This window comes from Vibrio sp. 2-Bac 85, from assembly GCF_037546705.1.
In the GTDB taxonomy this organism is placed as follows: Bacteria; Pseudomonadota; Gammaproteobacteria; order Enterobacterales; family Psychromonadaceae; genus Psychromonas.
In genome coordinates this window covers 634385-690100 of sequence record NZ_JALAAB010000001.1, presented here as the reverse complement: position 1 = coordinate 690100, position 55716 = coordinate 634385, and the positions used below count along the sequence as shown (strand labels likewise).

Sequence of the window (55716 nt, the reverse complement as noted above, 5' to 3'; positions counted from 1 at the left end):
CTGTTAAGAGAGGGCACAAATGCAGGGTTCTGTAATTGATTTTCTAAAACCAAGATTAGTTGATATCGAACAAATTTCAACAACTAGAGCAAAAGTGGTTCTTGAGCCGCTTGAACGTGGTTTTGGCCACACTTTAGGTAATGCGCTTCGTCGTATTTTGTTATCGTCTATGCCTGGCACAGCGGTAACAGAAGTCGAGATTGATGGTGTACAACATGAGTACAGCACCAAAGAAGGCGTACAAGAAGATATCCTAGAGATCCTTCTTAACCTTAAAGGTCTAGCTGTTAAACTTGAAGGTAAAAATGAAGTTTTAGTTAGTTTAACTAAATCTGGCGCTGGTCCTGTTACTGCAGGCGACATCATTCATGATGGTGATGTAGAGATAGTCAACCCAGAACATGTGATCTGTAATTTAACGGGCAATGCTGAAATCAGCATGCGTATTAAAATTGAATCAGGTCGCGGTTATGTTCCAGCTTCATCACGTATTCATAGCGAAGAAGATGAGCGTCCAATTGGTCGTCTATTAGTAGATGCGACTTTCAGTCCTGTTGAGCGTATTGCTTACAGTGTTGAATCAGCTCGTGTTGAACAACGTACCGATCTAGACAAACTTGTTATCGATATGGAAACTGATGGTACTTTAGAGCCTGAAGAAGCAATTCGTCGTGCAGCTACAATTTTAGCTGAGCAATTAGACGCATTTGTTGATTTACGCACTACTTACGAAGTACCAGTAGTTGATGCAAAACCTGAGTTTGATCCAATTCTTTTACGCCCAGTAGATGATTTAGAACTAACTGTTCGTTCTGCTAATTGTTTGAAAGCAGAGTCGATTCACTATATCGGTGATCTAGTACAACGTACTGAAGTTGAGCTACTTAAAACACCTAACTTAGGTAAGAAGTCTCTAACTGAAATCAAAGATGTACTTGCTTCACGTGGACTGTCACTAGGTATGCGCCTAGAAAACTGGCCACCAGCAAGTTTAATTGAAGATTAGTCTAAAACCGATTTACGAATAATAAGGATTAGGTTATGCGCCATCGTCAAAGTGGACGTCAACTTAACCGAAACAGCAGCCACCGTCAGGCTATGTTTCGTAATATGGCAATTTCTATTGCTACGCACGAAGTTATTAAAACTACCGTGCCTAAAGCAAAAGAATTGCGTCGTGTAATTGAGCCATTAATTACACTAGCTAAAACGGATAGTGTTGCTAACCGTCGTCTAGCTTTTGCTCGTCTTCGTGATGATGCAGTAGTGGCAAAATTATTTAATGAACTAGGTCCTCGCTACGCGACTCGTCCTGGTGGATACACTAGTATCATTAAATGTGGTTTCCGTACTGGCGATAAAGCTCCAATGGCTTACATCCAGTTTGTAGACCGTCCAGTTGTAGCGGACGAAGAAGCGTAAGTTTCTTTATAGTTGCATGAAAAAAGCCGAACGCAAGTTCGGCTTTTTTGTATCTTAATTTTAGCTAAATCCATCACTGATAATGCTAAGAGCCGACCTAGTTGAGGTTAATTCTCACTAACCCCATCTGTTCTTATAATCTCATAAAATTTAATGCAGATTGCTGCTAACATCTACTTTTAACATAATCAAAGGCTATTAATACTCATCTAACTTAGTTTGTACCGCTTTGTTAATTAATACCGCTAACTGATCAAAACATGTCTGACGTGCACTATTTTTACGACTTAACAGCGTAATGGTTCGTGTTGGTATTGGCGCTTCAAAAGGAATATATTTTACACCTGATTGGTAACGGTTTAACGGTATGGCTAATTGCGGCAACAGAGTTAAGCCATTTTCAGCGCTGATCATATGGCGTAGTGTTTCTAAGCTGGTTGCTTTAAAGCTATTATCTTCAATAGCGCCCGCTGCAAAGCAGAACCCCATTGCTTGATCTCTCAAACAGTGTCCATCAGCAAGCATTAATACATGCTCTCCACTTAACTCTTGTAAATTGATTAAACGATTATTTGACCAAGCATGCTTATCTGATAATGCCAATTCCAGTGGTTCATCATATAAATTTAATTGATTGAAATGCTCCATACCTGGTAACAATGCCAGCATTAAGCAATCTAGTTCACCTTCTTCTAGTTGTTTGAGTAGAACTTCCGTTTGATTCTCATGTAAATACAACTCTAAGTCAGGAAAAGTCTCTTTCATAACAGGGACGATCAGCGGTAATAAATACGGGGCCACAGTTGGAATAAGTCCAATATGTAATGTGCCACGCATTGGTTCATTGTGGCTTTTTGCTATTTCTTTCAGTGATTTAGCTTCTAATAGTATGGTTTTTGCTTTTGCGACAATGTCGTTGCCTGCAGGAGTAAAAATAACCTTACGTGAAGATCGTTCCATTAGCTGCACATTCAATTCTTCTTCTAACTTCTTTATTTGACCACTCAGCGTTGGCTGGCTAACAAAACATTTATCAGCTGCTTTACGAAAATGTTTTAATTCCTCTAAAGCAATTAAGTACTCAAGATCTCTAAAATTCATTATATAGCCTATAGGGTTTTGTTATTGTCTGGTGAGTAATATCAATAATGGTGTCACTCCCTAACAGATTCAACTGTTATTATGTCAGATCTACATTGAGATTATCATTCCCTATACTCGTTTTCATTTAGATAAAAAATTATAAGTCTTGTAGGGAAACGATTGTGATACATAAAGGTGTCTCTTCAAGGGATATTGTTAGAATCTAATTTCCTGTTAAATATAATACTGGCATAGTTCCTGCTTTTATAGCTTCGTACGACAAATTATTGGCAGGAGCTAACCATGAAAAGATTATTTCAACGTTTGACAGAACAGCAAGGTATTACCACGACTATGATGTGGATGTGTTTTAGTTGTGCCGTATTACTGGTTATGCCTAGTTCTTTATTTTCTCTGAATAATTCAGATCTTTTACCCAATACTTATGCCCCATATTTATGGATACTGGCATTGTTAACAGGTTCTTATTTATTGACGCGTGTGCTGACGTCTTCATTCAGTCGTTTAACTGAATATTATGAAAGCCAGCATTTGTTAGCACGACGTAATAAGATGATCCGCCAATTAGACTTTGAAGAGAAAGCATTATTGCGTGAATTTATTATTCAACGTAAAACTGTGTTGGCATTACCACTGACTGAGCCGGCTGTAAGTAATTTATTGGCCTCTGGTGTGCTTGCTCCTGCATTTGAAACTCAAGAAATCAAAGGCAGTAGCCGAATTATTAAGCTTTCCATTGCAATTGACGCACGAGAACAGCTGACCCATAAAGTGATTGGATTACCTACCGGAAAATTAACGGAAGCAGAAGCTGAAGTATTAAAAGCTGCACGCCCACAATATGCCCGTAATAATTATATCTCTTTATAATTTTTCTTATTGATCCTTGTGTCAGAAAACAGTCTGGTTTTTTGACACACCTTTAGCCTCCGTTAATAATTCTGTATAATATCTCTTTTGTCATGTCCCTGTGTGAGAGCTTATGACCCCCGAACGTTTTACCCGAATAACGACCATGTTAAACCGTCGCCAGCCTGATTTAACCGTTTTTATGGAGCAGGTTCATATGCAACATAACTTAGCAGCTATAGTGCGTACAGCTGATGCGATGGGGATTAATAATGTGCATGCAACTTGGGACATTGATAGTACTCGAATTTCCCGTAACGTTGCTTCAGGAAGCCAAAAGTGGGTTAATGTTCATTCGCACGAAACAACACAGGATGCGATTGCTGTGATGCGTGAGCAGGGGATGCAAATTATTGCTACTAACTTATCTGCTACCGCGATAGATTTTCGTGAAGTTGACTATACCAAACCAACTGCCATTATAATGGGGCAGGAAAAGTATGGTATTAGTGAAGAAGCTTTAGCCTTAGCGGATCAAGATGTGATTATTCCAATGGTTGGTATGTGTCAGTCTTTGAATGTATCAGTGGCTTCTGCATTAATCATGTATGAAGCACAACGACAAAGAGAAATAGCGGGTTTATATGAACAAACCTGTCGTTTACCTAAGGAAGAACAACATCGCATCTTATTTGAAGGTGGTCATCCTATTTACCGACAGTTATGCCGCGAGAAAAGTCTGCCTTATCCACCACTTGATGAGCAAGGACAGATTGACGCATCAGAAGATTGGTGGAATGCTATCCGTGGTCGTAAATAATTAAAGGGAGTACTTAATGGACTTATACCAAAACCGTTTGTTAACGGAGGGCATTCGTATCATTGAAAAACCATCTCCATCTAATCGTTTTAATGCAGATTATAGTACTTTAAACCTTACTGATGCTTTATCTAAGCGTACCCAACTTGCAGATTTACGCTACCAAGTTAGTCCCGTATTGCTACATCTACAACAACTACTTAAGTTTTCTATTGGTCTAATCTGTGTGATTTTTTTGATCGTAGGTGCAAGTAGTGTTTCGCAGTTTTTAGTCAATGAGTCGGGTACTCAAATTAACTTTTTTTGGGCTATTGTGCTGTTTATCGCGCCGAATATTTTGTCTTTAATTATTTGGAGTATTGTGTATTTTAAGCGCCATGTATTGAGTCTGCCGTGGTTAGCAAATTTGCTGTTATCGATGCTGACTTTGGTGGATAAATTACAGCATAAAGTGACAACTAAACACATCCATTATATCGACCTATTCCAATACTATTTTGAACATAGGTTTGGTGCTTACATGGGGAGAGTGCAGTTATCAATGATTAGCCATTTATGGTGGAGCTGTTATTTACTTGGTGCAACCTTGTCATTATTTTTAGTGTTAGCAACGCATCAAGTAGACTTTATTTGGCAAACGACTATTTTAAGTGAAGATACTTTCTTAAAGCTAACCCAATGGTTAACTTACCTACCTAACCTTTTAGCCATTAATGTGCCTACGCCTAGTGATGTGAGCCATGCTAGTATTGGTATTGTTAACCCTTTACAAGTAGCACAAGAAATTCGTATTAGCTGGTCTAACCTATTAATATTTAGTCTAATAGTTTACGCTTTGTTGCCTAGAATCATTTTAATGCTAGTGTTTTATCAAGGCATTAAACAGAAGAAAAAGAACTTTCAATTAGATCTTTCAGATGCCTACTACATCCAATTAAAAAATATTTTGCATCCCATTGGAAAAGCCAGTTTTATTAGCGATGCCGACCAGCACAAAGCCAATCCTAATAACCACCAAGGCAAGGAAACTAGTCAATATAATCAATCATTAGTGATGCCAGAAAACGCTTATCCGATTGCTATTGAGCTTAACCAACGCATTCTTCAACAAGCCGATAAACATGTTTTAAAACATTACTCAGTCGACTTAATTAATGTATTAGATAATGCAAGCCAACAAGCGGCACTTTCTGCGTTAAAATCATCGGCAGCTGAGCATGTTATTTTGTATGTAGATGTTAATCGTGTGCCAGATCGGGGTTGGTTGAGCTTTGCTAAAAAATGTCAGTACAAAAGCAATGTGCAGTTGTATTTACTTTTATTCGGCGAGCAATCTGCTAACAAAGCAAAAATAGCCAGTCGCTTAGAGGATTGGGTTGAGATCGCTGCTAAAGTCAATATCTCCTCGCAATACATCAGGTACTTGAATCAAAGCGTCACTCCTAACAACACACATCAGGAGGTGAAAAATGGATAAAGATCTATTGTCCGTAGCCGTTGTTGGTCATGCCAATACAGGAAAAACCTCCTTAATTCGTACTCTACTACGAGATGCTAGTTTTGGTGAAATTGCCGATAAAGCAGGTACTACTCGTCATGTTGAAGGGGCTGAAATTCGCGTTGATGATAACCATAATTTAGTTATTTACGATACCCCCGGTTTAGAAGACTCTATTAATCTATTAAGTGTCATTGATGAGCAATCGATTTCAGAGCACGATGATGGTATTGATCGGCTGTTATCTTTTATTAAAAATGAAAATAATTATCCTGAATTAAGCCAAGAATTGAAGGTCCTTAAAGCGTTATTAAGCAATGATATTATCTTCTATGTTATTGATATCAGGGAGCCTATTTTAGGTAAGTATCGAGATGAATTAAAAATTCTTAGTTATGCAGCTAAACCCATTATTCCAGTGCTTAATTTTATTGAAGCTGGTAGTGATAATATGCGTAATTGGCAAACGCAACTAGCGCGTTTGAATCTGCATGCTCATGTTAGCTTTGATAGCGTAGTGTTTAGGTTTTCAGATGAACTGAAAATTTATCAGAAGATGCAAACGCTTTTAGCACATAGAGAGCAGCAACTTGAAGCATTGATTGAGCAAAGAAAAGTACAATGGCAACAGCGTGAAAAAGCCGCGCAACAATTAATTGCTACATTATTGGTTGAAGCTGCAGCATGTCGTTTTAGAGCTGATAACAATGAACAAAGTATCGCTAAAACCAGTAATCAACTGCAGGCGTCAATCCGTGATTTAGAAACAAGTACTTTAAATCAATTGCTCGCGTTATATCAATTCAAGCAACAGGATATCGACCAATATGACTTACCTATTCAACAAGGCCAATGGGAGTTAGATCTTTTTTCCACTGATAACTTACAAGAGTTTGGTATCAAGGCAACCAGTAACTTTGTAAAAGGGGCTGGTATTGGGGTTGCTGTTGACTTAGTTGCAGCAGGGCTAACTTTAGGTGCCGCTGCGGTTGCCGGCGGAGTGATGGGAGTATTATGGGGGGTTAAGCAGCGTTATTATGATGAAATACATGCCAAGGTCAAAGGGCATCGTTATCTGTGTGCTGATGATTTGACGTTGCATATTTTATGGGCTCGTCAATTGAGCTTACTTATTGCCTTGCAGCAACGCGGGCATGCCAGTGTGACTAAACTGTCTCTGGCACAGATAAACTCAGAAAAAACAGCGTTGCCTAAAGCATGGAACCAATGGCTTAAGAATGCTCGACAACATCCACAATGGTTAGCCTCCAATAATAGTGAGCAGCCACCATTAAAAGCTAAAAAACAACTATTAATAAAGAAAATTTCTGAGAGCCTAGCTGCTATTAGTAACAGTAACAGTAATACCAATAAAAATTAAGGTTAAAGAAAGTCAGAAATAGAAATGCCTAGGCCTATTGTATTAGTGTATTCGTTATACTCGACAAGGCTGTTGCCATACCCAGAAAAAACTTGTACATAGCCTTTTATTTTACCGTATATAGGGAAACTCCAAGAGGCTGTCACTGATCCTTTACTGAAACCACTTTCAATATTATTACGACTGGTTAATGAATAAACATGCTCATTGTATTTATAAGCGGTAATAATTTGCCCATGCCCATAAAAGTCTAATAAATCAGGGTTATCATCGTCGCTATCTTCAAACCGGTACCAAGGATTAATGGAGACAACTAAGTTTCCTTTATCAAAGAGTAAGCTACCATCGAGACGATTCCAACTACGAGAGGTAGGCTCTGTGCGGCCATTAGACTGGTGTGTAAATCCAAATTGTGCCGCTTTAAAGCGCCAACCCAAACCTAATTCTTGATCCGTCTCCCACAATATAAAAGCTTCTGGCTCATAATTTGTTTCACGAAATGGTGATGAGTACTCTGTGTTGTAGGCTTGCCAATAAGAAAGCTGCGTATAAGCAACATAACCAGAGATAGGCAAGTTACCGATTTTTTGAAATAGTGGTACTTTAAGGCTAATTTGAAATTTTATTTCAGTACGTTGTGAGCTACTTTTTCCATCGCTGCCTTGATAGATTGCATAGTCTGCAATTTTTTCATTAAAATAAATCGGCATTATATAGTTTGGTTTATGCGGTATAATTGAAAAATTAAATTTTTCGCTTTTAGCTTCATCCTTGATACGTTCATCGATAGCGCTGGTTTCCGAAAAAACCATCGAACTAAAAAAAACCAATACCAAATAGATGTAACGCATAACAATTAACCTTAACAATATAATATTAAGCGCTAGTTTACGCATAAACTACTTTGGGTATAGCAATATGTATGAATTTTTGGAAGCTTGTACATAAAACATAACATCAATCAGTGGCTGGGATAAAAAATGAATTTAAACAAAATACCCCTATCTGCGTTAAAGGGCGTGGGAGCGAAAGTTGCTGAGAGGTTAAGCAAATTAGGCTTAAATTCAGTTGAAGATATGCTTTTCCATTTACCATTGCACTATCAAGATCGCACCCGAATCTACCCCATTAAAGAGATCAAAGATGGTATGCAGGTAAGTGTGCAAGGTGAGGTCGTTAGCTGCCAAGTGCAATTCGGTAAACGACGTATCTTAAAGTGTAAAATTAGCGATGGTGATGGGGTTGCTACATTAAACTTTTTTCACTTCAATGCTGCACAAAAAAATAGTTTTAGAGAAGGCCAGTGGATTAAGTGTTTTGGAGAGTTTAAACGCGGTTTTCAAGGTTTAGAGGTGACTCATCCTGATTATTCTTTAGTTGCTGAAAACCAATCAATATTAGTAGAAGAGGCGTTAACACCTATTTATCCGACAACGGAAGGTTTGAAACAAAATAGCTTACGTCAATTAACTGATCAAGCCTTACAACACCTGCAACAAAATCAAGTACAAGAATTAATTCCCACAGCATTATTATCGCATCCTATTAGCTTATTTGATGCATTGATGACAGTTCATCGACCTCCGCCAACGGCCAGCATTGAACAGTTAGAAAATCGTACTCACCCAGCCCAACAGAGATTAATTATAGAAGAGTTGTTAGCACAACAAATCAGTATGTTAGTGTTGCGTGAACAGTCGCAGAAACACCTGTCTCTAGAGCTTAAAGGTAATGGTGAGCTGAGTAAAAAATTATTAAATAATCTACCTTTTTCCCCTACTGGTGCACAGCAAAGAGTTAACCATGAAATACAACAGGATTTAATTCAAAATCTGCCAATGATGCGTTTAGTGCAAGGGGACGTAGGTTCAGGTAAAACATTAGTCGCCGCATTAGCAGCATTGACAGCGATTGAAGCTGGGTATCAAGTTGCACTAATGGCGCCTACTGAACTACTCGCTGAACAACATTTATTAAATTTTAAGGGGTGGTTTGAACCTCTCGGTATTCGAGTTGGTATGTTGTCCGGAAAAATGAAAGTGAAGGAAAAGCGAGACCAGACGGAAAATATTACCTTAGGATTATCTAAAATGGTGGTAGGGACACATGCGCTATTTTCTGAAAATGTTGTTTTTCATAACTTAGCACTAGTGATTGTTGATGAGCAACATCGTTTTGGCGTACATCAACGTTTATCATTACGAGAAAAAGGCGTGAATAATGGTTTAGTACCGCATCAACTGACGATGACTGCAACGCCGATCCCGCGGACGCTTGCGATGACGGCTTATGCAGATTTAAGTGTTTCAGTTATTGATGAGTTACCACCGGGAAGAACTGCGATTAAAACGGTAGCATTAGCGGATTCTCGCCGTGATCAAGTTATTCAACGTGTTTACCAAGCTTGTAAAACGGAGGGGCGTCAAGCCTATTGGGTCTGTACATTAATTGAAGAGTCAGAAGTTTTAGAGTGTCAGGCCGCTGAAGATACGGCTAATGATTTACAGTTAGCATTAACTGATTTACGTATTGGCTTGGTGCACGGGCGAATGAAAGCGCTTGAAAAACAATATGTGATGGATGCTTTTAAAGCCGGAGAGTTAGATCTACTCGTTGCAACGACTGTGATTGAAGTGGGCGTTGATGTGCCTAATGCTAGCTTAATGATTATCGAAAATCCTGAGCGTTTAGGATTAGCACAGCTGCACCAGTTACGTGGTCGTGTTGGCCGTGGCGAAGTCGCAAGCCACTGTGTTTTATTGTATAAATATCCTTTATCAAAAACTGCTTTAAAACGTTTAAATGTACTGCGAGAAAGTAATGATGGATTTTATATTGCAGAGCAAGATTTGGCTATTCGGGGACCAGGCGAGGTGTTAGGCACAAAACAAACTGGGATCGCCGATATGAAAATTGCTGATTTATTAAGGGATCAAGGGCTTATACCACAGGTCCAGCAATTGGCTTTATTATTAATACGCTCCCATCCAGAATATATTAGGCCATTAATTGAACGTTGGTTAGGTGATAGAGCGGATTATGCACAAGTTTAAAGTGGCATAGCTAAATAGTTCACCAACCTATTGCACTATATTGGTGCAATAGGTTGGTGAGATCACAAATTTGTTAATTTTTAACACTGTGGTAATCATTTGACCTTGGTTATGTCGTTAATCTGCTAAATTTAACTCTTTTAATTTACGCGTTAAGGTATTACGCCCCCATCCGAGTAGTTTAGCTGCCTCATGTTTTTTACCCTGCGTATGCTTTAGTGCACTTTGTAGCATTATCTTTTCAAATTCAGGTAATAATTGCCCTAATATATTGGTTTCGCCATTCCTTAATTGTGTATCTGCCCATTTTTTCAGGCTTTCTTGCCATATCACCGGCTCACCATCTTGATCAGGAATATCTTGATTGCCTAATTCAGGAGGCAAATCACTAATATGGACCTCTTGTCCACTAGCCATTACCGTTAACCAGCGACAAATATTCTCTAATTGACGGACATTGCCGGGCCAAGGTAGTTCACTTAGGTAAGTCAGTGTAGCCTTAGTAAGCTGCTTACTTTCAACAGTCAACTCATTAGCTATATTATGTAGAAAATGATTTGCAAGTAATGGAATATCTTCGCGACGCTCCCTTAGTGCGGGAAGTTGCAAGCGTATTACATTCAAACGGTGAAATAAATCTTCTCGGAAATCTCCGCTTTGCACTTTTTTCTCTAAATTTTGATGCGTAGCTGCAATAATTCGAACATCTACCTTGATTGCTTGGTGGCCACCGACACGATAGAACTGACCATCAGCGAGTACACGTAGCAAACGAGTTTGAACATCTAAAGGCATATCGCCAATTTCATCTAAGAAGAGGGTCCCGCCATCGGCCTGTTCAAATCGCCCTTGGCGATTAGCTGCTGCACCTGTAAAAGCGCCTTTTTCATGGCCAAATAACTCTGCTTCAATCAACTCTTTAGGGATAGCCGCCATATTGAGCGCAATAAATGTCTCGTTTTTACGTGGGCTATGCTTATGTAGGGCTTGAGCTACTAATTCTTTACCTGTGCCCGATTGACCATTGATTAATACACTCATGCTGGAGCGAGATAAACGCCCTATAACACGGAAAACCTCTTGCATAGCAGGTGCTTCACCAATAATTTCAGGAGTCGAAATAGGTTGAGTATTAGGCTTTTTCTGTTGTTTTAACTCTTTACTGTGGTTGATTGCGCGTTTAATTAATGCGGTTGCTTCATGGATATCAAAGGGTTTAGGTAGGTATTCAAAGGCACCACTTTGGTAAGCATTTACTGCGCTATCTAAATCTGAATGTGCAGTCATAATAATGATCGGAATTAATGGGTAGCGTTGATGAATCTTTTGCATCAGCTCTAATCCATCAATCCCTGGCATACGCACGTCAGAAATAATTATTTCAGGTTGCTCAATGAGCAGTTGTTGCCATAGGCACTCAGCGTCAGGAAAACTCGCATGTTCGATGTTTTCAGCTTTTAATGTGCGTTCTAATACCCAGCGAATGGCATGGTCATCATCTACAATCCAAGCGGCCATTTTAGTTCCTTATTTTTATTTTTATACATAGATGGAAGTTAAATTGGTAAATAAACAGAAAACTCTGTTTTACCCTTGCAACTACTAAATTCAATACGTCCATGATGTTGTTTGATCAATTCCTGTGCGATAGATAAACCTAGACCTGTGCCATCTTTGCGGCCCGTCACCATCGGATAAAATAATGTGCTCTTGAGGTGTTCAGGTATGCCTGGACCGGTATCAATAATTTTTATTTCAGTAGCTAAACGCTGCGGTAAACCATTAATCGTAATTTGATTCGCTGCACGGGTGCGCACTGTAATACGGTGTTCTTCGGGCTGATTTTGTAAGGCTTGTACGGCATTTTGAATGATATTTAAAAAGGCTTGTTGTAATTGGTCCGGTTGCATCTCAAAATCGGGAATACTGGGATCATAATCAATGTGAATAGTGATATTTTTAGGTAAATCTAAACACACCAACTTTCTAACTGTTTCTAAAACAGAGTGAATATTATGGATACCCTTTGTGCCTAATTTTTGTGGGCCTAATAAACGGTTTACTAGGGCGCTTAAGCGATCAGCTTGTTCAATAATTATTTGGGTAAACTCTTTTAATTCTGGATCTGGTAATTCAGCTTCCAACAGTTGTGCCGCACCGCGTAAACCGCCTAAAGGGTTTTTTATCTCGTGGGCTAAACCTCTGACTAATTCCTGTGCTGCTTTTTGTTGGTGCTCTTGATAATGCACCTGACTGATGCGTTTTTGCTGCTCAATACAACGCATCTCCAAAATAATATAACAATCTGATTTAACGCTCACGTAACTAGCACTTAAATCAATTAATAAAGAGTGCCCATCAATGAATAAGGTGACTTCATTTTCAGTAAAAGAAGCTTGTTCATGTAATAGGTTGGCAATAGAAACTGGGCTAAAATGGAACTGTTCAGCCAGTGAATACAGGCTTTGTGCGTATAAGCGTTGTTTGCTTTGCGACAATAATTGCTCACTCGCAGGGTTAGCGTAAATCAATTTTAATGAAGCATCTAATCCTACAAACGCGGTTTTAGCTTCTTCAAGAAAGGTAAAAATAAGTTTGTTACTGGGTTCATTCTGCATATTTTTAAGTTCTATTTAAGTGCTGCACGTTTTAAGTGAATAGTCACAATTTGCGTTTTAGCTAAGGTTTTACCTGTTTCATCCAACAAATGAACTTGTACTTGATGCGTACCACGGTCCACATTAAATGCTCGCATCGTTGGCGACAATTGAGGCGTGCCTAAGGGCTCTGCATCTAAAAATAACTGTAAACGTTGGGAGCTTTCTTTTTCAGGTGTTGTTTTAACGTGAATATCTAATGCGCCATCGTTACTGCGTATCGCCATATCATCTTGAGGTGAAATAATTTCTGCTTGATAGTTTATTGCTTTTTTCCTATCTAGACTTAAGTCATCAACTTCCGATAATTTTTTTATTGTTGGTTGGTTAGTATTAACCGGCATTAAATTTTTATTTTCGACAATAATCTGTTCTGTGCCCGGCTCGGCAGTGTCTGAGAAATGACTTTTTCCATGTTTATCAACCCAATGATAAATGGTTGTTTCTGCCTGTAATGATGATACTGACATGACAAACAACGGGATCAACAAAAGCATGGGAACTTTAATCATCAAAAACCTCATATCGTGGACAACTTATTTGTTGCTTATATAAAGGATATAGACAAAAAAACCCGCGCAAAGACGGGTTTTCTGATTTAAAGCATGAACTGAATCATGCTTTATAAAAGCTCTCTTATACGCTGTAGTATAATTCAAACTCTTTTGGATGCGTAGCGCGAGAAACGGCTTCACATTGAGCTGTTTTCAAACCAATGTATGCATCAATTGCTTCATTTGAGAATACGCCACCTTCAACAAGGAAGTCACGGTCAGCATCTAGTGCAGCAAGTGCTTCTTCAAAAGATACTGCAACCTGTGGGATTGCATCAGCTTCTTCTTTAGGTAGGTCGTATAGATCTTTATCTAGAGAATCACCAGGGTGTATCTTATTTTTAATACCGTCAAGGCCAGCCATTAACATTGCAGAGAAACCTAAGTAAGGATTCATTGTTGGATCTGGGAAACGTACTTCGATACGCGCTGCACGTGCAGTCGGTACAATTGGAATACGAATAGACGCAGAACGGTTACCTGCAGAGTATGCAAGCATTACTGGCGCTTCAAAGTGTGGCACTAAGCGTTTGTAAGAGTTAGTTGATGCATTAGTGAATGCATTAAGTGCTTTAGCATGCTTGATAATACCGCCGATGTAATAAAGCGCCATTTCAGAAAGGCCGCCGTATTGATCACCAGAGAACAAGTTAACACCATCTTTACCTAAAGATTGGTGACAGTGATTACCAGAACCGTTATCGCCAATAATTGGTTTAGGCATAAATGTAGCTGTTTGGCCGTATGCGTGAGCAACGTTATGTACAACGTACTTGTAAATTTGGATTTCATCTGCTTTTTCAACCATTGTGTTGAAACGACATGCGATTTCGTTTTGACCCGCTGTTGCTACTTCATGGTGATGAGCTTCAACAACTAAACCCATTTCTTCCATGATTAAACACATAGCAGAACGGATGTTTTGAGATGAATCAACTGGTGCTACTGGGAAGTAACCACCTTTAACACCTGGACGGTGACCGGTGTTGCCTTCTTCATATGAAGTACCTGAGTTCCAAGCCGCTTCTTTAGCATCAATCGAGAAAAAAGCACCTTGCATTGTATTACCGTATTTAACGTCGTCAAATAGGAAGAATTCTGGTTCTGGACCAAATAAAACAGTATCAGCAATACCTGTTGAACGCATGTAAGCTTCAGCACGCTTAGCAACAGAACGTGGGTCACGGTCGTAACCTAACATTGTTTTTGGCTCTAGTACGTCACAACGTAAGTTTAATGTTGCATCGTCAGTAAATGGGTCAAGTACAGCCGTTGAAGGTACAGGCATTAATACCATGTCTGAATCTTGAATCCCTTTCCAGCCAGCGATTGAAGAACCATCGAACATTTTACCTTCTTCGAAAAAGTCTTCGTTTACTTGGTGATGCGGAATAGAGACGTGTTGCTCTTTACCATGTGTATCAGTAAAGCGTAAATCAACGAATTTTACGTCTTGCTCTTTAATAAGAGCTAGAACGTCTTGAATTGTTTGTGCAGACATGTTGTAGAACCTCATTTGACATCGAAATGTTTAAAAAACAAATCGTTATTCATAAATGTATGAAAAGCCATAAATGTATGAAAATCGATTTATCGTAATTCTGAACTAGTATTTATACTTCTAAACTTATGCTGATACAAGTAGCTAAAACTATGCCAACTTGGCAAAGCCCATTATACCTCGCTTTTTCTTCTGCTACAGCCCATACAATGTGATCTTGTGCACCAATGTAGTGCTGCGTAGCTCTTTTTTGGTGCGTTTTGTGTTTCAGTGCTCAGTTGCTTGCATTTTTTAAACTTTTCAGCATTTAAGCTAACTGTGACCGACTTAAAACTTTCTATTTTTGAAATTATGTTTACAATGTGCGCACATTTGGCTATCTCACTTTAAGTGTTTTCATAGCCTAAATTTTTTCATACCAATTAAATAAAAGTGGATAATCTATTTTTATTTAATTGGTATTTTTATAGTAGTTATTTTTGAGGCACATCATGTCGTTAGATAAATTAAGAAATATAGCCATCATTGCTCACGTTGACCATGGTAAAACAACATTGGTTGATAAACTGTTAGAGCAATCTGGTACTTTGGATTCACGTGGTGATAATGAAGAACGTGTAATGGATTCTAACGATCTTGAAAAAGAACGTGGTATTACCATTCTTGCAAAAAATACAGCGATTGTATGGAACGATTACCATATCAATATCGTAGATACTCCTGGGCATGCCGATTTCGGTGGTGAAGTAGAACGTATTCTATCTATGGTAGACAGTGTTTGTTTGATCGTTGATGCGGTTGATGGTCCTATGCCACAAACTCGCTTCGTAACACAAAAAGCATTTGCTCATGGTTTAAAACCAATTGTTGTTATTAACAAAATCGATAAGCCTGGTGCACGTCCTGAATGGGTAATGGATCAAGTATTTGATTTGTTTGATAACCTAGGTGCTACTGATGAGCAATTAGACTTCCAAGTGGTTTATGCTTCTGCATTAAACGGTTGGGCAAGTACTGATATGGACACTAAAAAAGATAACATGGAAGATTTATTCCAAACTATCGTTGATACTGTTGCTCCACCAGATGCGGATCGCGATGGTGACTTCCAAATGCAAATATCTCAACTTGATTACAACTCTTACGTAGGTGTTATCGGTGTTGGTCGTATTACACGTGGTCACGTTAAAGTAAACCAAGCGGTAACTATCATTGGTGCTGACGGCAAAGAACGTAAAGGCAAAGTAGGTCAAGTATTAGGTTACCTAGGTCTAGAACGTCATGATATTGAATATGGTGAAGCTGGCGACATTATTGCAATCAGTGGTCTAGGCGAGCTTAAAATCTCTGACACTATCTGTGCACAAAATAATGTTGAAGCGATGACGCCATTAACTGTTGATGAACCAACGGTAACAATGACTTTCCAAGTAAACAACTCTCCATTCTGTGGTAAAGAAGGTAAATTCGTTACATCACGTAACATCCTTGACCGTTTGAATAAAGAGCTTGTACATAACGTTGCGTTAAAAGTAGAAGAAACTGCCGATCCTGATAAATTCAAAGTATCTGGTCGTGGTGAGCTACATTTAGGTATCTTAATTGAAAACATGCGTCGTGAAGGTTTTGAGCTAGCAGTATCTCGTCCAGAAGTTATTGAAAAAATGATCGATGGTCAGTTACATGAGCCAATGGAAACATTGACAGTTGACTGTGAAGAGCAACATCAAGGTTCAATCATGGAACAATTAGGTATCCGTAAAGCGGAACTAACTAATATGATCCCTGATGGTAAAGGCCGTGTACGTTTAGACTTTATGATCCCAAGTCGTGGTTTAATCGGTTTCCAAACTGAATTCATGACAATTACATCTGGTTCTGGTCTTTTATACCATAGCTTCGACCATTACGGTCCGCACAAAGGCGGTACAATTGGTCAACGCCAAAATGGTGTAATGGTTTGTAATCAAACTGGTAAAGCGGTTACTTACTCATTATTCTTCTTACAAGATCGTGGTCGTTTATTCCTAGGTCACGCTACTGAAGTTTATGAAGGTCAAATCATCGGTATTCATAACCGTTCAAATGATTTAACAGTTAACTGTATTCGTGGTAAACAGCTTACTAACGTTCGTTCTTCAGGTACTGATGAAGCACAAACACTTTCACCTGCAATCATCTTGACACTTGAGCAAGCGCTTGAGTTTATCGATGTTGATGAGTTAGTAGAAGTAACGCCATTAAGCATTCGTATCCGTAAGAAATTACTGGGTGAGAATGAGCGTAAACGTGCTGCACGTCCAACTAAAGGTTAATTCGTTTACTTAAACGACTAAAAAACCTAATATTAAGGTCTTACTATCGTAAGGCCTTTTTTTTGTTTACAATTTGTAGTTAAGCGATATCGACTCTTTAATATTAAATAACCTCAATTCTGGTTAATGAAAGAAAAATAAAATTTAAAATCATAAGCTTATATTTTTGGCTGTCCAGAACTGAGGTTAAATACATTATGCAGTCCATAGAATCTAAAGCTGTTTTTCCCATTGCTTAAAACTCATCTAGGAAAACTATGTTGCCATTACAAAAGCAAGTATTAGTACAGAAAGTCAAATTGGTTTACAGCTACAGTATTTTTTTATGGAAGCGCAGCCAAGAAGATAATATTAAAGTCCCTGCCGGCCATCTTGCTTACGTTACTCTTTTATCTATTGTGCCTTTTCTGGCGGTTATATTTTATATGCTGTCGGCCTTCCCGATGTTTTCGGAGTTGAATAAAATTATTGAAGATCTTATCTATAATAATTTTGTGCCAACAGCAGGTAATGCAGTCAAAGAGCATATGACCGGATTTATTGAAAATACTAAAAAAATGAGCATGATGGGGATCGCGTCATTAATTGTGATTGCCTTGTTATTGATCTCAACGATAGATCAAACTATCAATCGTATTTGGCGTTGTACTAACAAACGATCAGTAGTGCAGGCCTTTACTATTTATTGGACTATTTTAAGTTTAGGTCCAATTATTATTGGTGGCAGCATTGCCCTCAGTTCTTACCTCTTTTCTATTGTTCAAACCGGTGGTTTTTTATCGCTTGGACAACAAATTTTAAGCATTATCCCTTTTGTTTTTTCTTGGTTAGCATTTGCCGGTGTATATACATTAGTGCCGCATCAACGTGTCAGCTTTCGTTATGCACTAACGGGTGGCCTGATCGCTGCCTTATTATTTAATTTTGCAACGGATCTATTTACTTTATACATCACTAATTTTCCTTCACAGCAAATTATTTATGGTGCATTAGCGGTTATCCCGATCATGTTTGTTTGGATCTATTTTAGTTGGTTGATTGTATTGATTGGTGCAGAAGTGACCTCTACCCTAGAAGAATTTTTATCTGTATCTGAAAAAGAGATGCAAGAAACAGACAAAACATTAGCGGAGAATGAACAATGATTGCAATGATTCAACGTGTTACTAACGCGTCGGTGACCGTTGAAGGACAAACGGTAGGTGCAATTAAAAGCGGTTTATTAGTACTTTTAGGAGTAGAAAAGGGTGACACCGATAAACAATGTCTGCGCTTAGCTCAAAAGGTTTTAGCGTATCGTATTTTTGCTGATGCTAATGGAAAAATGAATCTTAACGTGCAACAAGCGAAGGGGGATTTATTAGTTATTTCACAGTTTACGTTAGCGGCAGAAACAAAAAAAGGTAATCGACCTGGATTCACCAACGGTGCAGAACCTGAAGAAGCGGATCGTTTATATCAGCTGTTTAGTCAACAATGCACCGAATTGGGCTGCCATGTTGAAAATGGTATTTTTGCCGCTGATATGCAAGTGACCTCCACTAATGATGGTCCCACCACGTTTTGGCTACAAATTTAGTCGATATTTAAACATAATTTAGGCATGACTTTTGTGCTGGAGTAATGGTGCGAATGGTATCTACTTGAAACTATATACACTCTGTTATGTCTATAGGGTTCCAGCTAGAGTTGTCGCTATAAAGAGAGTTGTTAATGATAAGCAAAATATTTATCCGATTTATATCTTTATTGATCTGTACTTTTTTAACTTCCTTACAAGCGCAAGCCGCTGAGAATAATATGAATTCATTTGAGGTGCTCGAACAGTCCATTACTAAAAGTCCCAATGATACGCGCCAATATCAAGTGATTCGTCTGGCCAATCAATTACAAGTATTACTGATTTCTGATCCTGATTTGGAAAACAGTGCTGCATCTTTATCAGTGCCAATTGGCAGTATGCATAACCCAGAGAATCAGCTTGGTTTAGCACATTATTTAGAGCATATGCTGTTCCTCGGCTCTGAAAAATATCCGGTGATTAATGAGTACAGCAAGTTTATGAGCCAAAATGGAGGCTATACCAACGCTTATACCGCACAGGATGCAACTGTGTATGGTTTTGAGGTTAATGATAGTGCATTGCCAGAGGCATTAGACAGGCTAGGTGATGTTATGCGTGCTCCACTGCTTGATGAAAAATATGCTGAAAAAGAGCGTCATACGGTTAATGCAGAGCATAAAACCTATTTTGATAACGACATGAGAAAGTTGTATGCGTTACAGCGTTATTCATTAAACCCTGAACATCCCATGGCGCGTTTTAGTACTGGTGATTTGAGTACCCTTAGCGATAAACCAGGTAGTAATTTACAACAAGAACTAGAGCTGTTTTTTAAGCAAAATTATTCTGCTAATACTATGAAAGTGGCAATGACTAGCCCGCGTTCATTAGCTAATATGCAGAAAATTGCGGTTAAATATTTAACTCAAATTCCTAATAACAATGTAACTAAACCTGTACTGATCACGCCTTTATTAACAGATAAGCAATTAGCGTTAGAAGTGCAAATGAAACCAACTGCGGATCTGAAATTGTTACAAGTTAACTTTTTAGTACCGAGTGTGAAAGATGAATATATGTATCAACCTGGTGGTTACATTAGCCGATTATTGGGTTCTGATCATAAGGGTGGTTTATCGGACTATTTAAAAAATATTGGTTTAGTAGAGTCGGTGAGTGCAGGTTTCTATGCTGGCCATAGTGAGCAGTATTCTCAATTTACTATGAGCTTTAAACTTACGGAAAAAGGTCTTCAGGATCAAGATATTGTGCTGGCGAGTTTATTTGCTTATATCAACCTGATCAAAGAACAGGGGATCAATGAATTACAATATTCAGAGCAGAAAAAGAGCCTAGATAATTACTTTAAATTTTTACCAAAAAGGGCTGGTTTTAACTATGTAATGTCTTTATCTGCCAATATGCAGCACTATCCATTGCATGATTTACTTTCTTATTCGTTTCGTTTAGATGGATTCAATCCAAAATTCATTAAGCAATTAGTAGATTACTTAACGCCAGAAAATAGTCGTATTTTTGTTATGTCACCGAATGCAATTGTTAACAAACCGATCCCTTTCTACCAAGGTCAGTATGCACAGGCGAAGATAAAAAAATCGCGTTTGCAGCAATGGTTAACCTTAGCGAAAAAAATACAATCAAAAATGATATTACCAATTAGCAATGATTGGTTACCTGAAAATTTAAGTTTAGTTAACGAACAAAGTAATAATCAAGCGATAGCACTAGTGAAGGAGTCGGGTTTATCGGTGTGGTTTAAGCAAAGCCAATTAAAAGAGCCAAAAGGCATTTTAAACCTACAACTCAATAACAACCTGAATGATCAAAGTCCTCAAGCCAGAGTACAAATGAGTTTATTGTTAAATATTTTGCAGAAACAGCTCTCTGAATTGAGTTTTGTTACGCAAGAAGCTGGCTTAAGCTTTTCTATTAGTAGTAATGAAGGTTTATTGATTACTACCAGTGGTTATAGCGACAAACAAATTAAATTATTACTGATGTTATTAGATCATATTAAAGAGATGTCAGTTGATCAGCAATCTTTGCGTCTTGCAAAACAAGAGCTGATACGTCGTTTCAATAATAAATCTAAAACAAAGGCAATGGACTTGGGCTTAGATGGATTTAGAAAAATTATTCGTCAACCATCTTGGTCTGACCAGACTCTATTATCTCAAATCGATACAGTAACCAGCGAGCAACTAGTTACTTTAGCTAAACAAATGTTTTCTCAATCTAGTGTGCGCTTATTAGCCCTAGGTAATTTTTCAACATTAGATGTATTGCAATTGACAGCAAAATTGAAGCTGAAAATAAAAATTCAGCCAAATGCTTTTTATCAAATCAAACGTGTTAATGCAGATCCTGAAAAAGGAGCATTAAACTTTATACGAAATTCTGCATTAGAGGATGATGCCTTGGTTAGTGTGTATTTATCAAAAAACCAAGATCCTACTTCATTAGCAAAAGCAGAGTTATTGAATAAACTACTTAAACCTGCTTTTTATGACCAAATTCGAACTCAAGAGCAGTTGACGTACTCACCCTTTACTGCCAGTTTTGAAGTGAATGATAGTGTTGCTTTTGGGTTGTTCACACAAAGTCCAGCTATTGGAAGTGCCGCTTTATATGAACGTTTTAAGGCCTTTTTAGAAAGCTTTAAAACAACGTTAGCTGCAACGGACGAAAGTGACTTTGAGGACATTAAAAAAGCGCATATAGCTAACTACTTAGCTAAACCAAGTAATTTAAGTGGAGAGTTTTCTTATCTTATTAATGAATGGATGAGCAATAAAGAAGCTATTGATACAAAACGCTTACATGTTGCTATGTTGGAGTCAGTGACATTACAACAAGTACAACAATATTATGCTGATTTATTCTTTGATGGGGCACAAACACAACAAGTTGTGGTACAGATAAAAGGTAAAAAATTCAGTCAAGATAAAGCTTTAGACTTAACACCGCAAGTACTGATCACTAATGTAGATCAACTCCCTAAGCAATAAAAATTCATAAAAAGCATCGATCGTTAGTTATTGATGCTTTTTATTTTTTTACAGATCTTCTTCCCCACATACAACGTATTTGATACGGGCTCTGTTGCCTTTAATTCTCTGCTAAACCTATTCACATGTTGGATTTATAAATAGTGCAGATCAATTGTTAAAGTCCGCCTCTCAATATGACTTAACCTCGACTAGCGATAATTAAAGTTATTTATATCAACAAGTTGAACTTGATACTTTACAGTGCGAATTGATATTGTGATACCGAGTCGAGAGTAATTAAATTAAACGAAAAATAAATAAATGACAAAGAAGGATAGAAAAATGAAAAAATTGCTACTTACTGCAGCCATCACTATAACGATACCATTTGCCGCACAAGCTCGAAGTGAGTTTGTTGAAGGTGATGCAACGCTTGCTGGGGAAGCTGAATTAGGTGCAACTTTGACTACGGGTAATACGGATACTGCTTCGTTTAAAGGTCGTCTAGCGTTGAAGCAAGAATTAGGAAACTGGGAAAATGATTATCTATTTGAAGGGTTATACAAAGAAGACGAAGACGAAGTAACGGCAAAACGTTATTTATTGGGTGCGCAAGGTGGTTATCAACTTGATGACGTGAGTTATTTATTTGCTAGTAGCAATTATGAAGTTGACCCTTTTACTGGCTATGATTTTACTTCAACTACTGCAGTTGGTTACGGATATCGCTTTATTGATAACAATACCATGACTTTGAAAGCAGAATTAGGTCCTGGTTATATTTACCAAAAACTTGATCGCGAGTCAGCATTGGAGGAAGGGCATGATAGTGAAGCAAATGCTGTTGCACATGGTGTAGTTGATTTTCAAATGAAAATTAGTAATTCTTCTAAATTCCAACAAAAATTTGTTGCTGACTGGGGAAGTAAAATAAAAGGGCGTTCAGATACTTCATTAACCGCTAATATTATTGGTGCATTAGCAATGAAGTTTGCCATTATTGTTCGTTATAACAGCAAACCGTTGGATGATAAAAAGAGTACTGATACTGAAACGAATATGACATTATTGTACGCATTCTAACAGCCACATCACCATTTTAATGAATTTTAATTGAGAGGTTAGCATTGCTAGCTTTCTCTTTTTATAGGCTTTTTTTCTGCAATTATTAGCACCTCTATTATTATTTTTCCTTTTATTTTTCTTATAGCTGACGTTTTTTCCTTGTTATAGAACGGGTATACTCTACGTTCATTTCATCCATAAGGTTTTTATCTATGCGCCCAAGTAATCGAGCTCCCGAGCAACATCGTGACATCAAAATTACGCGTCACTATACCAATTATGCGGAAGGCTCAGTGCTAATTGAAGTCGGTAATACTAAGGTGTTATGTAATGCGACTGTTTCAAGTTCTGTACCGCGCTTTTTAAAAGGTAAAGGTAAGGGCTGGGTGACCGCTGAATACGCTATGTTACCACGTGCGACACATAACCGTAATAATCGTGAAGCTGCGCAGGGAAAGCAAGCTGGTCGTACATTAGAGATACAACGTTTAATTGCACGTTCTCTACGAGCAGCAGTAAACTTAAAAGCTTTGGGTGAAAACATGATCACCGTTGATTGTGATGTTATTCAGGCCGATGGTGGAACTCGTACCGCTTCAATTACAGGGGCTTGTATTGCTTTAGCTGACGCACTTAATTGGATGGTTGCTCAAGGTAAGCTGAAAAAAAGCCCGTTAAAACAGATGATAGCAGCAATCTCTGTTGGTATTTATAAGGGTTTACCCGTATGTGATTTAGATTATGCGGAAGATACTAATGCAGAAACTGATATGAATGTTGTGATGACAGAAACCGGTGGCATGATAGAAATTCAAGGTACTGCTGAAGATGGCGCATTTAGTCATGAACAGTTATTAGCTATGTTAAGCTTAGCTAAAGGCGGTATTGAACAATTAGTGATGGAACAAAAACAAGCATTAAACATGGAGTAGAAAATGAAAGATTATCAAAAAGAATTTATTGAATTTGCAATTGAGAAACAAGTACTAAAATTTGGTGAATTTACCCTAAAATCTGGGCGTATTAGTCCGTATTTCTTTAATGCAGGTTTATTCAATACAGGCCGAGATCTTGCGCGTTTAGGGCGTTTTTATGCCGCTGCATTACAAGACTCTGGCATTGCTTATGATCTATTATTTGGACCTGCTTACAAAGGGATCCCAATCGCGACAACAACGGCGGTTGCCTTATCTAATGATTATGATTTAGATATTCCTTATTGTTTTAATCGTAAAGAAGCAAAAACACATGGAGAAGGCGGTAGTTTAGTTGGTTCTGAGTTATCCGGTAAGATTATGTTGGTGGATGATGTGATCACTGCCGGGACTGCTATTCGCGAGTCAATGGACATTATTAATGCCAATCACGCGCAACTAGCAGGGGTGTTAATTGCATTGGATCGCCAAGAAAAAGGCAAAGCTGAGTTATCAGCAATTCAAGAGGTTGAGCGTGATTATGATGCAAAAGTGATTTCAATTGTACAACTTGCGGATGTGGTGAACTACCTTGAAACCTTGCCTGAAATGCAACAACACTTACAATCTGTACAAGCTTACCGTGTTAAATATGGTATTTAATTCTTAGCTTAGTTATTAGCTTAGTTATTGATTCATATCTAGAAAAAGTACTAAAAATAAAGGCAAGGTAATCAATTACCCTGCCTTTATTTTTGTTTAGCCCCTTTTCTATCTTATCTGTCGTAAATGTTAAATATTAAATATTAAATGCTAAATCTTAAATTGGTTCACTATTTTCTCAAGCTCAGTGGCTAATGAGTCGACCATCTCACTGCATTTATCAATGTTGCCATAGCTTAATTGCATTTCAGTATAACCATCTTGTATATGTAACATATTGCGGTTTATCTCTTCTGTAACACTACTTTGTTCCTCAGCTGCAGTTGCTATTTGCTCATTCATTTGGCTAATTTCTTGAATGCTATGAGTGATCAGTAAGATATCCTGTCCTGCTTGCTTAGCATCATCAACACTTTTATTGACCATGTCGATACCGTTACTCATTGCCTTTTGTGCATCCTTAGAGCTTGATTGCAGCTCAGTGATCATCATCTCTATCTCATTGGTGGATTCTTTTGTTTGTAAGGCCAAACTACGTACTTCATCGGCAACCACAGAGAAGCCTCTTCCATAATCACCTGCTCGTGCAGCTTCAATTGCAGCGTTGAGAGCTAATAGGTTTGTTTTCTCTGAAACCTCATTAATTACACTTAAGAATTTTCCAATGTTGATAACAGAGCCATTTAACTTGTCGATCACCGCTGATGCATTACGTAACTCGATGGATAAGTTACTGATATTTTCAATCGTTTCTTCAACTTCATGATTACCATGTTGGCTCTGTGTATTGGCTTTTTCTGTTTCAGTTGAAGCATGTATTGCATTACGCGCAATATCATTAACGGTACTGTTCATTTCAGTGGTGGCAGTAACAACTTGTGTTACTTGCTCGGTACCACTATTTATTTTTCCTTCAATAATATGATTGTTTTTAATGTTTTCAGCTAAATTATTCTTGAGTGCATTAGAGGTATGTTGAATCTTATTGACCAGCCCTTGCAGATGTTCAACCAACTTGTTGATTGTTGAGCTGATATCTCCTAATTCATCTTTACTATTAACGTCGATACGCAGGGTGAGGTCATTATCTGTTGTAATACTGATTAGTTTACTAGTGATTTCATGGATGCCTTTATGTAATTGGTTAGCAATATAAAAAGACAATAACAGTATCAGTGCAAATGAAATTAAAATAATGATCGTAAGTGAAATTAAGTAAGTTTCTTTCTCTGATATAAGTTGTTGATTATTTTCACGTAAATTATCAAGTAGTGCTACTTCGACAGCTTTTAATAAGTTTATTTTTTGAGTGATCGTATCAAACCAAACCTTTGGGTCAGTCTTAAAGGTACCTTTATCAAGGTTATCTAGTGCAAGGTTTTCATAGTCTTTTACATTGTTTAAAGCTTGCTCTGTGAGATTTTTTTGGTAAATAGCGAACTGTTCTTTTGTTGCATGTGCTTTGAATTTATCGAGATAAACTGCCTGCTCAGCTAATAAACTAATAAATTTTTGTAATAATGCAGGGGTAAAGCGATCGATAGAGAAAACGTTACTGAGTACTGCCCGTTCGATACCCGCACGTTCTTTATGTTGTAAAAAACTACCAACCGTAACCGCTGATATAGCCAGTTTCGAACTTTGATTTTCATTGGCTGTGTTATTGATAATGGATAGCAGTAGCGCATTCAGGTTTGAATAGAAAGCGACTTCATCGCTAACGCTGATAGATAAGTTATCAACCTGTTGGCGTAAACTAGGTAGTTTATCTAATTGTTGGTTCACTTTGGTAAAGAGAGTCGTTAATTGTGGTGTAAGTGATGCTGAAGTTATAAAAGCTTGTAAGTCTTTATTTTTTTGATCCGTGGTTTGACGATGCTGTTCGATTGCTTTTTGAAATTTTTCACCTTTTGAAGATAGGTAACCAGCCGAGGCACCACGTTCTTTTTGTAGTTCATGAACCAAGAGCGAGCTTACTGCTGCAGAATTTGTAAGTATTAACATTTTCTCTAGCATTACTTTTTCTTGGTAGGCTTGTATATAGTTACTACCTGCAAAGCTGATAAAGCCCATTAGGGGTAATAATGTGAGGGCTAAAAGCTTACCGCGAATTGAAATATTATTGATAAAAGTGAGCATGTTTTATCCTAGCTTAAAAAGTATGTAGTAACAGTAGGGTAAAAAGTAAATTTTTCCACATATCAGTCAAAAAATATAACAATATAATAACAATATAACAACAAGAAAGAGGTAGGTGGGGTTTGCTAACTAATAGTAATAATTTCATAAAATAGTTGATTGATGTTGTTAGTTAAAATACATCACTTATGTGTATGAAACGTGTAAGGAACTTTATAAAACGAACAACCATTTGACTCAATAATTGCCTTAAACTCAATTCTTTTTCTACTAATTCAAGTTATGCACTTATGATCTGAATCCAAGTAATAAAAAACGCCACTGAGAAAAAATTATCAGTGGCGTTGAAGAATAAATAAACGTAATCGTTTGATTTATTAATTAGTGATTAAGCTTTGGTCGCATTTACCTTTAATGCTTTTTCTTCGTCAAATTCAGGAACCTTTTCATGTTCGCTGGCAATGAAGGAATAAATTACCGGTAAAATAAACAGCGTAAATAAGGTACCGATCGATAAACCGGCCACAATTACAACACCAATACCGAAGCGGCTAACTGCACCTGCACCGGTTGCAAATAAAAGTGGAACCAATCCAGCTACCATTGCGGCGGTGGTCATTAAAATAGGACGTAAACGAACAGCCGCGGCCGTTTTTACAGCCTCTATCTTATTTAAACCATGGTGTAATTGCTCTTCTTTTGCGACTTCAGCAATTAAAATACCATGTTTAGTTATCAAGCCAACTAAGGTTATCAAACCTACCTGAGTATAGATGTTCATTGTAGCGGCGCCCCAAGCAAGCACAACAAGCGCACCACTAATTGCTAACGGAACCGTCATTAGAATCACTAATGGGTCTCGAATACTTTCAAATTGACTTGCAAGTACTAAGAAAATGATGAATAAAGCAAGTAAGAAAGTGACATATAAAGCGCCGCCTTCAGTTACAAACTGACGTGCTTCACCGAGGTAATCGTGGCGATAACCCTGCGGCAGTTTAGTGGTCGATAACTCTTCAAAGAAGTCTATCGCTTCACCCATAGTGCTACCAGGGGCTAATACAGCACCGATTGTTGCACTATTAAGTTGATTAAAGTGCGGTAAAGAACGCGGTTCTGCCGTGATATCAATACTAATCAACTCACTTAACGGTACCATGTCATTATTTTGTGCTCGAACAAAAAAGTCACCTAGTTTATCTGGTGATAAACGATATTTACGCTCAACTTGTGCAATCACTTCATAGCTTCGTCCATCTAAATCGATACGATTTAAATAACCATCACTTAATAAGGTGCCCAATGTGATACCAATATCCTGCATCGTAATCCCGTAGGCTCCAGCTTTATCACGGTCCATACTAATATTCATCGTCGCTGAGTCAAAGGCAAGGTCGAGCTCTGAGTAAACAAAAGTAGAGTTAGCTTGTGTTGCTGCTAATACATCGCTGGCAATACTCACTAAACTTTGGAATGGATTAGACGTTGTTATTACAAATTGTACTGGTAAACCACCTGATGAACCTGGTAATTCAGGCATTTGAAACGCCGTTGTCGCCATTGATGGAATAGCGTTGAATGCAGGTGTCATGGTCGCTGAAAGTTGTTTTGGATCCTTGTCGCGTTGACTCCATGTTTTCATGATAGCGATACCAAATGCTTGGTTAGCATTAGGAATACCAGACATGGCTAAGCTACTCTCTACCTCTGGTTGATCTGAAATTATATCAGTGACTAAACGCATACTATTTTCAATAAAGTCTAAATTCGCATTCGCGGGTGCTTTAGACATCATCATCAATGCACCTTTATCTTCAGTTGGTGCTAGTTCAGAAGGAATATATTTAAATAGCATTGGTAGCGAAGCAAAAACCAGTAATGCAAAAATAATTACAGCAGGGCGACGCAACATCAGGATGTTTAATGCGCGGCTATATTTATTAGTTAACCCCGTTAATACAGAATCAACAGTACGCTCAAAACGATTTGGCTGATGATTAATTTTCAACATTTTACTACACATCATGGGTGATAATGTGAGTGCCACGATGCCCGAAACAAATACAGCGCCAGCCAAAGTCAAAGCAAATTCAGTAAATAACGAACCTGTTATCCCACCCATTAAAGCGATAGGTGCATATACTGCGGCTAATGTAATAGTCATAGAAATAACCGGAACCGCAATTTCACGCGTACCAATAATTGCTGCACGGAAAGGTTCTTCACCTGCTTTGATATGACGGTCAATATTTTCTACTACCACAATCGCATCGTCGACCACCAAACCAATGGCTAATACCATAGCTAATAGCGTCATGAGATTGATGGTAAAGCCAAATATTTGCATTACAACAGCAACACCAATTAGCGATAGCGGAATGGTAATGATTGGAATGATAACGGCACGCCAAGAACCTAAGAATAAGATCATTACGATCAATACAATTAAGCCTGCTTCAGCGATAGTTTTTATTACTTCATTAATTGATTCTTCGATGGCAATAGTAGAGTCATATAAAACTTTCATTTTAATTGAGCTTGGGTTGCTGGCATCTAAAGCCGGTAACATGAGCCTTACATCTGCTGTGATATCAAGTGGATTTGCTGTGGGTGCAGCGTCAATCGCAACGACTACCGCATCATCGCCATTGGCCATTGCACGGTAAGTATCGTGACTTTTTTCAAGTGATACGCGCGCTATATCTTGTAAATGAATGGTTTTTCCATTTTCACGTGTTGCAATGATTAGGTTTTCTAGCTCGGCTGCGTTTTTAACTTGAGTTTCAGAGCTACCGTTAAATAGAGTGAAATAACCCATCGCCTGACCAGAGGCCGACTGAATATTATTAGCCTGTAAGATAGTCACAACATCAGCGGTGCTTAACCCAAAACCAGCCATGCGTTCAGGATCTAACCAAATTCGTAAAGCAAATTTAGTACCGCCATATAAATTAACCTTAGCAACACCATTAATACTAAATAATTGCGGCTTAACAACGCGTTCTAGGTAATCGGTGATTTGACTAGAGTTTAAATGGTCGCTTGAGAAAGCAATGTAGATAACGGAAGTCGTAGAGCCAGTACTGACATCAATAGTCGGATCTTCAGCTTCACTAGGTAGTTGTGAACTTACACTGTTTACCTTTGCTAGAATATCCGCCACAGCGCCACTAGGTTCAGTATTAAGTTTCATATTCACTGTAATAGTGGAACTACCCATAAAACTTTGTGAGCTGATAAAATCGATATTATCGGCCTGTGCAATAGCTTGTTCAATAGGTTGGGTAATAAAGCCCTGTATTAAGTCTGCATTTGCGCCATAGTAGCTGGTGGTTACTTTAACCACAGTATTGGTCATATTTGGGTATTCGCGTACCTGCATTTTAGTCAGTGCTTGAATACCTAATAACACAAGAAGCAAACTCAGCGAGATGGCTAAAACGGGACGCTTTATAAAAATATCTGTAAATTTCATGCCATCACCTACAATGCTGGAAGAACAGAGGGAGTATTAAGGGCTTGTGATTCAACGATTTTAACTCGTGAGCCATTACTTAAACGAACTTGACCGCTAGTTGCAATCACATCGTTTTCTTCTAAACCCGTTAAAACATGTACTTTGTCTTCTTTACTTTTACCTAGTGTCACGATTTGTTGTTTCGCTTGTAAGAACGTTTTTCCATCGTCTGTTGTCTGTTCTGTTATGACATAAACGGTTTCACCGTAAAGTGTGTAATTAATGGCAGTTGAAGGGATGATTATTTGCTTTTCAACGGTGGGTAAAATGATATTCGCTTTAGCAAACATACCCGAACGCAGTATTTGTTCATCATTTGGAATTGATGCTTGTATTTGAATGACACCACTTTGATAGTTTACGGCAGGTTCAATAGCAGAAATCACACCGGTAAAAGAAGTATCAGGACGTGCATCAACAAATACATTCATTGCTTGACCAATATGCACTTTATTGAGGTCATTTTGAGCAATAGTAAAACGCATTTGCATGCGACTAATATTTTCTAAACGCACAATATCTGTACCACTCGCAAGATATTGGCCTAAAAATACATTACGTAACCCTGCAATGCCGGAAAAAGGTGCTCGAACGGTACGAAGGCTGATAGTTGCTTGATAACTTTCTATTTCACCCTGTAAAGCAAGGAATTCAGCTTCAGCGTCATCCACTTGGCCCTGTGAAACAGAACCTCTTGTTGATAATGATTTCATTCGTTTGTAGTTACGTTCAACTGCGGGCATACGACCTTTTGCAGCTTTTAAGTTAGCTTGTTCTACTTCGCTATTTAGGTAGATGATAGGATCATCTTTTTGTAGGTTTTGACCTGATGTGAAGCTAATTTTAGTCACTTTACCGGCCACTTCATTGGCAACCGTTACACCTTGAATAGGCTCAATAAATCCAATTGCACGTAAATGAGGAGTCCAATCTTCCAATTTAACCGTTGTGGATGTGACTGGAAACTCAGGAATAGGGCGAGAGGCAAGAAACTCTTTAATTTTTTGTGCCTTAAACATGTTAAAGCCGATAACACTGCCAAATACGAGTATTGCCAAGATGATTGCCGAAGCTATCCATTTTTTCATTGAGTTAGTCCTGTTGATTAAAATTTGGGTTTTGAATGATTGCCCATGAAGCATCTCGTACTTGATCTAATTGTTTTTGATCAGGTATGAGCCGCCCTTGAATTACTTGTTTTGCTAAAGAAATTGAGGAGTCTAGACTCGCTGCCATTAATGCAAACAGTTGCCAGTCTAAGAATTTTTTTGTATCAATACCATGTTGGTAAAAATCAGTAATTGGTTTGAAAATATCATACTCAAATGCTGTTATTTCAGCTTGAGCCATATTAGGTACAAAATGCAGCATTTCGATTAAAGTAAGACGTCTTGGATTTGCTAGTACACAGTCAAAAGCATTTTGCCAAATGAGATCATATTTTTGTTTATCAGTTAAGCTATCTTTCCAGCCCAATAACACATTATTAGCTGACTCTTCTCGAATGAACTTTTGTAGTTCGTTCATTAACGCTTCTTTACTAGCAAAGTAGCGATAGATAGTCCCCGCTGCAACGCCCGCAGTATTCGCTAAATTTTGCATTGAAAATGCATAAAATCCTCGCTGCGCTAAGACTGTTTCAGCAGCGACTAAAATTTGAGTTCGCTTATCCATGAGTTCACTTTAAAATGAATGAACGTTCATTATCGTTTAATGATAGTGGATTGCAATCTTAAACTGTAAATAATTTAAAATATTATTGTGAGTTATAAGAGAGACTTTTTTTATATCTCTTATATCGTGAATAATCCTGTTTGAAAAGAAAAGACAAACCTTGAGCATAAATGGATTTATTTTAATCTTCTTTTCCTTTGTGTCTTCGTGGTTAATTGCCTTTGACCTTATAATCTAACAATCTGAAATAAAAGTATGGTTACATTAACTTCTAAAGTGTTGAATTAATGCTCTGCTACTTTGTTGCACTAGCTTTCAGTTAAAAGATAAGTAGAATCAAACTGTTTTTTTATTTTTTAGGACATTTCATGAAATTAAATCCTGGACAAGATGCCGCAGTGAAAATGATCTCGGGACCTTGCTTGGTACTCGCCGGTGCAGGTAGTGGTAAAACCCGTGTTATAACCAATAAAATAGCTTATTTAGTACAGCACTGTGATTACCATGCAAAAAATATTGTGGCTGTTACTTTCACTAATAAAGCGGCTCGAGAAATGAAAGAGCGCGTTAGTCAAACCTTAGGACGAAAAGAGTCGCGTGGATTGATGGTGTCTACTTTCCATTCATTGGGCCTAGAAATTATTAAACGTGAAGTGAAAACACTGGGTATGAAAGCCGGTTTCACCTTGTTTGATGATCAAGATACGTTAGCTTTATTAAAAGAACTGACTGAAAAACAACTCAAAGAAGATACTGACCTTTTAAAAGCGTTGGTGACACAAATCTCAAATTGGAAGAATGCATTAATATTGCCACCCCAAGCGATTAAACAAGCAAAAGGTGAGCGTGATGTTATTTTTGCCCATTGCTACGATTTATATCAACGTCAGCTAAAAGCTTACAATGCCTTAGACTTTGATGATCTTATTGTTTTACCTACTTTATTGTTGAAACATAAAGAAGAGGTGCGCTTACGTTGGCAGAAAAAAATTCGCTATTTATTAGTGGATGAATACCAAGATACAAATACTAGCCAGTATGAATTAATTAAATCCTTGGTGGGTGAGCGTGCTCGCTTCACCGTGGTAGGGGATGATGATCAATCCATCTATTCTTGGCGTGGTGCTCGACCAGAAAACTTGGTATTGCTGCAACGAGATTTTCCACAGTTAAAAGTGATTAAACTAGAACAAAACTATCGCTCTAGCCAACGGGTGTTAAAAGCGGCTAATGTATTAATTGCTAATAATCCGCATGAATTTGATAAACGCTTATTTAGCGAATTAGCCTACGGAGAGTCAATCAAAGTTTTATTTGCTAAAAATGAACAACATGAGGCTGAACGTGTGGTGATGGAACTGTCGGGCCATAAATTTATGAACGGCGCTAACTTTAAAGACTATGCCGTATTGTACCGTGGTAATCACCAAAGTCGTTTATTAGAAAAAGTGATGATGGAAAACCGTATTCCTTACAAAATAAGCGGTGGTACCTCCTTTTTTGCGCGCAGTGAAGTGAAAGACATCATGGCGTATTTAAAGCTGCTAGTTAATCATGATGATGAAAATGCCTTTATTCGTGTGGTCAATAAACCACCCAGAGGCATTGGTGCTGTGAGTCGTGAAAAGTTAGGTAATTATGCTAATTTACGTCATATCAGTATGTTTGCTGCCAGCTTCGAAATTGGTTTAGAGCAAACCTTAAATGGCAAGGGGCTTCAGTCTGTACAAGCTTTTACAAGATGGTTAGTTGAATTAAATCATCGCTTGAAGACAGAGGATGATATTGATGTCGTTCGCGACTTAATTCGAGATATAGGTTACGAAGACTGGTTGTACGAAAGTAGCCCAAGCCCGAAGGCTGCTGAAATGCAAATGAAAAACGTATCGACATTATTCAAATGGGTCACTGAAATGCTCAAGGGTGATGATCTTGATGAAGAGATGACATTAGAGCAAGTGGTTGCACGTCTCACTCTACGTGATATGTTATCTCGTAATGAAAGTGAAGAAGAATTAGATCAAGTGCAGTTGATGACCTTGCATGCATCTAAAGGGTTAGAGTTTCCTTACGTATATATGATTGGTATGGAAGAAGGGTTATTACCTCATCAGGTCAGTATCGATGAAGACAATGTAGAAGAGGAGCGGCGTTTAGCGTATGTCGGTATCACGCGAGCACAAAAAGAATTAACTTTTACGCTAGCTAAGGAACGAAGTCAGTATGGTGAGGTCATTAAACCAACACCGAGTCGTTTTTTAAATGAATTACCACAGGAAGATGTGGAATGGGAAAGTGGCCCTAAAAAACGTACAGATGAGCAAAAAAAGCAATTGTCCGATAAAGGCATTGCGAGTTTGAAAGCATTATTTGATTAATAGTCTATATAATAAAAAAAACGAAACTTGATAGTTAAAAACTATTTTAAATAGGTTTTAACTATCACTTTGCAAATAATAAACGATTTTAACTATTGTCGTTTATTTTGCATAATAACTCCATCGCAGCAAGCAGCAGCTTGTTAGCAAACTTAAAACTACAATTGATAATTATTAGGAGCTACAAATGTTAGATAATATCGAAGGTCAAAGCGTACCAAATGTTACTTTCCCAACTCGTCAAGGTGATGAATGGGTAAATGTTTCAACTGATCAATTATTCAAAGGTAAAACAGTTGTTGTATTTGCATTGCCTGGTGCCTTCACTCCAACATGTTCTTCTACACATTTACCACGTTACAACGAGTTAGCGGGTGTATTTAAAAAGAATGGCGTAGACGACATTGTTTGTATAAGTGTGAATGATACTTTTGTAATGAACGCATGGCTTGCAGACCAAGAAGCTGAAAATATTACAGTTGTACCAGATGGTACTGGTGCATTTGCTGAAGGTATGGGCATGCTAGTTGACAAAAGTGATATTGGTTTTGGTAAGCGTAGCTGGCGTTACAGTATGTTGGTTAAAGATGGCGTGATTGAAAAAATGTTCATCGAACCAAACCAACCGGGTGACCCGTTTGAAGTATCTGACGCTGATACAATGCTTAACTACATTAATCCAAATGCTAAAGCACCAGCTGCGGTAACTATCTTTACTAAGCCAGGTTGTCCTTTCTGTGCAAAAGCGAAGGCTGCACTTAAAGATAATAATATCGGCTTTGAAGAAATCGTATTGGGTACAGATGCAACGACTGTAAGCTTAAGAGCGGTATCAGGGCAAACTACAGTGCCACAACTTTTTGTAGATGGTAAACATATTGGTGACAGTGAAGCAGCTATCGCTTACGCAAATAGCTAATTTGAACAGTTTATAACTGCTCGATTATCATCAAAAGCGTATGTTCTTTGATAAGGCATACGCTTTTTTTAAATCCAAAATTCAAGAAATAAACAAAATTGGGAAACAATATGAAGCAAATTAATGTACAAGTTGCCGTGATCGGTGGTGGAACTGCTGGTTTAGCCGCTTACCGAGCAGCTAAAGAAAAAACAGACTCAGTGGTATTAATTGAAGGTGGAAAATTTGGTACTACCTGCGCTCGTGTTGGTTGTATGCCAAGCAAACTATTAATTGCTGCAGCTGAAGCGGCGCATAGTGCTGCACATACTGAACCCTTTGGTGTTTTTGTTGATGGTGATGTGCGAGTTGATGGCAAAAAAGTGATGCAACGAGTACGTGATGAACGTGACCGTTTTGTGGGTTTTGTTGTTGAAGCGGTAGATGAAATTGACGCGAATGATAAATTAATTGGTAAAGCGACATTTGTATCTGAAACACAATTAAAGATAGATGAGCATACGCTTGTTAATGCGCAGCGCATTGTTATTGCAACAGGGTCTCGTCCAAGTTATCCAGGAGTATGGAATGATCTCGGTGATCGACTTGTTGTTAATGATGATGTGTTTGATTGGATGGATTTACCCAAGTCTGTAGCCGTATTTGGTCCTGGAGTGATTGGATTAGAGCTAGGGCAATCGTTGCACCGTTTAGGTGTTGAAGTTTTAATGTTTGGTATGGGTGGACAAGTCGGCCCATTTACTGACCCTGAAGTGATGGCTTACGCAGAAAAAGCATTTAGTGATGAGTTTTATTTGGATGCAGATGCCAACGTAAAAAATATGCAACGCAAAGGTGATTTAGTTGAAATTACTTATATTGATAAACAGGGCGTTGAACAAATTAAAGAAGTTGAATATGTATTAGCGGCAACGGGGCGTCGTCCAAATATTGATAATTTAAATATAGAGAGTGTTAAATTAGAAAGTGATGATCGCGGTGTTCCAATTGCCGACCCATATACAATGCAAACTTCAGTATCGACTATTTTTATTGCTGGTGATGCGAGTAATCAAATTCCATTATTACACGAAGCAGCTGACCAAGGTAAAATCGCGGGCAGTAATGCGGGAGTTTACCCAAATATTCGTGTTGGATTACGCCGTTCATCGATTGCTGCTGTATTTACCGATCCACAATTAGCGATGGTTGGTCTTAGCCATAAACAGATAACAGAGAAGTTTTCTGGTTGTGGGTGTTTTGAAACTGGTAGCGTTTCCTTTGAAAACCAAGGCCGCAGCCGTGTGATGTTAAAAAATAAAGGGTTATTAAACCTTTACGGTGAGCAAGGTACAGGGCGTTTTTTAGGGGCTGAAATTATTGGACCACAAGCTGAACATCTTGCACATCTTTTAGCTTGGGCACACCAGAACCGTATGACTATTTCGCAAATGTTAGATATGCCTTTCTACCATCCGGTTATTGAAGAAGGTGTTAGAACCGCATTACGTGATTTGAATGCTAAATTAAAATTAGGCTCAGCAATGATCAACGAGTGTATGGAATGTGGTCCAGGTTGTTAATTGACAATAACCAGTAATATTAATTTTTAGCGATAAGACGGTTAGTGAAAACTAACCGTTTTTTTGTGGGGAGTAGCTGAGATAACCTTTAATCTTTAATCTTTAATCTTTAATCTTTAGCCATTTAGCTTTGCTGATTTACGGGTATAAGTAAGTTAGGATAAAACCGATAAATATCACTAAACCCACATAGTTATTATCTAGAAAAGCTTTAAAACAGGCTTTTTCGTCGCGACTTTTAATACTTTTTTGTTGCTGTAAAAAGAGTAAACCTGCCACTGCTAAAGCACCATAATAAAGCCAATTTAAATTCTCAATGAGACCGACAATCACTAACAAAACTAAGGTCATAAATTGTAATAGAGCAATAATTAACTTGTCATATTTCCCAAATAAGATAGCGGTAGATTTTATCCCAATTTTAAGATCATCTTCTTTATCAACCATGCCGTACATAGTGTCATAGGCGATAGTCCATGTAATATTAGCAATAAATAATAACCAGACACTACTTGATAGTATATTAGCTTGTGCTGCGTAGGCCATAGGAATTGACCAACTAAAAGCAATACCTAAAACAAACTGTGGTAAATGGGTAAATCGTTTCATAAAGGGATAAACAAACGCTAGGAACAGCCCTATAACAGATAATTGAATGGTCAGGTTATTTTGCGTTAATACCAATAAAAAAGAGCATAAAGATAAAAATAAAAATAAATACACGGCTTCTTTGCTGGTGGCTCTTCCTGAGGGTAATGGCCGATTTTTAGTTCGATTAACAAATCCATCCACTTTTCTATCGGCGAAGTCATTAATCACACAACCTGCACTACGCATAAAAAACACACCCAGACAAAAGACAATCAAGACATCGATATCAGGGAAACCTTGTGCCGCTATCCATAATGCCCATAAAGTAGGCCACAACAGAAGTAAGGTGCCGATCGGTTTATCAACACGCATTAACTCCAAAAAAGCTTGCCGTTTAGTGGCGTCTAAATAAATGATCATTGGTAAATTCCTGAAGCAGGTAAAAACACTTCGCTGACTAATAAAGGTTTATTTTCTATATAAAAAATAGATCGTCTTGCCCATAATGAATGTTCGCATGGCTGTTGTAGTGAAGCACTATACAGATGTAATGGAGAACCGACTGTAAACTCAGCAATTTCAATATTACTACGCTGCAGAGTTTTGTCTTGAAATAGAATTCTTCCTAAGGATTCAGAGCCAATATTCGCTAAGTTTTGTTGTTTGTTAGAGAGTGTACTGTAAGGGATTTCAGTTTGAGCGAACACATTAGGAATACCATCACAATATAAAAGTACCTCACGTACTAAGACTTGTTCTGGCGCGGGGAAATGTGGGGAAAGTGTTGCTTGCTCTGCATTCGTATTAAGTTGTTGCTTAACTTCTACCGAAAAATTTTGACATTTTTGTTCAAGTTTCTTAGTCAAAGATGCTTCATCTAATAACCATGACAGAATGTAGTTAGTGCAATTTTTCGATTTACTATTTTCTTGCCATTGAGTTGATGACGCAATGTTAAGCATTTGATTAAACATACAAACCTTTAATTTAAAAAACCAGTTATTTTATCTGCCCACATCAAGCAAACACTTTAGTATTGAGCTATTATACCACTCAAAAATATTAACATCTTTCCTTGAAGGAATTAACTATGCTTAAAAAAGTGTTTTTTTGTGTGCTTTATTTTGCACTACTTTCACCGCTTACCTCTGTAGTTGCTGAAGAGGAAGAAGGGCAGCAAGCTCCTGATTACCAATATTTTGCATTAAGCCCAGATATTATTACTAATTATATTAAACCCGGAAAACGTTTAGGTTACGTACGCTTACGTGTTGATTTGATGGTTAAATCGAGCAGCGCTTATGAGCAGGTAGAAATGAATGCACCATTAATTCGGGATCGCATTATTACTATTTTTGGCGAACAAAATGAAAGCCAAATAAAATCTAACACCGAACGTGACGTGATCAGACAACGTTGTTTAACAGAGGTAAACGATGTGTTGTTTGAATTTATTGGTACAAGACCCGTTGAAAACCTACTCTTTACTAAATATTTAGATCAATAAATTGACTATCTAATCTAACATTTCCTTTAGCCGTGTGTTTATAGTTTTAGTTTATGACAAACAGCGGCCAATATAAGTCCTGCTAATAGACCTATTAAGTGTGCATAATTTGCAACATTAGCGGGTAATAAGTCCACAAAGCCTAAGATTAACCAGCCTATTAAAAAAATAAACATGCTATTTGGTAAATGTACCTGGCTTTGTTTGTTTAATTGTCCAGTTAACCAACAGTAACCTACTAGCCCATAAACAACGCCACTTAGGCCTCCAAAGTAAGGTCCAACTAAAAAGAATTGAGCCAAATTTGATGCAATGGCTGAAAACAAAAATAATAAAATTAAACGTTGTTTACCCTGTTGTTTTTCTATTAAGCCAGCGAGTTGCCACCACCATAATAAATTGAACACTATGTGCAATAGGCTGAAGTGTAAAAAAGCAGGGGTAATAAATCGCCAGCTTTCAATATAGTCAAAAGGCTGTTGTCTGAAGAAGGCAAAAAGTGAGTTCATTGGATTAAAAACATTAAACGCAGTAAGCGCATAGATAATTATACAGGTTATAAAAATACCATGAGTGAATAGTCCACCATGACTTTTGAAGTTGGATAACAAGCTAGCATTGGCATAAGCTAACTGTGATGATGCGGGTTCGGTTTTACCGGTTTTCCAACTTGCTGATAAGTATTTACTTTGATTTGGGTTATCCAAAAATAATGCAAGTTCAAGTTTTGCTTGTGCTAATTGATTTTCATTTTTAATCATTATTGGATATTGGAATTTACTTTGTTCAATAATATTCGTAATATTTTGGCTGCTTAAAAAATCAGAAAATGCCTGCGCAATGCGTAAATGCTCAAAACGGTGTAACTCAATCATAATAAGTCCTCTAAAATCCAAGCTTTTAGCATAACGGATATAACACACTGGATCGAATGAATTAAGTAAGGATTTTTTTGTTAGTTGATTTTGTGATTTTTTATTGATTTAATGACAGAACAAGCTAAATTGAATGATACCCCTAATAAAAAAAGGATAATATGATGAAGAAAAAATATACGCGTGGTTTACTTCTTGCTGCATCATTGTTTTTATTACCGGCCAGTTTTCAATCTGCGTTAGCTGCCGATCTCAATAGTAAGGTGTCATCTAGCCTTGATAAGAGTAGTGCAGTAACTCAGAAAGCAAAAACAACGGTTGCTAGTGAAAAGAAAAAAGTAACTTCAACCACTGCTGCTGTTGGTAAGATATCAAAAATAGATCTTAATAGTGCCAGTGTTGAACAATTAACAACGCTTAATGGAATAGGTGATAAAACAGCACAAGCCATTGTTGATTACCGTAAAAAAAATGGAGATTTCACTAATTTAAAAGATTTAGTCAATGTTAAAGGTATTGGTGTAGCAACATTAAAAAAAGTTATTCCTTATCTAAGTTTATAGATCCTCAATTAGTAACTCCTCTATTTATCACTCATCGATAAGGTATAAATTGTAACAAGGGTGTTACGATTTATACCTTTTATCATTCAAGATGGTAAAGTTAGCAGGTAACTTTATGCAGATAAAGCACCTTGAAATCAGATTAACCCCTTTCGTTTTATTTTTAATGACTTTAGTAGTAGGTAGTTTATGACAATTTTAGTGACCGGCGGTGCAGGTTATATTGGCTCACATACCGTGGTTGAGCTGTTAGAGAAAGATCAACAAGTTATTATTGTAGATAACTTATGTAATTCTTCGCAAGAATCATTGAATCGAGTTGAAAAAATTACAGGTAAGGTACCTGTATTTTATCAAGGGGATATCTTAGATAAAAATTTTTTGGATGATGTATTCCGTCAACATGCTATTGATTCTGTTATTCATTTCGCAGGCTTGAAAGCAGTAGGGGAGTCAGTCGCAAAACCTATTTCTTATTATCAAACTAATGTACAGGGTACCTTGACTTTATTGGATGCAATGAAGGATGCAGGTGTATTTAAATTAGTGTTTAGCTCTTCAGCAACCGTTTATGGTGATCCTGCTTCTTTACCGATCAGAGAAAACTTTCGAGTGGGTGGAACAACTAATCCATACGGTACGTCAAAGTTAATGGTTGAAATGGTATTAGCAGACGTTGCCAAGTCAGATCCTCGCTGGGCGTTTGTTATTTTACGTTACTTTAATCCTGTTGGTGCTCACCTATCTGGTTTAATAGGTGAAGATCCGAATGGAATCCCAAACAATCTATTACCTTATATTTCACAGGTTGGGGTAGGGAAACTGAAAGCCTTGGCTGTATTTGGTGATGATTATGACACGCTGGATGGGACAGGTGTTCGTGATTATATTCATGTTGTAGACTTAGCGTTGGGGCACTTAAAAGCATTGCATCGCATACAAAGTGACACAGGTGTATTCATTTATAATCTAGGTACTGGAAATGGCTATTCTGTATTTGATATGATCAACGCTTTTGAAGCGGCTAGCGGTAAGACTATTCCATACAATGTTTCACCACGTCGTGAAGGCGATATTGCAGCCTGTTATGCTGCGCCTGAAAAAGCATTAGCAGAGTTAAACTGGCAAGCTGAACGTGGCTTAGATGAGATGATGCAAGATACTTGGCGTTGGCAGTCAAATAACCCTAATGGATACAAAACATAACTATTCATAACTTATTTATAGCTATGTTTAGCGTTTATATTTTATAGCTGTGATGTTTTAAAATGTAAACGCATTAACAAAATAAGCTACTTAATGCTAATTTGAAGATGCATATTTAATTGAGTCATGGCTATTAAAAACTATGCACTTTGTATCTTATTACAGCTCACTAATACTTTGTTTTTCCCGCTTTTTTTCGCTTCTGATAAACATTGCTCTACTCGGTTAATTAATGCACTGCTTTTCACTTCATTTTGGTAAGTTGCTACACCAATACTGACAGTGATATTAATAATGTCTTTGTTATATTCAACACATAATAACTCACTTTTAGCACGGATCATCTCAGCGACTTGCTTAGCAATGACGTCATTACTGTTGTTTAATAATATAATAAACTCCTCTCCGCCCCAGCGCGCAACGGTATCGGTTTTACGGATACAGTCGGTCAGCTTATTAGCAAGCTTTTTGAGGACTACATCACCCCCTGTCTGGGTATGTTGCTCATTAATAAGTTTAAAATTGTCGATATTAATTAATAAAACAGAGAAGGATTCTTTTTCTACACGTTGGGTAACAAGTACATTAGAGAGTAGCTCATTAAAATGGCGTCGCGTGTATAAGTTGGTTAATTCGTCAGTCTCTGATAACTGTTTTAATTTAGAGCTTTGATCGCTATTTTGTATTATCCAAGTGTTAATGCCTATAGACACTAATATAAAGCCGATCATTTGTGCTATATCTTTGAATAAGACTTTTAACAACCAAGGTTGAGTAAATATTTCATCGAGGGTTGTTGTTAGTAGAGTGACAAAAAGAAAGAAAAATCCACTCATTAAGTATTTGTGTACGTCACGATTATGCTTAACTTTATTTAATTGAATCAATAATAAGAATAGCGTAATAGCAATAACAGATTTAAAGAATATGTCATAAAAGTCTATTTTATAAACAGTAGGAAACATCCACGCTTGTAAGGCTATATATGCGATAACAAAAAAATACAGTGGATTGAGGGCTTTATTTTTTATCAATTAATTTTTATCTCTTATGATTATATGATGATCTAGTTTAGTTAATATTGATGATAAATAAATATTTTTGTATAACCTACTATAATTGTGTTTTTTAGTAAATAAATGAAGGTGTTAATCGAAGGAATTATGTAATTTCATTATTAGTCCTTTATTTCTGCCCACTATCTCTTTATCATTAACGATCCGTTTTTTAGATGGTTTTTTCCGATGCCTAAAGTGACTCAGCAAGATATATCAACAAGTTTTGGTCGTAATATTATTGACCGAGGTACCCTCTATTTTAAAGAAAGTCGTGTATTAGCGTGCGATTACGATGAATCGAGTAATTCACTTGTTGGATTGGTCAAAGGGACCAATGACACGCCTTATAAGACTAAAGCATCCATTAAACCGTCTAATAAAGGTGGTTATATTATTCACAGCACTTGTTCTTGCCCGGTTGGGTGGAATTGTAAGCATGCTGTTGCTTTACTGTTAGCTTACCAAGCCGATACGCCGAATTATAATATCGAAAACAGCTATCAAACTTGGTATGAAATGTTAAACGGTAAAGTAGGGCAACCAGAAAAAGTACGTGCCTCTGCTTATCAAGGATACTTCCGCTTTTCGTTTGATAAAAAAGTCCTCAATCATGAACACCGTTATATCAAAGTTGAATATGGCAGCGTGCGCTTTTTGAAAAGTGAAAATTCTCATGTTTTTAGTGAAAAAGACTTAGTGTCTGTTGCTGACAACGAAAGCTGGATGGAAAGCTTTAAATGGGTAGAGGATGAAGATGTTGAAATCTTACGTTTATTACTCACTAAAGAAGGACGAGCGACTAAGTTAGGTAAAACCTATATCAAAACTGAGCTCGACTTATTGGCTTTACAAAAAATATTAGAAACTGGTCGATGCTTCTGGGAGCACCTTGACCAGAAAATAACATTATCAGCTTCTCGTCCGGTAACGCTGGAATGGTTATCGGTAGAAGATGGCTTGAAACAGTTAATGGTCAACCTTGAAGGTAGTGAAAACTGGCTGTTGATCCCAACACCTAAACCTTATTTTTATGACCTTGATAGTCACCAATTTGGCCTGCTTGATACCCACTTTAATCGTGATTGGTTACTTTCCCTGTTACAAACTCCACCATTAGGTGAAGAACAGTGTGCGCACTTTACTCAAGAAGTATCACTGGGTTTTGCACAAGATGTATTGCCTAACCCGCAGCATTACGACATTCAGCATATTGATGAGACCTTACAGGTTATCTTTAAATTAGATGTACAACAGATTAAAGGACAAAGTCTATTTTTAGGGCGTTTGTATTTTAAATATGGCGTATTGTTATTAACACCAAGCATCTTAGAAGATAAACAACGTAATCAATATATGCACAAAGGGCAAATTGTCAGTGTTACAAGAGATATTGACGCAGAGTTAGCTGCTTTAAATGAATTTAATGAATTATGTTTGCTTGATGTGTATATGTATGACCCTAAATATGCGGTTAGTAAGGATACCCAAGGTATTTTGCCACCTGAATTAGGAGGCTCTCAAGAGTTTCAGTGGTTATCACTATTAACAGCACATAAAGCTCGCTTAGAAGTCTTAGGCTGGCAGTTTGATATTGCTAAGGACTTAGCATTACAAAGTCAGCAAGTTGATAGCATCGATATTGATATTGATGAAAAAGGTAACTGGTTTGACTTAGGTGTTTCCATTGAAGTGGAAGGCAAGCGTATTGAACTATTACCGTTGTTATTAGAGTGGTTGCGCAGTAACGAAGACTGGCAGCAGAATGATTACGATATATTATTAGCGCAAGGTAATGGTCGTCCACTGCGTGTTAAACGCGAATCTATTCAACCTATTTTATCTATTTTGCAAGAGCTAGGTGAAGTTAACGATAGTAAAATAAATTTACCTCAGAATCAGGCTGCGTTATTAGCGCAACTTCCTGAAATTAATCGTTGGGTTGGTGGTGAACATGTGCAAGCGTTGGCTAAAAAATTAGCTAACTTTAGCGGCATTCAAGACGTACCTGCTCCGCAGGGACTAGTTGCCGACTTACGAGACTACCAGAAGGAAGGTTTAAACTGGCTTATGTTCTTGAATGAATATGGGTTTTCTGGTGTGTTAGCCGATGATATGGGCTTAGGTAAAACGGTACAAACGTTAGCTTACTTATTATACAAAAAACAACAACAGTTGTTGTCGTTACCTGCGATGGTGATTTGTCCTACTTCCTTAGTCGGTAACTGGTTAAATGAAGCGACTAAATTCACTCCAGATTTGAAAGTATTAGTCTTGCATGGTGTTAGTCGTCATCAATTCTTTAAAGATATAAATAACTATGATTTAGTGATCACTACTTATCCTCTGATTGCTCGTGATTTTAAAGAGTTTGCTGAATTTTCATTCTCTGATCTTATCTTGGATGAAGCGCAAACCATTAAAAATCCACTTGCTAAAATGACTAAGAGTATTAAACAAATTGATGCTAAACAGCGCCTGTGTTTAACGGGTACGCCAATGGAAAATCATCTTGGCGAATTATGGTCTTTGTTTGATTTCTTGATGCCTGGTTTCTTAGGTTCATACAGCACCTTTAATCGAGTATACCGTAAAGGTATTGAAGGTGAGGGTAATCATCAAATTCAGCAATGGTTAATTCAAAAAACTAGACCTTTCTTATTGCGACGCACCAAGGATGAGGTGGCTAAAGAGTTACCTGCTAAAACAGAAATCATTCATACAATTGCACTACAAAACGATCAACGTACTCTGTATGAAAGCATTCGTATCACGATGGAAGCAAAAGTACGTGATTTACTGCGTGAAAAAGGTATGGCAAGAAGCCGTATTGAATTTTTAGATGCACTATTGAAATTACGTCAGGCTTGTTGTGATCCTCGTTTAGTAAAATTAGAGCATGCTCAGCAAATAAAAAGTTCAGCTAAGTTAGATTTCTTAATGGAAATTGTGCCAGAAATGGTAGAAGAGGGCAGACGTATTCTTATCTTCTCACAATTTGCACAAATGTTAGGCTTGATTGAAGAAGCCTTGCAGGAAACCGGTATTGATTTTGTTAAATTAACAGGGCAAACCCGTAACCGTAGTGAAATTATCGAGAAGTTCCAAGGTGGTGATGTGCCAGTCTTCCTGATCTCCTTGAAAGCTGGTGGTGTTGGCCTTAACTTAACCGCTGCTGATACGGTTATTCATTATGACCCATGGTGGAATCCTGCGGTAGAAAACCAAGCCACTGACCGAGCATATCGTATTGGCCAAGATAAGCCTGTGTTTGTGTATAAACTGATTTGTGAGCAAACAGTTGAGGAGCGTGTGTTAGCGTTGCAATCTCGCAAGCAGAAGCTTGCTGATAGTGTGTACGGTAAGGAGCAAGAAGAAAACTTTGCGCCGGATAATAGCGATGCGTTATTAAAACTATTTGAGCGTTATTAGATGCACGTAGATGAACAATTATTAGCGCCGATAAAAGAATTTCTGCATACGCAAACACCACAAGCTTGGATAGATAAAGCAAAACTGGTGGAGAATCAATCTGCGCTATTAATTGATCATATGATTTGCGAGTTAAAAGCTGCGCAGACGGCGATGCTATTGATTCGCCGTTATGCGGTAGACAAACAAAGCGGTGATGCTCTGATGGCTTGGCTGACCCCTTATAATGATTTTGTATATCGTAAACAAGGTGATTGGAAAGCATTAGCCAACAATAGTTTATCTAAAAAAATTGTCGCAAAAGGTAATACGCTTTATGGACAGGATTTAATTGATAAAATGATCTTGTTGATCAAAGAAGAGTTACATCATTTCTATCAAGTAGTGGAGATAATGCACGCACGCGATATTACTTTTGGTTTTATTGGATCAAGTCGTTATGCCAAAGAGCTATTAAGCCATGTCACAACACATGAGCCTAATATGCTGATTGATAAACTTATCTGCAGTGCATATATTGAAGCCAGATCCTGCGAGCGGTTTGCTAAAATAGCACCTCACTTAGACCCTATCTTAAATAAATTCTATGTTTCTTTACTTCGTTCGGAAGCACGTCATTATCAAGATTATTTAGTATTAGCAGAGCAAATAGCGGGGAAAGATATTAGTGATCGAATTGAATATTTTGGCCAGCTAGAAGGGCAGTTAATTACCTCGCCAGATGAAGACTTTAGATTTCATAGTGGCTGCCCGGTTGATGCAACTATTTAGTTCTATTAAAAAATGATTCATGTTGTTAGTTTCCATGAATCATTTAATGTTCATTGATAAGCATTTCAGTGAGTATTTAAGTATTTATCCTTAGTGATCAATACTAATATTTGATAAGGGTATACAGCTACAGGCTAATAAATAACCTGCTTCTATTTCTTCTTTGAATAAACCTTGGTCATTTAATACATCAACTTCCCCGGATAATAATTTTGTTTTGCAACGTCCACATTTGCCACCTCTGCACGAATAGGGAATATTAATTCCAGCCTGTTCTGCTTGATTTAATAGCAACTGCTGATTATCACCTGTGACTTCTAAGCCGGTATTTACAAAGTTTATCTGTAGTGCTTTTTTATTACTTTCTTCAGTTGCTAACATCGACTCATAAATAGGGGCTTGCTGCGAAGCTAATACTTGAACTTGATCTCCACTACGAATAATTCCTTGGTTTAAAGGAATTAAGTTTTGGCCAAAGTCGATATTACCTTGGTGGAACCTGTATTGTGATAATGTTTTAAGAGGTTGCTCAAGGTCTGCTTTGCCAGTTTTAGGATCTACATTAGTAAAAATACAGCGAGAGCAGGGTTTACTTACCTCAAACTCTACTTCTCCAATTTTAATACGGGACCAGCTATCTTCAACAAAGGCACTATCTCCCTTGATTAATATATTAGGGCGAAAATGTAATGCACTGACAGGGTTATCAAGCAGTGTATTAAGTTGCTCGACAGAGGCTTGATTAATGAGTAATAGCGGGTAACCGTCAGCAAAACCAACCTGTGTTTGCTTGTTTTTAACACAGCGTACACTGCTATCAGCAAAGTAAACAAGCTGACACGGTTGTTTCAAAAAACTTGAAAACCATTGATCATAATCGCTATGACAGTGTTGCGCTTGTACTGTATCTGCCCAAATCTCAACCGCTAATGATTGCTCCGAAAACTGCTCCTGTTGAATATAGAAACTAGGTTGATCGGGTGCGCTAACAAATAAGCCTTTTTTAGAAAATTCAATACTGATTTGCGTTAATTGAGGATGTGTTCGACCTGTAATAAACTGTCCTTGCATGTCAACTAACATGTAGCGCCGATCATTTTCTAAACCTTTTTCTTCCACTAATGCTTGCGGTAATTGAATGCCCTTAGTGGACTTGATCGGGTAGATATAAATGTCAGTTAAGCTTTGCAAGATGAACTCCAAACTTTATTGTGTGCGTCGAATTAAATATTTTTGATAGTCAGGGATACGTGTTGTATAAATTTTATCCATATAATATGAGTCAATGATAAAATCTGCGGTTGATATATTAGTTGCCATTGGAATGTTCCATACCGCCGCCAAACGTAATAATGCTTTTACATCTGGTTCGTGGGGGACTGAACTCATTGGATCCCAAAAGAAAATAAGTAAGTCAATTTTACCTTCCGCAAGCTTAGCACCTAACTGCTGATCCCCACCCATTGGTCCTGATAAAAGACATTCAATAGGTAAGCCTGTTTGTTTTGCCAACAAAGTGCCCGTCGTGCCAGTAGAGAATATATGATGTTGTTTTAATTGTTCTGCGCGTTTAGCAACCCATTTAATTAGCTGATATTTCATATCATCATGTGCAACTAAAGCTATTTGCTTTGAAGCGGGAATATTGCGGGTAGTATAATCCATTATTTGCCCTTTTAAAGAGTAACACTAATCACCCTAAAGGGTGATTTAATATCATCTAGAAAATGAGGGAATTGCGCAACACCAAATACAAGGTGTTGATCAAATCCACCATATTATTGATTTATAACCAGTTAGGTTAATTTAAAATTTACTATCAGTATTGTCCTTATGCAGGGTAATGCTTATCACCAAACATCATTTTATACATTAACCAGATAGCTAGAATTAAAGTAATAGTGATGGAGATGAAATTTGATCCTAGTTCTGGGTGTAATGCTCCAATAAAAGCTGCGTAGGAGAATAAACCAATAAAAAAGGCTGCCCATGCCGGACGAACACTGGCTTCATTATCTGCTTCACTAATATACAGCTGGTAAAAGCGGCTCGTTGCAAAGTACAGCGTAAAAAATGGAAACAGTGAAAATGTTATTTGTGAGATTGTTAAAATAGAAAAACATGCGTTAATGGACAACCCTATTAAAAAAGCATGAATTAACCATTTTACTGAGATATTACTATCTTGCATTACACTAACTCCTATCTATTAATTTAAATTTAAAACCTAAAAATAACATGAACTAACCTCTATTTCTTCTTTTTTGTAACGATGTGAGAAGTTAAAGATATTTTCATATTTATAATGTATGTTTAATACCCTTAGAGAGCACGCTTTGTTACAGGAATGTGTGACAAATACTGTTAGATTGTTAATATTACTATTATTTATCACTGAAGGTTGAGTCATGTCTACACCAAAAAATCCAAAAAAAGCACCTGTAAGTTATGATTATGATGCAATTGTTATTGGCACCGGACCAGGCGGAGAAGGCTCAGCGATGAAGCTTGCTAAAGCTGGTAAACGTGTCGCTGTGATTGAAAAATATCGTGATATAGGTGGGGGGTGTACACACTGGGGAACCATACCATCAAAAGCACTTCGCCATAGTGTTACACAGCTGATTGAGCTTAAAAACAACGCCTTATTTACAAATAATTATCCTCAAAAACAGTCATTTACTTTTGCTGATGTATTACGCCATACGGAACAAGTGATCAGTAAACAAGTTAAAATGCGCAGTAGTTTCTATAATCGTAATAATTGCACTTTACATTTTGGTGAAGCATCTTTTATTGATAATCATTCGATTCGAATTAAAAGTGCAGATGGCTCCCTAGAAACGATCACAGCACAAGATATTATTATCGCGACTGGATCTCGACCATATCATCCTGTTGATATCGACTTTAATTCTCCGAATGTTTATGACAGTGACACAATTCTTTCTCTAGATTATCAACCACAACATATTGTCATTTATGGCGCAGGTGTTATTGGCTGTGAATATGCTTCTATTTTTAGAGGGTTGGGTGTTAAAACTGACTTGGTTAACACTCGGGATAGGTTGTTATCGTTTTTAGATGCTGAAATGTCAGATGCATTGTCTTATCACTTCAGAAACTCTGGCATGATTTTACGTCATGATGAGGAATACCAAAAAGTTGAACATTCTTCAGAAGGGGTCGTTATTCATTTTAAATCAGGTAAAAAAATGAAGGCAGACTGCTTACTCTATGCAAATGGGCGTACAGGTAATACTGACCTATTAAACTTAGAAGCAATTGGTTTAAAACCAGATGGTCGTGGGCAACTAGCTATTAATGAAAACTATCAAACATCTGTGGATAATATTTATGCTGTAGGTGATGTTATTGGTTACCCTAGTTTAGCCAGTGCAGCTTATGATCAAGGTCGAATAGCGGCTAATTTAATTATTACCCGTGAAGGAAAAAGAAAACTGATCAAAGATATTCCTACTGGTATTTATACTATTCCTGAAATCAGTTCAGTGGGTAAAACAGAACAAATTTTGACGCAACAAAAAGTGCCTTATGAAGTAGGGCGCGCACAATTCAAAGATTTAGCCCGCTCTCAGATTCTTGGGTCAGATGTGGGTAGTTTGAAGATCCTATTTCATCGCGATACTAAAGAAATATTAGGTATTCATTGTTTTGGTGAGCGAGCTGCAGAGATTATTCATATCGGTCAAGCTATTATGGAGCAAGAAGGCCCTGGCAATACGATTGAATATTTTGCTAATACGACGTTCAATTATCCAACCATGGCTGAAGCGTATCGAGTTGCAGCATTAAACGGTTTGAATCGATTGTTTTAAAAGGGAATGAAAAGCGTGAGTAGTTATATTTTACTACTCACGAATTAGTACTTTTTTGAAACTATATATGGTGATTAAGTCAACGATGGTTTTTCATCACTAGCAATAACGCACTAATGCTACGCGCTTCTTGAAAATCATCCCGTGCTAATAATTCATCTGCTTTGGCGATTGGCCATTTTATCACTTCTAAAGGCTCAGGCTCATCACCAGGTAAACTTTCAGGATATAAATTTTCAGCCATAAATAAAGTCATCGTACTACTAAAGTAGCTAGGAGCCATCACTACTTTTTTCAATGCAGTGAAATTTTTAGCCCCAAAGCCGACCTCTTCTTTTAATTCTCTATTCGCAGCTTCTAGATCGCTTTCGCCTGGGTCAATCAAGCCTTTTGGGAAACCTAGCTCGTAGCTATGTGTTCCAGCCGCATATTCTCGTATTAACAGCAAGGTATCTTTATCATAAAAAGGCACCACTAATACGGCTCCTTGATTACCTCCCTTCATACGTTCGAACTCACGCTGTTCACCATTACTAAATTTAAGCTGTAATGTTTCTATCTTGAAAAATCGACTACAAGCGACAACACTTTTATGTAATATTTCAGGTAAGGTTGGTAAAGAATTGCTCATAGAGACCCCATGACTATCATTAGTTAATATAAATGTTATCTTACAATGCTTATCTTATTTACGATACTGTATTCATTTAATCTATTTTACTTTGAGTACACTGCATTAGGAATAATATGTTTTTAGAGAAAGATGTAGATTTAGTCTTACTAGATATGGATGGTACATTATTAGATTTACATTATGACTCTCACTTTTGGCTAGAGTTTGTACCCAGCCAATATGCATTATTGCATCGTTTATCTATTGAACAAGCCACTACTTATGTTTTTGACCAATACAAAGCCGTGTGGGGAACGTTATCTTGGTACAGCTATGATTATTGGACTGAAACCTTAGGCTTGGATATCCATCATTTACAACATGCTAATAAGCATAAGATTCAATGGCGAGAAGATACGCTTTGGTTTTTGAAAAAGTTAAAAAAATTAGGTAAGAAAATTGTTATCTTAACCAATGCTCATCCAAGTGGTATTGCGCTGAAAGATCAACAAACGCAACTGTTATCTCATGTTGACCTCGCTATTTCTAGCCATGAAATCGGCCATGAAAAAGAAAGTGCATTTTTTTGGGAAGCAGTAAAGAAGCAACTCAATACAGACTTTTCTCGCTCCATTTTTATTGATGATAGCGAGAAAATTTTAGTTGCTGCTCAGTCTGCTGGTGTTGAATATCTAGTCGGTATTAACAAACCGGATAGTGAAAAGCCCGCACAAGCGATGCAAAGCTTTTCAACTATTACTGAATTTCAGGAGTTTTTTCAACCTCACTATCAGCTATTAAAATAGCTCTTCATCATATCCTTCTGTTGAAGAGTCACTACTTTGATTGTAATTACTTTGCTCAGGTGCATAGTAAATAGGCACTGTGCCTGATTTAAAGTATTCAATCAGTGTTGTGTGATCAGTGACCGTCGATAGGAACCCTGTTGCTCTATCTATTCGCGCGTTAACAATATTATCTGGTCGTGGAGGTGAAAAAGTTGGCTCTCCTGCCATGGTTTCAACCATAAATGCATTCCAGGCTGGCAAGGCAGTGCTTGATCCATACTCACCGCCTGAAGATTGACTTTTACCTAAGTTGCTATTGTAAGCTGCACGACCTAATTCACGATTAAAGTCATCGAAACCAACCCATGAAGTGGCAACACTATTACCAACAAAACCAGAGAACCAAGCATCTTTGGAGTCATTGGTGGTACCTGTTTTGCCGCCCATATCTTGGCGCTTAACTGCTTTTCCTGCTCGTGCCCCGGTGCCATTCCAACGAGTCTTATGCGCCCAGTCGCCACCACCCCAAACTGCGGTACGCAATAGTTCACGGGTTAAAAATGCAGTAGCAGGAGAGATCGCTGAAGGTGCTATTTGTGTTTCATCGACTGCCGCAATAACACACACCTTAGCATCACCGTCTATCATTGTTTCAATCGCTAAGGGATCTGTTTTTTCTGCTTTACCTTGGTATGTTTTAATGCATTCTGGACAAACAATTTTAGGTTCTGCTTGGTATAAAACAGTGCCGTATGCATCTTCAATACGTTCAATCACATAAGGTTCAATTTTGTATCCGCCATTGGCAATGATTGCATAACCTGTAGCTAGGTCTAGCGGAGTTATCGATGCTGACCCCAGTGCAATAGAGTTACTTCTTGGCATGTCTTCTGGTTTAAAGCCAAATTTAGTGAGTTGATCAATAACTTTATCAATACCTAAGTCTTGTACTAATCGAACTGATACAACGTTTTTTGATTGTCCTAATGCTCGACGCAATCTAATGGGGCCTAAATAAATATTTGGTGAGTTTTTTGGGCGCCAAGCTTCATTTCCACTCCATTCATTAATTGGTGTATCATTTACTAACGTCGCTAAGGTGTATCCATTATCAAGGGCGGCAGAGTAAATAAATGGTTTGATATTAGAACCAACCTGACGTTTAGCCTGAAGCGCACGATTAAATTTACTTTGTGCAAAACTAAAACCGCCGACTAGTGATGTAATTGCTCCATCTTGAGGGTTTAGCGAAACAAAGGCAGCACTCACTGCAGGGTATTGTGATAGTTGTAATTGTTTCACGGAAGTCGTTTGTTTTTTGTCTTTGACTTCAATATCGACTTCTCGAGTCAAAATTTGCTCACCTACGCTGACAATGTCTTTTGCTTTTTTGGGAGGATTACCCTGTCTTGAATCGGATCTAAATGAGCGAGCCCAACTTAAACCGTCCCAATCAATGGTTGATACTTTTTCCTTATCACCTTTGATGATGACATCAATACTTTTGTCATTAACAGCAACGACTACCGCTGGTTTTAAATCAACATCGCTGGCTTCTTGTGCTAGTGCTTCCTCTATCTTTTCTGTTGTCCACGGAGTTTCATCTTCAGTCCATAACACCTTAGTTGCACCACGGTAACCATGGCGCATGTCGTAATTATGCAGGTTTTCTATGACTGCTTTATTTGCGGCTTGCTGTGTTTTTTTAGTGATCGTGGTGTATACATTGAAGCCTTCGTTATAGCTTCGCTCTTCTCCGTATAACTCAATTAATTTATTACGTGCAATTTCAGCAACGTAGTGTGCTGATAGCGTAATTTCTGCACCATGGTAGCGGCTTAAAACAACTTCATCACGTGCACTTTGATACTCTTCTTGAGTAATATAGTTTTCATCTAACATACGCAGTAAAACAATGTTGCGACGTTCCGTTGCGTTTTCAACTGAATAGATAGGGTTTAAACGTGAAGGCGCCTTGGGAAGGCCTGCTAATACAGCCATCTCAGAAAGCGTTAATTCTGAAACTGTTTTACCAAAATAAACTTGGGCAGCTGCGCCCACACCAAATGAACGATGTCCTAATGCTATCTTATTGAGATATAGCATTAAAATTTCATCTTTGGTTAATATTTGTTCTATCTGTATGGCAAGGAATATTTCACGGACTTTACGCAAAATAGTTTTTTCATTGGTTAAGAAAAAGTTTCGTGCCACTTGCTGGGTGATTGTACTCGCCCCCTGCTTTGCGCTGCCAGATAATATATAAACACTAGCTGCACGCATGATACCAATCGGATCCATACCAATATGTTGATAAAAACGACTATCTTCGGTGGCAATAAAGGCATTAACAAGTTGATCTGGTATCTCTTTACGTATTAACGGGATACGTCTTTTCTCACCAAATTGAGAGATCAGTTCACCGTCTTTGCTGAGTACTTTCATTGGTACTTGCAAAGGGATTTCTTGAATACTTGTTACATCTGGTAAATCTGCTTTTAGTTGGAAGTAGATAAATGTTATCGCAGCAACACCTATAACACCCAAGAAAATAGCTACTATGAAAAGTCGCTTTATCCATTTCATCATATTCGAATCATTCCATCTATGTTGTGAGCATGTCACTTTTTTTATTTAATATTAGATATATTGGATATGTAGTATATAGTTATAAATCATGAGTTAAAGAGGGAACTGTGACTTATTCAATTTGAACGTTATCTAATTGAGACTCAAGCTCATATTTTATTTCAATTAACTATTTTATTAGCACTTACTGCAGCAAGGAAGTTATGTTCTCTGGATTTAAAAGACTAGGTCCTAGCGGTGTCATTGGCATTGATTTTGGCTCACATTCAATCAAAGCTATCGCACTCTCTAAGGGGCAAGGAACCTATCAAATTGATGGTGCCGCAGAAGCTTCTGTCCCAAAAGGATTGATTGTTGATAACCGCTTAGAAGATATTGATAAAGTAACCTTAATCATTAAACGTTTAAGAAAATCCTTTCCTAGTAATTATAAAAATGCAGCCATTGCAGTAATGGGCGCAGATGTTATGACAAAAGTTATAACCATGAGTTCCGATTTAAATGAATTAGATTTAGAAGCGCGTATTGAATTAGAAGCAGAAACCATTATTCCTTTCCCATTAGATGAAATATTTATAGATTTTGAAATAATGGGACCTAATGAAGCGGATAGTGCTTTAAATGATATTCTGGTCAGTGCAGCTCGAAAAGAGCGTGTTTTATCACAGGCACAGTGTGTTGATGAAAGCGGCTTAACTACTACTATTGTTGATGTGGCAAGCCATGCTCTTGCTCGAGCCTCTGAATTAGTATTTACTCCTGAAGATTATAATCATGGTATTGCTGTCGTAGATATTGGTACCTCACAAATGATGTTGAGTGTTTTATACCAAGGTAATGTTATTTTTACTCGTAACAAAAATCATGGTGGTGCAGTGTGTACCCAAATGATTGCGGATCGTTATACACTTTCATTTCAGGATGCAGAAAAAGCAAAATTAGAAAATGATTTACCCGTCGATTGCCAATCTGATGTCATCGCTCCGTTTGTGAGTATGACGGTCAATCACCTTCGCTTTGATTTGCGTATGTTTACTAACTCTCCTAATAACGTTGCTATTACTAAGTTAATATTAACTGGAGGAGGTGTGTTAATGCCTGAGTTAGTGGAGCAGTTAAGAGCTGAATTAGATATTGAAGTTGAAGTTGCAGATCCTTATCTAGGTTTTGAATTCAAAAACAAGGCTGATAAAGGAGTATTAACGCAATCAGGTAGTAAGTATATGATGGCGCTAGGTTTGGCATTAAGAGGAGTTATATAGTGTCAAATATAAACTTATTACCCTGGCGTGAAGAGTACAAAAGGAAGAAAAAAATAGCCTTCTTT

General features: G+C 37.6%; 45 protein-coding genes (1 of these 45 running past the window's edge). 26 read left to right on the top strand and 19 right to left on the bottom strand.

Annotated elements, in window-relative coordinates; translation table 11 throughout:
- The first annotated feature begins 19 nt into the window (after positions 1–19).
- Both MT390_RS02960 and rplQ read left to right on the top strand, forming a co-directional pair.
- A complete protein-coding gene (locus MT390_RS02960; RefSeq protein ID WP_025565960.1) occupies positions 20–1006 on the top strand; it encodes a DNA-directed RNA polymerase subunit alpha in 987 nt (328 codons plus the stop codon).
- Positions 1007–1041: 35 nt separating this feature from the next.
- Positions 1042–1422, top strand: a complete 381-nt coding sequence (gene rplQ, locus MT390_RS02955; RefSeq protein WP_028869287.1) for a 50S ribosomal protein L17 — start codon at positions 1042–1044, stop codon at positions 1420–1422.
- Between the two features lie 198 nt (positions 1423–1620).
- Here rplQ and oxyR read toward each other — a convergent pair whose 3' ends face one another.
- The gene (gene oxyR, locus MT390_RS02950) at positions 1621–2523 is read right to left on the bottom strand and encodes a DNA-binding transcriptional regulator OxyR (RefSeq protein ID WP_166368951.1); all 903 of its coding nucleotides are present in this window, start codon (positions 2521–2523) and stop codon (positions 1621–1623) included.
- Positions 2524–2808: 285 nt separating this feature from the next.
- On the opposite strand from oxyR, the gene MT390_RS02945 reads away from it, so the two are divergent.
- The 4 genes from MT390_RS02945 to MT390_RS02930 all read left to right on the top strand — a co-directional run bounded on the left by MT390_RS02945 (position 2809) and on the right by MT390_RS02930 (position 7074).
- On the top strand, positions 2809–3396 hold the full coding sequence (locus MT390_RS02945; protein ID WP_166368949.1) for a superinfection exclusion B family protein: 588 nt from the start codon (positions 2809–2811) through the stop codon (positions 3394–3396).
- 112 nt (positions 3397–3508) lie between these two features.
- Positions 3509–4195: a tRNA (guanosine(18)-2'-O)-methyltransferase TrmH gene (gene trmH / locus MT390_RS02940; protein ID WP_028869284.1), complete on the top strand. Its 687-nt coding sequence runs from the start codon at positions 3509–3511 to the stop codon at positions 4193–4195.
- A gap of 16 nt (positions 4196–4211) precedes the next feature.
- Positions 4212–5672, top strand: coding sequence for a DUF2868 domain-containing protein (locus MT390_RS02935; RefSeq protein ID WP_499439481.1), 1461 nt, complete (start codon positions 4212–4214; stop codon positions 5670–5672).
- Positions 5665–7074 carry a GTPase/DUF3482 domain-containing protein gene (locus MT390_RS02930; RefSeq protein WP_499439480.1) on the top strand — a complete coding sequence of 470 codons (1410 nt, stop codon included), beginning with the start codon at positions 5665–5667 and terminating at the stop codon, positions 7072–7074. The genes MT390_RS02935 and MT390_RS02930 overlap by 8 nt, the downstream gene beginning before the upstream one ends.
- Positions 7075–7076: 2 nt before the next feature.
- Here the strand turns inward: MT390_RS02930 and MT390_RS02925 are convergent, their stop codons facing one another.
- Positions 7077–7925: a phospholipase A gene (locus tag MT390_RS02925; RefSeq protein WP_499439478.1), complete on the bottom strand. Its 849-nt coding sequence runs from the start codon at positions 7923–7925 to the stop codon at positions 7077–7079.
- Between the two features lie 129 nt (positions 7926–8054).
- Here MT390_RS02925 and recG point away from each other — a divergent pair, with 129 nt between their 5' ends.
- Entirely contained in the window at positions 8055–10127 is a 2073-nt protein-coding gene (gene recG / locus MT390_RS02920; RefSeq protein ID WP_499439477.1) for an ATP-dependent DNA helicase RecG, read from the top strand.
- A gap of 117 nt (positions 10128–10244) precedes the next feature.
- Here the strand turns inward: recG and glnG are convergent, their stop codons facing one another.
- The 4 genes from glnG to glnA form a co-directional block, all read right to left on the bottom strand.
- Entirely contained in the window at positions 10245–11645 is a 1401-nt protein-coding gene (gene glnG, locus MT390_RS02915; protein ID WP_166368937.1) for a nitrogen regulation protein NR(I), read from the bottom strand.
- Positions 11646–11683: 38 nt separating this feature from the next.
- On the bottom strand, positions 11684–12745 hold the full coding sequence (glnL, locus tag MT390_RS02910) for a nitrogen regulation protein NR(II) (RefSeq protein WP_499439475.1): 1062 nt from the start codon (positions 12743–12745) through the stop codon (positions 11684–11686).
- 11 nt (positions 12746–12756) lie between these two features.
- Positions 12757–13296, bottom strand: a complete 540-nt coding sequence (locus tag MT390_RS02905; protein WP_240923532.1) for a DUF4124 domain-containing protein — start codon at positions 13294–13296, stop codon at positions 12757–12759.
- A gap of 124 nt (positions 13297–13420) precedes the next feature.
- Positions 13421–14839 (bottom strand): glutamate--ammonia ligase, encoded by a 1419-nt coding sequence (glnA, locus tag MT390_RS02900; RefSeq protein WP_166368931.1) that lies wholly within the window; start codon positions 14837–14839, stop codon positions 13421–13423.
- Between the two features lie 491 nt (positions 14840–15330).
- Here glnA and typA point away from each other — a divergent pair, with 491 nt between their 5' ends.
- The 7 genes from typA to pyrE all read left to right on the top strand — a co-directional run bounded on the left by typA (position 15331) and on the right by pyrE (position 24371).
- Positions 15331–17154, top strand: coding sequence for a translational GTPase TypA (gene typA / locus MT390_RS02895; protein WP_166368929.1), 1824 nt, complete (start codon positions 15331–15333; stop codon positions 17152–17154).
- Between the two features lie 257 nt (positions 17155–17411).
- Entirely contained in the window at positions 17412–18299 is an 888-nt protein-coding gene (locus MT390_RS02890; protein ID WP_166368927.1) for a virulence factor BrkB family protein, read from the top strand.
- Entirely contained in the window at positions 18296–18733 is a 438-nt protein-coding gene (dtd, locus tag MT390_RS02885; RefSeq protein WP_166368925.1) for a D-aminoacyl-tRNA deacylase, read from the top strand. The genes MT390_RS02890 and dtd overlap by 4 nt, the downstream gene beginning before the upstream one ends.
- A 134-nt stretch (positions 18734–18867) precedes the next feature.
- Entirely contained in the window at positions 18868–21747 is a 2880-nt protein-coding gene (locus MT390_RS02880; RefSeq protein ID WP_499439472.1) for an insulinase family protein, read from the top strand.
- Between the two features lie 324 nt (positions 21748–22071).
- Positions 22072–22812, top strand: a complete 741-nt coding sequence (locus tag MT390_RS02875; protein ID WP_166368921.1) for a DUF481 domain-containing protein — start codon at positions 22072–22074, stop codon at positions 22810–22812.
- A gap of 194 nt (positions 22813–23006) precedes the next feature.
- On the top strand, positions 23007–23726 hold the full coding sequence (gene rph, locus MT390_RS02870; RefSeq protein ID WP_028869270.1) for a ribonuclease PH: 720 nt from the start codon (positions 23007–23009) through the stop codon (positions 23724–23726).
- A 3-nt stretch (positions 23727–23729) separates the two neighbouring features.
- Entirely contained in the window at positions 23730–24371 is a 642-nt protein-coding gene (pyrE, locus tag MT390_RS02865) for an orotate phosphoribosyltransferase (protein WP_166368919.1), read from the top strand.
- Positions 24372–24521: 150 nt separating this feature from the next.
- On the opposite strand, the gene MT390_RS02860 is transcribed toward pyrE, so the two are convergent.
- The 4 genes from MT390_RS02860 to MT390_RS02845 all read right to left on the bottom strand — a co-directional run bounded on the left by MT390_RS02860 (position 24522) and on the right by MT390_RS02845 (position 31701).
- Complete coding sequence (locus tag MT390_RS02860) at positions 24522–26510, bottom strand: methyl-accepting chemotaxis protein (RefSeq protein WP_499439470.1); 1989 nt, start codon at positions 26508–26510, stop codon at positions 24522–24524.
- Between the two features lie 388 nt (positions 26511–26898).
- On the bottom strand, positions 26899–29985 hold the full coding sequence (locus MT390_RS02855; protein ID WP_499439469.1) for a multidrug efflux RND transporter permease subunit: 3087 nt from the start codon (positions 29983–29985) through the stop codon (positions 26899–26901).
- Between the two features lie 8 nt (positions 29986–29993).
- A complete protein-coding gene (locus MT390_RS02850; protein ID WP_499439468.1) occupies positions 29994–31115 on the bottom strand; it encodes an efflux RND transporter periplasmic adaptor subunit in 1122 nt (373 codons plus the stop codon).
- Positions 31116–31119: 4 nt separating this feature from the next.
- Entirely contained in the window at positions 31120–31701 is a 582-nt protein-coding gene (locus MT390_RS02845; protein ID WP_499439466.1) for a TetR/AcrR family transcriptional regulator, read from the bottom strand.
- 368 nt (positions 31702–32069) lie between these two features.
- On the opposite strand from MT390_RS02845, the gene rep reads away from it, so the two are divergent.
- The 3 genes from rep to MT390_RS02830 all read left to right on the top strand — a co-directional run bounded on the left by rep (position 32070) and on the right by MT390_RS02830 (position 36560).
- The gene (gene rep / locus MT390_RS02840) at positions 32070–34079 is read left to right on the top strand and encodes a DNA helicase Rep (protein WP_299663616.1); all 2010 of its coding nucleotides are present in this window, start codon (positions 32070–32072) and stop codon (positions 34077–34079) included.
- A 187-nt stretch (positions 34080–34266) separates the two neighbouring features.
- Positions 34267–34998: a glutathione peroxidase gene (locus MT390_RS02835; RefSeq protein ID WP_499439463.1), complete on the top strand. Its 732-nt coding sequence runs from the start codon at positions 34267–34269 to the stop codon at positions 34996–34998.
- A gap of 110 nt (positions 34999–35108) precedes the next feature.
- Positions 35109–36560, top strand: coding sequence for a dihydrolipoyl dehydrogenase (locus MT390_RS02830; protein WP_499439462.1), 1452 nt, complete (start codon positions 35109–35111; stop codon positions 36558–36560).
- A gap of 138 nt (positions 36561–36698) precedes the next feature.
- On the opposite strand, the gene ubiA is transcribed toward MT390_RS02830, so the two are convergent.
- Entirely contained in the window at positions 36699–37571 is an 873-nt protein-coding gene (gene ubiA, locus MT390_RS02825) for a 4-hydroxybenzoate octaprenyltransferase (protein WP_499439460.1), read from the bottom strand.
- The gene (locus MT390_RS02820; RefSeq protein WP_166368901.1) at positions 37568–38125 is read right to left on the bottom strand and encodes a chorismate--pyruvate lyase family protein; all 558 of its coding nucleotides are present in this window, start codon (positions 38123–38125) and stop codon (positions 37568–37570) included. The genes ubiA and MT390_RS02820 overlap by 4 nt, the downstream gene beginning before the upstream one ends.
- Before the next feature lie 116 nt (positions 38126–38241).
- On the opposite strand from MT390_RS02820, the gene MT390_RS02815 reads away from it, so the two are divergent.
- Entirely contained in the window at positions 38242–38658 is a 417-nt protein-coding gene (locus tag MT390_RS02815; RefSeq protein WP_499439459.1) for a flagellar basal body-associated FliL family protein, read from the top strand.
- Between the two features lie 38 nt (positions 38659–38696).
- Here the strand turns inward: MT390_RS02815 and glpG are convergent, their stop codons facing one another.
- A complete protein-coding gene (gene glpG, locus MT390_RS02810; protein ID WP_499439458.1) occupies positions 38697–39533 on the bottom strand; it encodes a rhomboid family intramembrane serine protease GlpG in 837 nt (278 codons plus the stop codon).
- Positions 39534–39694: 161 nt separating this feature from the next.
- On the opposite strand from glpG, the gene MT390_RS02805 reads away from it, so the two are divergent.
- A complete protein-coding gene (locus MT390_RS02805) occupies positions 39695–40096 on the top strand; it encodes a ComEA family DNA-binding protein (RefSeq protein ID WP_499439456.1) in 402 nt (133 codons plus the stop codon).
- A gap of 189 nt (positions 40097–40285) precedes the next feature.
- Complete coding sequence (galE, locus tag MT390_RS02800) at positions 40286–41302, top strand: UDP-glucose 4-epimerase GalE (RefSeq protein WP_499439454.1); 1017 nt, start codon at positions 40286–40288, stop codon at positions 41300–41302.
- Between the two features lie 140 nt (positions 41303–41442).
- Here the strand turns inward: galE and MT390_RS02795 are convergent, their stop codons facing one another.
- Entirely contained in the window at positions 41443–42336 is an 894-nt protein-coding gene (locus MT390_RS02795) for a GGDEF domain-containing protein (RefSeq protein ID WP_299663633.1), read from the bottom strand.
- A gap of 210 nt (positions 42337–42546) precedes the next feature.
- Between MT390_RS02795 and MT390_RS02790 the strand changes: the two genes are divergently transcribed.
- Entirely contained in the window at positions 42547–45789 is a 3243-nt protein-coding gene (locus MT390_RS02790) for a DEAD/DEAH box helicase (RefSeq protein WP_499439453.1), read from the top strand.
- Positions 45790–46560 carry a tRNA isopentenyl-2-thiomethyl-A-37 hydroxylase MiaE gene (miaE, locus tag MT390_RS02785; RefSeq protein ID WP_499439452.1) on the top strand — a complete coding sequence of 257 codons (771 nt, stop codon included), beginning with the start codon at positions 45790–45792 and terminating at the stop codon, positions 46558–46560.
- A gap of 90 nt (positions 46561–46650) precedes the next feature.
- On the opposite strand, the gene MT390_RS02780 is transcribed toward miaE, so the two are convergent.
- The 3 genes from MT390_RS02780 to MT390_RS02770 all read right to left on the bottom strand — a co-directional run bounded on the left by MT390_RS02780 (position 46651) and on the right by MT390_RS02770 (position 48751).
- Positions 46651–47751: a YcbX family protein gene (locus MT390_RS02780; RefSeq protein ID WP_499439451.1), complete on the bottom strand. Its 1101-nt coding sequence runs from the start codon at positions 47749–47751 to the stop codon at positions 46651–46653.
- A 15-nt stretch (positions 47752–47766) separates the two neighbouring features.
- Positions 47767–48225 carry a methylglyoxal synthase gene (locus MT390_RS02775; protein WP_166368884.1) on the bottom strand — a complete coding sequence of 153 codons (459 nt, stop codon included), beginning with the start codon at positions 48223–48225 and terminating at the stop codon, positions 47767–47769.
- A gap of 166 nt (positions 48226–48391) precedes the next feature.
- Entirely contained in the window at positions 48392–48751 is a 360-nt protein-coding gene (locus MT390_RS02770) for a DUF1422 family protein (RefSeq protein ID WP_166368882.1), read from the bottom strand.
- Between the two features lie 217 nt (positions 48752–48968).
- Between MT390_RS02770 and sthA the strand changes: the two genes are divergently transcribed.
- A complete protein-coding gene (gene sthA / locus MT390_RS02765; RefSeq protein ID WP_299663652.1) occupies positions 48969–50399 on the top strand; it encodes a Si-specific NAD(P)(+) transhydrogenase in 1431 nt (476 codons plus the stop codon).
- Between the two features lie 79 nt (positions 50400–50478).
- On the opposite strand, the gene nudE is transcribed toward sthA, so the two are convergent.
- Positions 50479–51030: an ADP compounds hydrolase NudE gene (gene nudE, locus MT390_RS02760; RefSeq protein ID WP_166368878.1), complete on the bottom strand. Its 552-nt coding sequence runs from the start codon at positions 51028–51030 to the stop codon at positions 50479–50481.
- A gap of 116 nt (positions 51031–51146) precedes the next feature.
- Between nudE and yrfG the strand changes: the two genes are divergently transcribed.
- Positions 51147–51818: a GMP/IMP nucleotidase gene (gene yrfG / locus MT390_RS02755; protein WP_166368876.1), complete on the top strand. Its 672-nt coding sequence runs from the start codon at positions 51147–51149 to the stop codon at positions 51816–51818.
- Here yrfG and MT390_RS02750 read toward each other — a convergent pair.
- Positions 51810–54386, bottom strand: a complete 2577-nt coding sequence (locus MT390_RS02750) for a penicillin-binding protein 1A (RefSeq protein ID WP_499439506.1) — start codon at positions 54384–54386, stop codon at positions 51810–51812. The two genes, yrfG and MT390_RS02750, sit on opposite strands and share 9 nt — an antisense overlap.
- Before the next feature lie 206 nt (positions 54387–54592).
- On the opposite strand from MT390_RS02750, the gene pilM reads away from it, so the two are divergent.
- Together pilM and MT390_RS02740 are read left to right on the top strand one after the other, a co-directional pair.
- Entirely contained in the window at positions 54593–55651 is a 1059-nt protein-coding gene (gene pilM / locus MT390_RS02745) for a type IV pilus assembly protein PilM (RefSeq protein WP_166368874.1), read from the top strand.
- Positions 55651–55716: the 5' portion of a PilN domain-containing protein gene (locus MT390_RS02740; RefSeq protein ID WP_166368872.1), read on the top strand. Its footprint extends 489 nt past the window's final position; 66 of the gene's 555 nt are visible here — the first part of the coding sequence; the start codon lies at positions 55651–55653; its stop codon lies off the right edge, out of view. The genes pilM and MT390_RS02740 overlap by 1 nt, the downstream gene beginning before the upstream one ends.

Bases quoted from the DNA above. Each gene is read 5' to 3' on its own strand.
- rph (WP_028869270.1), top strand. From the start codon at position 23,007: ATGCGCCCAAGTAATCGAGCTCCCGAGCAACATCGTGACATCAAAATT.
- MT390_RS02775 (WP_166368884.1), bottom strand. From the start codon at position 48,225: ATGGATTATACTACCCGCAATATTCCCGCTTCAAAGCAAATAGCTTTA.
- sthA (WP_299663652.1), top strand. From the start codon at position 48,969: ATGTCTACACCAAAAAATCCAAAAAAAGCACCTGTAAGTTATGATTAT.
- MT390_RS02945 (WP_166368949.1), top strand. From the start codon at position 2,809: ATGAAAAGATTATTTCAACGTTTGACAGAACAGCAAGGTATTACCACG.
- MT390_RS02830 (WP_499439462.1), top strand. From the start codon at position 35,109: ATGAAGCAAATTAATGTACAAGTTGCCGTGATCGGTGGTGGAACTGCT.
- MT390_RS02750 (WP_499439506.1), bottom strand. From the start codon at position 54,386: ATGAAATGGATAAAGCGACTTTTCATAGTAGCTATTTTCTTGGGTGTT.
- MT390_RS02860 (WP_499439470.1), bottom strand. From the start codon at position 26,510: ATGCTCACTTTTATCAATAATATTTCAATTCGCGGTAAGCTTTTAGCC.
- MT390_RS02925 (WP_499439478.1), bottom strand. From the start codon at position 7,925: ATGCGTTACATCTATTTGGTATTGGTTTTTTTTAGTTCGATGGTTTTT.
- glnA (WP_166368931.1), bottom strand. From the start codon at position 14,839: ATGTCTGCACAAACAATTCAAGACGTTCTAGCTCTTATTAAAGAGCAA.
- dtd (WP_166368925.1), top strand. From the start codon at position 18,296: ATGATTGCAATGATTCAACGTGTTACTAACGCGTCGGTGACCGTTGAA.
- ubiA (WP_499439460.1), bottom strand. From the start codon at position 37,571: ATGATCATTTATTTAGACGCCACTAAACGGCAAGCTTTTTTGGAGTTA.
- MT390_RS02880 (WP_499439472.1), top strand. From the start codon at position 18,868: ATGATAAGCAAAATATTTATCCGATTTATATCTTTATTGATCTGTACT.
- MT390_RS02960 (WP_025565960.1), top strand. From the start codon at position 20: ATGCAGGGTTCTGTAATTGATTTTCTAAAACCAAGATTAGTTGATATC.
- MT390_RS02930 (WP_499439480.1), top strand. From the start codon at position 5,665: ATGGATAAAGATCTATTGTCCGTAGCCGTTGTTGGTCATGCCAATACA.
- pyrE (WP_166368919.1), top strand. From the start codon at position 23,730: ATGAAAGATTATCAAAAAGAATTTATTGAATTTGCAATTGAGAAACAA.
- MT390_RS02805 (WP_499439456.1), top strand. From the start codon at position 39,695: ATGATGAAGAAAAAATATACGCGTGGTTTACTTCTTGCTGCATCATTG.
- galE (WP_499439454.1), top strand. From the start codon at position 40,286: ATGACAATTTTAGTGACCGGCGGTGCAGGTTATATTGGCTCACATACC.
- glpG (WP_499439458.1), bottom strand. From the start codon at position 39,533: ATGATTGAGTTACACCGTTTTGAGCATTTACGCATTGCGCAGGCATTT.
- MT390_RS02890 (WP_166368927.1), top strand. From the start codon at position 17,412: ATGTTGCCATTACAAAAGCAAGTATTAGTACAGAAAGTCAAATTGGTT.
- rep (WP_299663616.1), top strand. From the start codon at position 32,070: ATGAAATTAAATCCTGGACAAGATGCCGCAGTGAAAATGATCTCGGGA.
- MT390_RS02905 (WP_240923532.1), bottom strand. From the start codon at position 13,296: ATGATTAAAGTTCCCATGCTTTTGTTGATCCCGTTGTTTGTCATGTCA.
- yrfG (WP_166368876.1), top strand. From the start codon at position 51,147: ATGTTTTTAGAGAAAGATGTAGATTTAGTCTTACTAGATATGGATGGT.
- MT390_RS02770 (WP_166368882.1), bottom strand. From the start codon at position 48,751: ATGCAAGATAGTAATATCTCAGTAAAATGGTTAATTCATGCTTTTTTA.
- MT390_RS02875 (WP_166368921.1), top strand. From the start codon at position 22,072: ATGAAAAAATTGCTACTTACTGCAGCCATCACTATAACGATACCATTT.
- oxyR (WP_166368951.1), bottom strand. From the start codon at position 2,523: ATGAATTTTAGAGATCTTGAGTACTTAATTGCTTTAGAGGAATTAAAA.
- typA (WP_166368929.1), top strand. From the start codon at position 15,331: ATGTCGTTAGATAAATTAAGAAATATAGCCATCATTGCTCACGTTGAC.
- MT390_RS02850 (WP_499439468.1), bottom strand. From the start codon at position 31,115: ATGAAAAAATGGATAGCTTCGGCAATCATCTTGGCAATACTCGTATTT.
- rplQ (WP_028869287.1), top strand. From the start codon at position 1,042: ATGCGCCATCGTCAAAGTGGACGTCAACTTAACCGAAACAGCAGCCAC.
- recG (WP_499439477.1), top strand. From the start codon at position 8,055: ATGAATTTAAACAAAATACCCCTATCTGCGTTAAAGGGCGTGGGAGCG.
- MT390_RS02835 (WP_499439463.1), top strand. From the start codon at position 34,267: ATGTTAGATAATATCGAAGGTCAAAGCGTACCAAATGTTACTTTCCCA.
- MT390_RS02845 (WP_499439466.1), bottom strand. From the start codon at position 31,701: ATGGATAAGCGAACTCAAATTTTAGTCGCTGCTGAAACAGTCTTAGCG.
- pilM (WP_166368874.1), top strand. From the start codon at position 54,593: ATGTTCTCTGGATTTAAAAGACTAGGTCCTAGCGGTGTCATTGGCATT.
- nudE (WP_166368878.1), bottom strand. From the start codon at position 51,030: ATGAGCAATTCTTTACCAACCTTACCTGAAATATTACATAAAAGTGTT.
- MT390_RS02820 (WP_166368901.1), bottom strand. From the start codon at position 38,125: ATGTTTAATCAAATGCTTAACATTGCGTCATCAACTCAATGGCAAGAA.
- MT390_RS02855 (WP_499439469.1), bottom strand. From the start codon at position 29,985: ATGAAATTTACAGATATTTTTATAAAGCGTCCCGTTTTAGCCATCTCG.
- MT390_RS02790 (WP_499439453.1), top strand. From the start codon at position 42,547: ATGCCTAAAGTGACTCAGCAAGATATATCAACAAGTTTTGGTCGTAAT.
- glnG (WP_166368937.1), bottom strand. From the start codon at position 11,645: ATGGCCGCTTGGATTGTAGATGATGACCATGCCATTCGCTGGGTATTA.
- glnL (WP_499439475.1), bottom strand. From the start codon at position 12,745: ATGCAGAATGAACCCAGTAACAAACTTATTTTTACCTTTCTTGAAGAA.
- trmH (WP_028869284.1), top strand. From the start codon at position 3,509: ATGACCCCCGAACGTTTTACCCGAATAACGACCATGTTAAACCGTCGC.
- miaE (WP_499439452.1), top strand. From the start codon at position 45,790: ATGCACGTAGATGAACAATTATTAGCGCCGATAAAAGAATTTCTGCAT.
- MT390_RS02815 (WP_499439459.1), top strand. From the start codon at position 38,242: ATGCTTAAAAAAGTGTTTTTTTGTGTGCTTTATTTTGCACTACTTTCA.
- MT390_RS02935 (WP_499439481.1), top strand. From the start codon at position 4,212: ATGGACTTATACCAAAACCGTTTGTTAACGGAGGGCATTCGTATCATT.